This window comes from Prevotella pectinovora (assembly GCF_000834015.1).
GTDB lineage: Bacteria > Bacteroidota > Bacteroidia > Bacteroidales > Bacteroidaceae > Prevotella > Prevotella pectinovora.
On record NZ_JXQI01000068.1, the window covers coordinates 1 to 57,671 of the forward strand.

The following is a 57,671-nucleotide window of genomic DNA, read 5'->3' on the forward strand; positions in this document are numbered from 1 at the left end:
TCTCTTCTTTGTCCATAATACACCTTATTTATTATTATATCGCGCCAAAATTACAAAAAATTATTCAAATAACCTTGCAAAAAAGCGAGAAACCTATAAATAAATTGAAATTTTTATGCAAATTTTTCACTTTTTGTCATTTGGGATGCAAAAACGGTGACTATTCCTAAAATTAGTTGACAGAATTGGATGCGATTAACTAATTAGGTTTACTACTTTTATTCAGTTCTCTGTTTTACTTTACAAGTTCTGTTAGTTGAACTGATTTGTTTTACAAGATTTCTTCAGTAAACTGATTTGCTTTACTACCTTCTCGCATTCCAATTGCAAAGTTAATGATTATTCCTTTGATTAGTGCAAGAAATAAAAATATTTCGTAATTTTGCTGTCAGAAGCCGAAGAGGAAGCGAGCTCTGCTGAGGAGCAACTCGCCAGCAATAGGTTTCTGCATCACACTGAAATAGTGGTATGGGCGTTGTCTTTCGGGGCAGCGCCCATTATTTTAGGAGATGCTGTATGGCTAAGAAAAACCTATCGGCTGCCTGTGGCAGCAGGTCTGTTCCATGGATTGCACCAACACCTTTTTTGTTCTCCAACTTCTGTATGTACCGTTTCGGGAGTCTTGTATCCAATGCTCATATGCGGACGTTCTGTATTATAGAAACGTATGATACGAGTCAGTTCTTCCTTACAATTCTCTATTGACGGTATGCTCATCTTGTAGAGCCATTCTGTTTTGATGATGCCATTGGCGCGTTCTGCAATGGCATTTTCGAGAGGATCACCGCTTTGGGTCATGCTTATCATTATATTATGTGCCTTTAGCTCCTTAACGTATGCAGCACTACAGTACTGGCTTCCTCTATCAGAATGATGGATGAGACGGGATGCTGTTTCATCGTCAATTGTTGCCAGTGCCATACGCAGTGCCTCCAATGGGTATATGGTTTCCAAGGTCGGTCCTACTGCCCATCCCACAATCTTATGAGAATAGGCATCCGTGATAAGCGACAAGTAACACACACCCTCAGTTGTTTCTATGTACGTTATGTCACTGACCCATATTTCGTTAGGTCGCATGGGAACCACATCCTTTATCAAGTTGTCATACTTGTGGTAATGATGACTGGAGTCAGTTGTCTTGTAGTGACGACGTCTTTTCAACTGCACCATCAATCCATTGGCACGGAGCAATTCTATGAACGCATCTCGTCCAGGCATACGATCAGTGGATTCAAACAAGCGTTTGACGATGAGGTATAGTTTGGCACAACCAAGTCCAGGGTTATCCTTACGGTATTCTCTGGCCTTCTCCACTATCATGGTTTCTAAGGCATTATCGACAAAGTCATTGTCTGGATCTTCACGGTTGTAGAACGACTGTCTGCTATAACCAAACAGCCTGCAAAGGGTATTCATCGATGCTGGTGAAGACTCTTCGCGGAGCAGACTTACTGTTTGGTGCCAGATTTTTTTCTTATTGGAATATTGAATCGTTCTTCTGCAAGGTTAATCATTGTGTCGTAGGCATGGGCACGTAGTTTCTCTAGTTCTGCCTCTTTTCTTGCTTTCTTGAGCTCTGCTTTCAATTCTCTGATCTGCTCGTCTTTACTTTTGTTTGCCATAGTGTCATCGTTGTTCTCCTGCAAAGATACTAAACGATTTTCAGAAAGATAACGACCTACCCAAGAAAACAGCACCTGAATGTTGGAAATATGATGTTTCTCAACTAATTCCTCAGGCGTATTCTCGCCTTTAAGGAAATCAAGTGCAGCAAGTACTCGATCTTCTTCATCATGAATGTAGCGAGTGGATTCTACCCATACCCATTCATACTGACCTGTCGCTTCATTTAGGACACGATCTCTTTCACGTTTTACTTTTGTTCTCATACACTTTTGTTTTAGGCATCCAAAAGTGTCAAGTTTTTTTAGGGTAAATCAGTGGTTTATAATCCATTTGCAGGATGTGCAATTGCTGCAGCAATGATTCAAGCAGGCGACATGCTCTATGCCGACGGCGATACGAATGACAAGCTCTATGCTGCCGCCCGTCTGCTTAACTATGGTACAGGTGGCAACAATGCCCATGTGCAACAGCGTAATTCTCTCGAATGGCTGAACTGTTCTAAGATTGACTATGTAATGTCAACCTACCGCGGATATATAAATGGCAAGTCTGCATTTGACTTCTGTCTGTCAAAGTGTTTTGATACGTTGGCAGACGCTGGAAAGTTCGCAGGAATTGTATCTCCGAAGGACATCTTTGAAAATCAAAGTGATGATATGAAGGAGGCATTGAAACGAGACTGGATTGAGACAATTGTGCTTCTTCCTTTTGGAGAGGTTGCAGTTCTTGTCAATGCAAACAAGTCATCAGAGATGAAGAAACTAGTACGTTTCTACGATCTCAATCATCCAATGCTTCGTTGTCGTCCTATCAACTTAGTTCTGTCAGATGAAAGTTATGCGGACTTCTTCAAAGTCTCAGACATCAAGAAGAAAGATTTCCTCAAGAATTTCATCAATCCTGAGCTGCCTGAACGCGATGGAAGTGTAATTGTCAAATTAAGTGATTTCGTCAGCAAGATTCGCAGGCAGACATACTCTTTGACCAGAGTACCAGAGGAAGAGAAGGTCATGGCGTATATTGACCGAAAAAAGACGTACAATATGTACAAGAACCTCTGGATGAATGATATAGACAAGAAAAATATCTCATTCCTTTTCGCTCCTGCATATCATCTTATTAGTGACTGCCTCATTACAAATTCTCAGGGTAGACTTGAGCCAAGATTGTTTGACGCAGACCAAGGTACAGCATATTTCCAAGATGGTTATGCGTTCAGCATCAATACTGATGCCCCCTTCGATGCAAAATGGTTGATGACTCAACTCAACGAACCTTATGTAAGACGTCAATTGCATCCGTATGGGATGGACGAGATGGTTCCTGAGGCGATTACAGAAGACCAGATTCTCAATCTTTCGCTCTATCAGGAATGCGAAAACCAGCAGGAAGACGATGACTTTGATTTCGACAATCTTGAAGGTGATGTATTGCCTATGGGATATGAACTAAGCAGCGAGCATGTGGTTTACACTATCCATAAATTCTTGGGTCATGGTAGTTTTGGTTATGCGTATAGTGCATTATCTCATAATCTTCTAAATGGAGAAGAGAAGGAGGTTGTCTTGAAAGAGTTCTATCCGTGTAGCGATTTCCATAGAGAAGGCGATGAATTCCGAGCTGTTGCAAACGAATATACGAATTTCGATATTGACACAGAGAGACAGAAATTCTGTGAAGAAGCAGAAATCATGCGCCGTCTTGGCAATACTCCAGATAGCCATATCGTACCCGCTGAAGAACTTTTCAAATGTGAGAAGACAGACACCATGTACTATGTGATGCCATTCTATCATGCGGGATCTCTGGAAGACCTTCAGAATACTGGTGCAAATTTCTCTGAGGAACTTGTTCTTAAGCACATTGTAGAGCCTTTATGCAAAGCCCTTCATATTGCTCATGCAAATAAGGTGCTTCATCTCGATATCAAACCAGAAAACATCCTGGTAGATGAAAATGGCGATGCAGCTTTAACTGACTTTGGTGTAGCAAAACAATATGATGATGAAGGTTCAATCATTAACCGTGCTGGTGTACATGGAACAAGTGACTTCGCAGCACCAGAAATGCGTGTCCATGGTTCTGCAATGATTAAGTTCGGCTCTGAACCGGACATATTTGGTCTATCAGCAACTCTCTATAACATAATGACCAACAATCGTCCCCATCCAATTCAGTACAAGAGTGATGAAGATAGAGACTTAAGGCACTTCATGAAGGAAGCAAACGTTTCCGACAAGTTCGCCGATGCCATTGTTGCAGGTTTGCAAGCAGCAGCACCAGCACGTCCCGCAAATGCTCAGGCTTTCTTGAACAAGTTCCCTGGTTACGAAAACGTTAAACTCAAATCCTGCTAATGACAAGAAACGGATATTATGTTGTACTCGACTTTGACGGAACGGTAGTGAAACATCGCTACCCAGCCGTCGGAGAAGATATAGGTGCCGTACCTGTTCTGCGCAAGCTTGTGCAGAACGGGCATGACCTTCTCCTTAGTACCATGAGAAGCAGAGATTCAGAAGGTGTAGACACTCTTCAGCCAGCACTTGATTGGTTTGCTTCAAATGACATTCCTCTCTATGGAGTGAACGAGAATCCTGACCAGAAGGAATGGACTTCCTCCCCTAAGGTTTATGGTAACATCTATATTGATGATGGTGCACTCGGTGCTCCGTTGAAAGCAGATGAAACAGGAATTCCTTATATAGACTGGAGTTTGACTTCAATACACTTGTACTTAAGAGGATTACTAACTCAAGAAGACATTGTCAATCTTGTCCAAGAGGGAGTTGTAAGCCTAGAACATATTCAAATAAAAGAGAAATAGTTTAGACATATGAAGACAATCAAGATTTTCCTTGCCTCATCAGAAGAACTTAAGCCCGAAAGACTTGAGTTGGCTGACCTTGTGGAAAATATAAATAATGTTCTTGAAAAGCAAGACATAACAGTTCGTCTGGTAAAGTGGGAATATCTTGATTCCTCAATGGGACCACAACACAAGCAAGAAGATTACAACGATAAGCTTCGCGAATGTGATATTTGTCTTGTCCTTTATTGGACAAAGTTCGGTATGTATACAAAAACCGAACTTGATACAGCATATGGCGAACTTTGTGCTGGACGAAATCCGCATAAGATTTATATCTACTTTAAAGATGGCTCTGAGATAACAGAGGAGTTGAAAAAATTCCGCGACGAGTTTCCTGCAAAATATGGACACTTCTACTGCACTTTTGCAAACACTGATACATTAAAGGCTGACTTCCTGCTTCAATTTATGGAGTACCAAGGTAAGCAGTTAAAAAACAGTAATGCCATTGAGATAAAAGACTCTCAAATCGTTGTAGGTGGAAAAACCTACGTAGATCTGAAGAACGTGCCCTTTGCTGGTAATAACGAAGAGTATAACATATTATTGAAGTCCATCAAAAAGACGAAGAAACTTCTGGCTGTTACAGAACCGGATGATGAGGAATACGCCGAATATGCGCAGGAACTCATTGAATTGCAAGAGAGACAGAAGAATATGGAAAACTCTCTTTGGGACACGGCTCTAATGATAACCCGACTCAGCACGACCCAATGTTCTGAGCGTTTGGAGCGTGCAATGAAACTATTCACGGCAGGAGACAATAAAGGGGCACTGGCGGTTCTAAATGAGGAAGAGATTGAACATGACGTACAGCATAATCTTAACCTCATAAGGCTTGGTGAAGAGGGTAAGAAAGGACTCAAGATTAATATTGATGAATATTGTCTTAGGATAAAAACTCTTAAGAACGAAATGGAAGATGGATGGCTTTTGGAGTCCTGTAAATTGCACGAGCGAATTATTAAGCTTACTATATCTTTGTATGGTGAAAACTCTTTAGAGACGGCATCAGCCATGATGGATGCTGCAGAAGTCATTTATCTACTTGAAGATTTTGCAAAACTATTTGAATATACTCAAAAAGCATTAAATATCCGACTTGAGATTTTGGGGGAGCAACATTTGGACACTGCTCAATGCTATAATGATCTTGGAGTTGTATCGGGTAAGTTGGGCGATTTTTGTAAATACCACGAATATGTTTGTAAAGGTCTAGATATTCGACTAGCATTAAACGCTTCAGAAGCACTGTTGGCTGAATCGTATAATACTGCAGGCTTCTCATATTCACACATAGGTGACAGCAAAAAAAATCTTGAATATCAACAAAAGTCGCTTGAATTAAGAAGAAAAGCTTATGGTGAGATGCATCTTGAAACAGCTAATTCTTATAGCAATATCGGACAAGCTTATGCGGAACTTCAAGATGCCCCAAATTATCTTAAATACTCACTTCGATCTCTTGAAATTAAACAGGCGATAGTGGGTGACAAGCATCCCGATACGGGGTTGTCATACAACAATGTTGCAGATGCTTACATGCTTCTGGAGAAATACCAAGAAGCAATCACTCTTCTTGAAAAAGCTCTAAAGGTATCTCTTTCCACCATCGGAAAATTTAAGCCTGGCACATTGGTACATTATGACAATTTTCATTAGCCTATAAGTTAAATGGCAACATAGAAAAAGCATTAGACAATATAATGGAGGCTATAACTATTTCCAAAAAGATAAATGGTGAGACTCATTCAAAGACATTGGAACTTGTCGAACGTGCAGGTCGTCTGTTGTCTGATTATGGAGATGGAAAACTTGCATTGAACTATCTTTATCACGCTTTCGATGTGAGATTTAAAATTGCTGAAGCTCAACATTTGCCAAACGGTCCATTGCCGTCGTTTGAATTGGCAGACTTGTGTCATGAAATTGGCACCATTCATTTTGGGATGCGTGATTATGAAAATGCAGAACGTATGTTGAATAATGCCATAAATATATTATCTGACTTTGAAGAAAATGCTCCAGAATTGGTCGAATGGTTCCGCCATCTCGGTATAATCTACGACAAACAAAGCAAACAAGAAGAAGCGAAGAAATGCATTGAATATTCAGAAAAGATTAAGTTAAGCTTAACCTCAACACCGCAAAATAATGAATAGACGTATTTATAAACTTAAGAATTCGACATTAACTCTGGTCTTTGGAAATATCATTAATTCTGAAACCGAGGTGCTTGTAAGCAGCGACGATACGCTAATAACGATGAGTGGTGGTGTATCTGCATCCATTTTAAAGGAAGGTGGTCAAACCATTTACGAGGATGCACAGAAACATCGTGAAGGAGAAGTTGGTGGCGTTGTAGTTACTACAGCCGGAAAACTCAGTCAGAAATATATCTTTCATTGTTTGACAATAGACAAAGAATACTTGCAAGAAACATGGTCAGGCCTACATGTTGAGCCAGAAGAGAGAGTGGAATACATAGTAAGGACTGCTACCAGAAATTGTTTCCATTTACTTTCGTTACTAAATATCACTTCTATTGCTTTTCCACTTATTGGCTCTGGTTCAGCACATATGCCTTATCAGAATGTGCTCGAGTTTATGGTAGATGAGATTTCCGATAGTCTCTATAAAACTAATAAATCACTAAATATAGAACTTTATCTTTACGAAGGAAATGGAGCATATTATCCAGATGAGGATAAATTGTTTATATATGAACTGTTTGCCTCCAAGACTGGCGTAGCTAATTATAAACACGAAAAGGATAATGAACCCACCACACTCAATCTGAGCAAGATACAACTCACAGAAGAAGAACTTGCTGAATATAAGGATTCAGAACATGATGTGTTTATTAGTTATAAACGCGAGGATTCAGAGAAAGCATTCGAATTAGTTGACCTGCTAAAATCATGGGGAATTAAGCCTTGGATAGACAAGAATGGTATATATAGCAGTTCTGATTTTAAAGAAGTTATTGAACAAGCTATAGAGTCAACAAGAGCAGTACTTTTTCTATCGTCGGAGCTTTCAAACAAGTCTGAATATGTAAAAAAGGAGATACGTTATGCCATAAACTGCAAGAAACCCGTTTTACCAATAATGTTAGATAATACACCTTTTGCTGATGGTCTACGCTTTGATTTGTCTGATATAGACCAGATTGACTACACTCACACCGAGGAGGCTCAGAAAAAACTGAGAATAAGTTTAGATCATATCTTCAACAATAGGAATAAGAAGTAATATACGTTTAACCAGAAATTATAATGAATACAAATAAATATATCCCCCACCCAGCCGACGTTTCCAACGTAGAGTTGCCAGCAGAACTCAACGAACTTGCAGAATCCATTGCCAAGAACGTTCATGAGGTATGGTCTCAGAGTCGTATCTCTGAAGGATGGACATACGGACCTATACGCGATGACGAGAAGAAAGAGACACCATGTCTTGTGCCGTATGAAGAGCTTCCCGAGATTGAGAAAGCGTATGACCGTAACACCGCTTTCAATACGCTTAAATACATTGTATCGTTAGGATTTCAAATAAGTAAGTGGTATGAAGATATTTAAAGACAACAAAAAACAGCTCAATATAAATCCTTTAGTGGTCTATTTTATAATGACACCAGAAGAGAAGGAGCATCATGCACGAGATATTGAGCGTCTGAACAGGTCGAAGACGATGAACCATAATCTCTTCGAGTTCAACACTGTTGTGCGCGCGCGTTATAACAATAATGTGTTGACAAAAGGACTTATCAAAGACATGGAGGAAAACAACGTCATCGTCAAACTCTTTGGCAATGATGATGAAAGATTCTCCTATGCGTTTGAGACCGTCGAGTTCAAGGAAGGGTATTTCGAAAGTCAGGTAGAAAGTTTCCTTTATGATGTATGCACACTTAATGTCAAGGATCTGAAGTCAGAGAAGAAACGCCTTAACAACTATCCTTCAAAAGAGCGTAAGGGAGCCGTTGAAATACTCTTAAAGTCATTTACAGAAGCCGTTAATGAATTTGGTTTTAAGAAGGTGCATGCCATCGCTTCCAGAAGGTCTTCTGATGTGTCATCAACTTTCAATGATATTGACTTTGTATCAGATTTTGACTATCCACACAAACCCGTCTCACGTGGTCCTGTTTCAAATGGCAACGCCAGTAAGATTCCGCGTGGCATAGAGGATGACATATGTTATGCAATGGGAAGTAAAGAAGGACGAAAAAAGGAAGATGCCAAGAAACGTCTCATCGCCATGATTGAGGGGTGGTTTGATGCACCGTCTTCCGGATATTCAAAGAAAGTCCTTACTGGCGCAGTCGACAATACCAAGTCAGAAACATTGGAAGAAGACACCTATACTCGCCATCCATCATCACAAGTTCCCACCATTAGTATTGAAATCAAGAAGATAACTGTGCTCAATAGAAAAGATGGGTCAAAGAAAGAAAATTATGGCTTTGTGTATAACATCGATGGAAAAAATGTCGAAATGTATATCGGTGGCACCGAGCCAGCAATGATATACGCATGTACATTGCTCAAGCAGTACACAGGCGCCCGCTTTTACCTTGACGACTTAAAGATTCGGAAGGGTGAACTGTCGAGATTCAATCCTAATACATCTGAAAAGAAATATCAGAATGCTACTCTTGAATGGATAAAGCAGATATATAAAGTATTTGTGCCATCAGCTGAAAAGGACTTCCCAGAATGGTATGCTTCTCTTTTCAACTTCCAAGACAAGAGTCCTGGTCATCCCATTTATCAAGGCAAGTCTGCATGTAACAGTAAAATATCCAAAACGTTAAAGGACTATAGGAAAGCCATCTATTTCTGTACCCTTCAAGCTAGAGAAGATAGCAAAGGAAAATTCTATGAGATTGACCTTCCTTCGTCAGAGTCGATAAAACTTTCCAAGGAACTGCTCAAACTTGTACCGGAATCACCTATCACCCCAGCTCATGCAAGACCAGAAAATGAATATCGCAAATAGTATACAGAGCTAAAGACAACGGTATTTAGACCGTTATACGTATATGGCAATCGTCCACATCGGTAATTTACTTTACCTTTGTGGACGATTCAGTTATATAGGCTAACATTCATTAATACCGTTATACGACTATGTGAAAACTTCAAATTAACCGACACAGCTCAGACTTTTTTGATGACAATGATTTTGAGAAAGAAGAGAAAGCTTATGTTGAACCCAAAGAATGGACTATCATCACCGCTTTAGACCGAGTCCTTGATAGGGCACGTGGCAGCGAACTCTCTGATGAATTCTGGAGTTCTGCTAAAAATCCTCTGGCTTATCTGCGCGAGCGACTGGAGTTGACAGACATTCAGATTGTCTTGGTCGCTATCATGGCTGAAGCTGGCGAACCTCTGTCATGGCGTAAGTTTGGCAACTTCCTCCATAGTAGCCGTCTTTCCACCATGTGCTATTCCGAAGAAATTGAGGAACTGCTGGCAAAGCGCTGGGTCATTCGTCGAGGCACGCATGAGATGGGTGGTTGCTTTGAGGGCTTCGCTCTGGAGCATGGTGTCGTTACCGCTCTACGTCATAACAAGACTTTTGTTCCAGAGAAACTCGACGGCTTCAACGAGCAACAATTCATGGACAAGTTGGAAAGCCATCTTGACAAGAACCTCAACAATCGCAATGCAAGTTTTGAGGATGATGAGATTTGGATGCAACAGTTGGTGGAAGCAAACCCTCATCTTCCGTTATGTCATGAGGTCATGCATTTCGAGGATATACATGACAAGTCTTTGCTGCTGATGATAGCCTACGACTATGCCCAGTGGGCTGAATCGGATGACGAGGGACTTACCCTTCACAGTATAGATAATTTCTATCCTGAAGATTGGGAATGCAACGGACTCCGTCGCGACTTGCAGAACGGAACTCACATACTAATGTCTGCAGGTCTTATTGAGCAGAAGTGTGAAGACGGCATAGCCAATACGGAGCGCTATGTGCTGACGCAAAAGGCAAAGTCAGAATTACTGTCAGCCTATGAGCCAAGTAAGTCAAAGTGCAAGACACCACATCGTAGAGACAAGTTTTTGAAGAGCTTTACTGAAATTAAGGAGAAGTCACTTTTCTACAATTCTTGTGAAGAGAATCAGATAGCACGTCTGACAAGTCTCCTCTCTCAGGATAATCTCCCTGACATCCAGCGCCGACTGGAAGAGCAAGGCATGCGCAAGGGCTTTGCGTGTCTCTTCTATGGAGCCCCTGGAACAGGTAAGACAGAGACCGTGCTGCAGATTGCACGCCAGACTGGTCGCAATATCATGCAGATAGACATTGCAGGACTGCGTGACAAGTTCGTCGGTGAAACAGAGAAGAACGTGAAGGCAATCTTCACACGCTACAAGCATCTCTGCAAGAACAGCGATGTCATGCCGATTCTCTTCTTCAACGAAGCAGACGCCATCTTTAACAAGCGTACGACTGTTGGTGGCATCAATCCGACTGTCGAGAAGATGGAGAACTCTATGCAGAACATCATCCTGCAAGAGGTTGAGAATCTTGAGGGTATTCTCATTGCTACGACTAACCTCACCTGCAACCTTGATGACGCCTTTGAGCGCCGTTTCCTCTTTAAGGTAGAGTTCAAGAAGCCGGAGGCTGATGTCAAGGCAAAGATATGGACTGCTATGCTCAACAACATCAGCGAAGAAGATGCCCATATTTTGGCAGAGCGCTATGACTTTTCTGGAGGTCAAATAGAAAACATAGCCCGTAAACGTGCCATTGATTATGTCCTTAACGGTAAGTTCGCTACTCTTCAAGAACTCGAAACTTACTGTAAGGCTGAGATGCTCGATAAGAAGGGTAGTCGTGCACGTATTGGATTCAACGTATAAACAAACAATTAACAAGAATAATGCAAAGAGTAGCTATTGAAAGAGCGGACACCGAACGTGTATGGGTCCGCTCTCGCGAGTCGGAAAAGTTCCTGGAGAATGGACTCTGGGGACTCCGAGACATCAAGGGAAAGGTCATTCTTGAACCTAAGTATGACCAGATTGAACTGTGTAAGGAGTTCGTATATGTACACTCAGGCAACAGCCATTCCTTTTACTATCCCTACGGTAAGGTATCCACTTCTGATGACAACAAGTATGATTACCGTTTTTATGAGAATGGTAAGATCGGTCTGAAGGATGAAAATGGCAGCATCCGTTTCCCTGCCATTTACGATGGTGTAAAGGATTGGCCCAGATATGATGTCGTATATGTCCGTAATGAGGATGGCTTCCATTATTACAATAGTGATAATGAGGAAATACTGACGGATTATGCACCTATTGAAGGAAGTGATTGCAACGACGAGCCGTTCTTTGATGACGAGAAGCAGAACACCGGCGTGCTTATTACAAGGCGTTTCGTTGAAGGTCGTCAGAACAACAACTGTGTAAGAATGGGGAGTGACAGATGGGTGGAGTTCAGCAGAATAGCATATAAGGACCTACGCAGCATCGTAGGCAAATGTGAGGTAATTCCCATGCCAGATGATGCTCTCCTCGGCATCGAGAGCAAATCAACCTATATCTACAGTGCCTTCATTGCACAATCCAAAGGCGAAACACCTGTTGAAGACTGCATCAGTCAGCTTGCAATGCTTGGAGCATATCAGTCTACGTGGCGTTTTCTGACGAAGGTGTGGATTCATCCAGAATCATCCATAACTATGGAGACACTGAAGAAAATATGGCTAGTATTCAGTGTCAATTCTGACTTCTACAGTCATGAGGACATAAGAAGCCGTTTTGAAGTCGAGGACTGGCTTCGTATCGGCATTGGCTACGACGACACTCTTGAGAAGGATGAGCTGAAGATACTACAGGTGCAGTATTTCACTGACCGTTGGCCGGAGCAAATAGAAATGGAGTGGGTAAAAGCCCTCCGTAACGAGAAAGTCGAAAAACTGAAAGAGATTCACAAACGGCTTACAGAACGTATCGAAGAGGTGCGTAAAGAAGGAGGCGATGAGTATGCCGACACCATGCACTCAGAGATTCTTGAAGGGTGTCATATCGCGAGTAATGCAACCACGGATTTCAGTATTGAGGAAGAGATAGAAAAATATGACTACATGCATGGACTGGGCTTCCATTGTATTGATACCCTATGGTTCCTGTGTGGCAGAATGCTCTCGGAGTCTTTCAATGAAAACGAGCCAAAGCCCATGGAAGAGTCTGATTTGATGTTCTGCAAAAAGAAGATAGAGTGGCTGCTGAAGAACGATACTTCCAAAAACTTTGTAAGAATGAAGATGATGCCGCTCGACATGTTAACAATGCTGAAGAATGTTTATGCCGAGCATGAATGGCCACTAGAATGCCTGGTCATTCTTACCGACATAGAAGCCATGATGCGTCGTTGTGGATGCCGGTATGCTCATGAACATGACATTGACAAGGTCTTCTGGAGAGAGTTCAAACCAGGACTGTATGATGAGACTCCGTTTGAAACAAAGCCATATATTGGCAAGGTAATAATAGATGACGTGATAAGAGAAGAAGATCTCAATAACCTAACAATGTGAAATTATGGAAATAAAGCAAAAATGGATTAATGAGCATGGGGTGTTTTATCCCATTCCCGGCAACACAACACTTCACATCACACCAGGAACAGGGGTGTTTCAGATTCACGAGGACAGGAGCATGTCAGGCTCACGCCTCGGTTTAGTCAAGCTTGCAGACTCGTTCCAGTTCAATTTCAAGATTTATGATCTCGGCATAGAGGACATAATGCAGAAGATTGAGAAAACATGGAACTCAGACGTATTCGTGAACGGAGACAAGAACCTAGGAGTCATTTTCAATGGGTTGAAGGGAACAGGCAAGACTATCGGCGCAAAGATTCTCAGCAACCGTATGGGAATTCCTGTTATATTGGTCAATGCCCCATACAACGGGCTGCTTGACTTCATTCAGTCGCTTTGTTTCGAATGTGTGGTTCTCATTGATGAGGCTGAAAAGACCTTCCATGAGAACGGGGAGATACTCCTTAAGATTATTGATGGCGTGTATAACGAAAAGCGCAAGCTATATCTTCTCACCACGAACAATCTGTATCTTGACAGCAACTTGCTTGGCCGTCCAGGACGCATTCGCTATATCAAGCAGTTCGGCAATCTCAAACCGAAAGCTATCTAGGAGTATCTGAATGATAATTTGAACGATAAGAGCAAGGCTGAGGATGTCATTAAGGCTGTTGACACACTTGAGATATCTACCATTGACATTCTCAAGGCGATTGTGGACGAGGTCAACATTCATGGTGAGATAAGTGAACATAGCATGCTGAATGTTCCAAAGGCACGTTACAAGATTGATATCATCAAATTTGACGATCTCAAGCGTGAAGACTTTGACGACTTCAAGCAGTTCATGAAAGACCATGTCCCTGCTGATGAATCTCTCCGCAGTTGGCTTGACAAACCATGGCGTGTCAATGAAGAGAACAAGCAGGAAGACAATCAAGATATGATTGAGGATAAGTTTGACATGAACTGTTGGATTACTCAGATTGCTTCAAGCAGTCCAGTCATCATAAAGGGCCAGCACTCTTAGATTGGTGAGGTTATCGAAGAGGTGGATGGCAATGGTTACTTTGTCGTTCAAGACAACTACTCAGATGATGAGGTACTCTGCCGCATCCTAAACTATCACGATGCGCCTTCGCTCTATAGAGGCTCGTTGAAGTCACTGTTTTTCTAGAATACGTCTTATGGCACAGATAATTACCATTAACAAGGAGGACGAATTCTTTCCCGAAGCATTCAAGGCTATCGGGGAAGATTGTCCCGAGAGAATCTATGCGATGGGCAACCTCGATTTGCTCAAGAGAGAACACATGGTGGCCATCATCGGTAGCCGTAAGGCGACAAGAACAGGCAATAGTAAGGCTTACGACCTTGGCATCAGCTATGCCAAGAAAGGATATGTCGTTGTCAGCGGACTGGCTTTGGGTTGCGACGCATCGGCTCACCGTGGATGCATGGCTGCTGATGGCGGTACTATAGCTATCGTTGCTACTGGACTGAACCTTGTGCATCCCCGTGAGAACATCCCTCTCCAGGAGGAGATTCTACGCAAAGGGGGGCTCATCCTTTCTGAGCAACCTCTAGGTGTAAAGGCAAACCCTACCCGACTCGTATCAAGGAACAGACTGCAAGCAGCACTCTCCGAAGAGGTCATTGTTGCAGAATGTCCGAAGCACAGCGGCACCATGCATACTGTTCGTTTTGCTCAGAAATACGGAAAGAAGGTCAAGGCTGCACGTCTGCCTTATGACAAAGAGGAGAACTCGGGTAACAAATACATCATTGATACTGGCATAGGAGAAGGCATCTGACAAGACAATTTAAAGTAGGAATATGACAAACTGGAAAACGACAGATTTTCAATCGATAAATATCAACTATTCAAATAAAGCAGAAGGAAAATATCTCATTTCATTACGTGATGATTTCGTAAACGGATTGTCGCCTTTTGACCTTGAAGCTCGTTGTGGATTCAAGGGCGCGACTATCTGGGACTATCTGCTTTTGTGTCGGGACAGCGTCCTTGATTGGACGGAAAATGAAATATCCATGTTGGAAGGACTCTTCTGGGAGATTGGCAGTGAACTCAAGCGACACGGTATGGCAATCCCTTCGGTGGAAACCATAAATGTGGTCAAGACAACATCCATAGAAGAGGGTGGTGCAATGGGGTACACAAGAGGCAATACCATATATGTAGCTGAATCTGTCATGAAGAAATCAGAGGGAAAGATTGAAGAACTCCTGACACATGAGCTGTTTCATATCCTCACCCGCTCGTCCCTTGCCTTTAAAGAGGAAATGTACAAGACTATAGGCTTCACAACCACAGAAAAGGTTATTGATTTGATGGCGTTGAACCAACGATGCCGTTTCGTGTCAAATCCTGATGTCAGTAAGTTCTGCAGCTACATCACCTTGAAGGACTTCTCTGGAAAGGAACACCGACTTATGATGACAACACTTGCTCGAAGCAACTATAACGGTGGCTCGCTATCTAGGTATATCCTCCCGTATTTTCTGAAACTGGACGATGACTGCAATGTCGTAACTTATGATGAAAAATTGCCGATAAGAGATTGCTTATATGGTGAATTCTATCAAGACTTTATCACAAAGGTCGGAAAGAACACTGGTTACATGACCAATCCAGAAGAGATACTGGCAGAGAACTTCCGCTTTGCCGTGTTGGGATCCCTAGAAGAATTTCCAAACCCGGAGATTATTGATGATATTCGATATTTGATGAGAGGATAAACATACAGGAGAAAACAATGGACTACGACAAAATAATTTTAAATGTACCACACTCGTCCTTATTGGGACTTTACGATTCCGAATATTCAGGATGGAAGGAAAACCCTGCATTTGAATGTGACTGTGTCATAAAGTGGACAGATTGGGCAACGGATAACATATTCGCACCTAATCATAATCTGAAAGTCAATGTCGATATGCACATCTTTCAGCTGTCACGATTCATCATTGATGCCGAAAGACTTGAACATGACCCATTGGAAGCAAAAGGACAGGGAATCATCTACACGGATTTTGGTGGTTTTCATCGTGAGGTGTCATCAGAGAAGAAGGAATTCTTGATGAATATCTACCATGACTACATTCGTGGAATAAAGGAGTGTCTAACCAAAGAAAGCATCCTCATTGATTGTCATTCCTTCCCTCCGGAGCTTTCAGATGTGGATGTATGTATTGGATTCAATGATGACTGGTCAAAGCCAGAGCAAGAAACAATCAACATGATAGCGTCGAAGTTCATTGATGCAGGCTATGAGGTCGGTATCAATGAACCATACAGCAACTCGCTGTCTCCTGCATGCACATTTCCCTATCATTCAATCATGATTGAGGTAAACAAGCGCATCTATATGAATACGGAGACATTCCAATTACTTCCTGAAGCTGAGCGATTCACTCGAACAGTTAATGATATCTATGCCACCTTGCTTCGTGTATAGGCAACTCTTTCCATAACTAAGGATACTTTCTGTTTACTGAACTACATCGTATAAACAGTAATCCTATGAGAGTACCTCAGAATCTGGATGAGAGTACTCAACGGTTAATATGGTTTAATTCTTCTTGCAGCGTCTTTACACCTTCTGTTGCCGTGGAAAGAATGTACTTATACCCAAGAGATGCGATGTCGACTTCGTTAGGATTTATGATGAACTTAGGAACATCAGGATGAGCATAGCGGATTAGTTCCGCAGCAGGATGAACCGTCAAAGAGGTGCCAATCACAACAAAGATATCAGCATCCTTTACAATCTCTGCTGCATCCTGCATTCCGGATACATACTCTCCAAACAATGTGACATGAGATCTAAGCTGTGAGCCGTCACCGGCATCATCACCAAGTCTTATTGGAACATTCATCGGCATTTCCCTTATGTAACGAGCATCATGACGATTGTCAGATGAGCACACTCTTGCCAGTTCTCCATGCAGGTGAATGACATTGGTAGAGCCAGCGCGTTCATGTAAGTCGTCGATATTCTGTGTAATGACTGTTACTTGATGCTGTTTCTCCAAATCTGCGATGAAGGCGTGTGCAGCATTAGGGGCTGCATCAAAAACTCTTTGCCTCATGTCATTCATGAATGCAAGAAACTCTGAAGTATCGTTGTATAATGCCTCAGAGCTTGCCAAATAGACCTTTCTTTCATCATTCCAAAGCCCATCTTTTCCACGGAACGTAGGTATCCCGCTTTCTGAGCTGATACCGGCTCCTGTCAGAAATACTATATCTTGACGTATCATAATCGACTGGTTACTTGATTGTCCATTCCAGAATGTAATGCATCTTTCCATCTACCAATGCCTCGAAGAACTCTTCATCCTCATCATCGAGTTTATCCCATTCCTCTTCAGTCATATAGTAGATCTCATCATACATTGGCTTCTGGTGGCAATTATAGAATGAAGAATCTCCATCCCAATACCATCCCCATTTATAATTTTTCCTGAAGAAGAACGGTTCGTATTTGAAGTCTGGCGTATGAATGCTGTCCATGCTGCACGGAATAACAAGTTTGCCACGATGATTGACCACGCCTTGCTTGCCATTCTTGATGACAAGATGATACATGGAATCCTTTACGCGCACAATTCTGTCGTATTTAAATGGGCATACGATATTGCCTTCAAAATCGACGATTCCCCATTTGCCGTCTTTCTTTGCTACAATCTGAAAGTCTGTGGTAAAAAGACTCCAGTCATAGGTAAAGCAGAAGTCTTCATAGATTGCTGGTGAAAGCTTGCGTCCAACAAGATCCAGCAGGCCTATCTTCCCATCCTCTTCATAAGTCATGGACTCAAAAGAAGGATAGCCATATTCATTCCAAAGGTCATGTAACTTGCTATCAACTTCGAAAGACTCGTGGTAGACATCGACCCCATCAATCTTTCTCGTTCCAAGTTCCCATGCCTTGTGGGTAATCTCTTTCCATTTAGCCCATTCTCTGCACAGGTCGTATGACTCCTCCAGCGGTTCACCCACCAAGGTGTTTTCCATCGCCTTGTCATAAGCAGACTGCCATGTTTCTAACACAGAAGGCAGCCTGCTCTGGTGTGTCATCATGAATAATGTTGGTCGGTCAAGCATTGCTGTTCGTTCGGTTTGAGGTTGACATCATCCGTCGGACATGGGTAGCCCACGTCAAATCTACGCTTTATATCAAAGAATATCCTGTCAACGTCAAAAGGATTCTCATCGAAATAAAGACAATCTATACCATCGCTTACACTTTGCTTGACCATTTTCAAGCAACTGTATGGAAACTTGCGAGTGATGTACTCATATTCCTGATGAACGTCTATTACGCAAAGTGCAGTCTCGGGAGTCTTTCCGTCACCGGTGCTGTCAATGGTTTCCATCAACAAACGTTCCTGTGGCGTGTCCACCTCATAGTCATCGTCCATCATCATAGCCAAGTCATCCTCAACAGAACCTGTAGATTCAGCCAGAGGACCCATGTCCAAGTCAAGGTCAAAGTACAGGTCTTTCCAGTAGTCCATGAAGAGCGCATCTTCCAAATCGCCGTCAGCATACGCCTTGGTGAAAGTGAATCCATACATCAGGGCTCAAAGTGTTTCCACATCAATTTCTTTTTTCCCATCCTTCCATGCCTGAATGACATCTTTATTATAAGCATCCTTATACTGATTGTAATCTACCTTTGTAAATGAATTGTTCTGTTCCATAATCAGTTCATATTTTGTCTGTTAATAACCAGATATTGATCGTTGTACAGGCAGTCGCAATACGTGATGGTAGTTTCATCATCTATCTTTGCTGACTTTATGCTGTCAACACGGGAATGCCCGACAAACTGGTGATATCCTTTCAAAGGATTGTCTTTGGTTTCGTCAATGTCAGCCCAGAAGATACCTCCATATTCGTAAGGCCCACCTCGCCAAAAACCAACTTCTCCCATAGCAACGAATTGTTCCTGTGTGGGATTGTTGAGTTGATCCGCAATGGAACAGTTTTTACTGGAATCGCCATGAAAATCATTGCGGAACCATCCGTCACTGACTCCGGCATGTGTAAAAAGCATCTTGCCTTGTTGCCATGCGTATTGGAACAGGTCTCTATTACTTGTCAGAATACGCTTTATGCGAGGTGCGATTCTCTCATCATAGCGGGTGCAGGTAACGAAGTCTTCGGAAAGATAGTGCATATCATGGTTTCCAAGAAGCAGAATAACATCATTCGGATGCCTCTTCTTGAACTGTATGATAGAGCGTAAGTTCTTAATCAGTTCATCTGGTTCTATGTCTTCGTAAGGGTCGCAATAGTCACCGAGGAAGACAAACTGACTTCCTTGATGATTCTTTACGACATCCTTCCATGTGGTGAGTCCATGAACGTCACCTATCACCACTATTGGTCTCTGTCTGGCATTTTTAGGCATAAGCACGTAGTCTGTTGATGTTGTCGCGTGATTGCATTTTGATGATTGAGTTGGTGCGGATCTGACGTACACGCTCGCGAGATAACCCCATCTCGTCGCTGATTTCTTCAAGCGACTTCTGAGGACTATTAATGCCGTAGAACATACAGATTACACGCTGCTCACGACAAGTTAGTTGTGATATAACGTTAGTGAGTTCTTCATGAAGAGACTCTGCCATGAGTCCAGAATCTGCAGATGGTGCATCAGACTCGAAGGTGTCAAGGAAGCTGCGGTCATCGTCCTCACTCGTGGGAGCGTCTATACTGACGTGGAATGAAGTATAACCAAGCGCATCCTTTATCTTTGACACAGGCAACTCTATGATTTCTTCAAGATCCTGTGCTGTAGGAGCAAACTGATGCTCCTGCTCAAATCGTTGTGCTGCCTTCTTCACCTTGCTGATGTTTCCATGGACATTCTGAGGGATGCGTATCATGGTTGATTCTTCGTTCATTGCAGATATGATACTCTGACGAATCCACCATACGGCGTAGCTGATAAACTTAAAGCCGCGTGTTTCATCGAACTCACGAGCAGCCTTGATTAACCCTATGTTTCCCTCGTTGATGAGATCCATGAGGCTTATACCCTTGCATTGGTACTGTTTAGCTACAGAAACCACAAAACGTAAGTTTCCCTTCACCAGTTTTTCCAATGCCTCTTCATCACCCTGACGTATTTTTGCTGCGAGGGAGACTTCTTCGTCAGTGGTTAGCATAGGAATCTTGCTTATCTCTGCAAGATAGCGGTTAAGGGATTCATCACGTGTTGTAATGCTTTGTGTAATCTTCAATTCTCTCATGTAGTTGGATATTTAGTCTTTAAATGTTTTTCTCTGCTTCTGCGAGATATTTCTCGTATTGGTCAAGAAGGTTTTTCTTCCTTCTAGTTGTGATTGGCAATGATGGCTTCATCGTTGCTATCGTTGGTGAGCAATCAATCCCTCCATAATTATATGGCAGGACCATATACACGTCTAGTGAATGGTCGAATCTGTAGCCTAGGCTGTGGTCTGTGAGGTCATAGTCAGTATGCGTTGCCATATACTTGTCCTGCATCTTTTTTACCTCTTCCATCGTCGGCGGTGTCTTTACCACAATGGCGAGGTTCACCTCATCATCGCTCCAATAGTCGTTTCCATGATAGCCGAAGACCTCTACGATATCACCAGGCTTGAAGAGTATCTCCTTGGGCTTTCGTCCGTGAAACATGCGTCTCTTTCCAAGGTAGTGGCCAAGTTCAACCTCATTCATGGAGAATGGAGTTTCACGCTGCATGATGTTGGCATAGTCGCTGACACCCCATAGGTTTCCATCGGAGAGATATACACGTTGGGAGAAGCTGTCTGACATGAGCCTTTCCATCACTTGAAGTCCTATCGGAATCTCAGTTACTACATACGCGTACGTTCCATATTGATGATAAATGGCATTTTGCTTCACGTATTCCTCTGCTTCCTTCAATGTAAAGAGGAATGTTACTTCATGCGAGTCAAGCTTGAATTCCGGCCAATGACATTTGTATGGGTTACGATATTTGTAGCTGTAACGAGTTACCTTGAATATGCTCTTTATATGTAAATCTTTTGCTTCGTCCATTCATTTATACAATAAGTATGACTATTTTCCAAATCTCCAAGCTTCAAGGATGGCCAGATGCTCTGTGTCGTTGTCATCAAGATGGCATTTTGACAGTTCCCAGGGGAGGCCCGCCAACAATTCCTACTCTGACAGTGTCACATCCTCTTCTACATCAATATCCATGCCCATCAGCTCGTTGAGATATGTATATCTACCTAAGATACACCAACTTTTATCATATTTGTCACGAACCGTGCAGATCATGTCAATATCAGGAGACGTTCCCTCCCATCTGCTAGCTACAACTATATGCCTGTCACTCGCCTTTGGTTTGACAGACTGCAGCCGGATGTAGAGTTCGGAATACTCTCGGAGGATAATATCCTGATTACCTCTGATGAATGTCATACACGGTACGACATTCTCAAACGGTATTTTATGTAATAACTCAGAATAAGTCATTCTTACTTTACGAATATAAGTATCTCGCCTGTCTCATCGCCTTGTCCGAACATGTTGGCATCTCTCAGCTTATAGTCCTTTGCTTCATATTCCTTGACAGTCGGGTTATCTGTGTACTCACCAGGCGTTCCCTGGCTTACTACAGCGATGGCATCCTTTCCATAGGCCTCCCATGCCCCAATCTGGTTCATGCGCCTCATACCTTCTATAAGTTTCTCGTCCATCGTCAGTCCTTCTTTTCTGCAAGTTTGATAATAGCCTCTGGTATCTCAACCGAATATTCAACATCTTCAAGTTCAAGTCCTGCATTCATATGGTTATAGAAGAAGTCCTTCACCTCACTGTCTTCCAGACCAGCCACATAATCGTCGAGCCAGTCATTGAAGGCCTCGGTCTTGTCTTCTTCAAGCGCATCCTCGTCAAGTTCCCCGTCCTCAGTATAGTCCTCTTCGTCAAACTCAAAGTTGAATCCGCAGTTCTCTTCGCAGTATGCCATCAGTTCATCTGTATCATATTCGAAGTATCCGTTATTGTATCCTTCCCACAGCCAATGAAGTTCTTCTGCATTGTAAGCCATATCGTGATACGCCTCACGGAGTTTCTCATAGATGTCTGGATATTTCTCTTCCTGTTCCAGTTCTTCGATGTCTGTCGTTCCCTTCTGTCTAATGAGGTCAACAATCTTTGCAACTTCTTCATCTGAGAGTTCTACGTAACCTTCACTCTCTACGTTCACTGCACCACCTGAGTGCGTGATGCCCAGACATGTGTCATTTTCAATACTGTATAAAGCCATTTCATTGATGGAGTTTAAGGGTTAATTACTGATGTTACTTGCGATGCATGTGTCCGAAAGCACACTGGCTGCACTTAAATCCAGCACCATAACGTCCGGAATGCTTTCCTAAACATGATGGGCAGATGCGGTAACCGCATTTGTCACATACGTACCAGTTCCACGTCTCAGGGAGTTCCTGACCGCAACATTGACAAGGTATCCAAGCCATAATATAGATAATTTTAGTGAATATTTCAAATAGTTCTTTCAAAATCTGCTGCAAAGGTAGCCTTTATTTTTCAGCAAAGAAAAACGGGTATACGTATATCAATCAGATTGTTTGTTTTCTATCTTCTTTGTCTCCTTGCATATGCCGTTCTCGTATTCCCACATAGAGTCACATACATTTGCCGGACTGCCCAGGTATTCGCTCATTTCCTCCATGTGATCCCCCATATATTGCCCCATCGTGGAAGAGTCAACGATGTTCAGTCCATAGAAGGTCATGCCCTTTTGCTTCTCAGCATTTATCTTATCCATCACCTCTTCAGATATCGGCATCCAGCCAAAGTCTGAGATGCAAAGAATGTCGGCTGTGGAATAATCGCCTTCGAAGGGCATGATTTCATCAAAGAGCCATCGGAACATGCTGTCTTCATCATTTCCACCCATCTCCGCCTCGTCTAAGAAGTCGAGCAAGTCTTTTTTGTCGTGTTCTATGTTATGTAGTCGGAATAGGTCATGGCTATAGGAGTATTTCACAACAAGAACCTTGCGTTTCCTCCTTTGTGCAATTATGCAGATAGCGATAGACAACGCCTTCGCTACCAAGACAGGCTCTCCTTGCATACTGCTACTCGTGTCAAGGCTGAGAAAACGAATGCCAGAGTACATTATCCTTGCCCCAGACATCCCCGTATCTCCACGAGAGGCTCTGCCTTTCCTTCGAGAATACTGTGAGGAAAACAAAGCAGATCTCATCATAGGTACGAGCATGGGGGCATGTATGCCATGCAGATAACGGGATATGACCGTATATGTGTCAATCCTGCCTTGCACATGTCGCAACTATCAGAAATTATGAAGGTCGGAACATGGGATTACTTCCAGCCTACAGCCAATGGACGAACGCAGTTTACAATTACTGAAGACATCATAAATGAGTTCCGGGATATGGAAGCGCAGATGTTTGACAATATCACAGATGAGGACAAGAATCATTGTTGGGGATTTTTGGGTGACGAGGACACTACCGTCAACTGCCGCGAAGAATTCGAGTCTCACTTTTCACCTAACATTATAGAATTCCATGGAGGGCATCGTTTGACTAACGCTGTCATCAGGGATGTCATACTCCCATTCGTACAATCAATCGAAAAATGATTTACTGGTGCTTATACGTATACCACAATTTATTTACTGAAGATTAAAGCGTACCTTTGCAGTCGATTTCAAAACAATACAATTAGCAACTACCATATCATATGAAGAAAGACCTCCCTATAGACCTCGACTTGGAACTTGATGATGAATTCATTGACGAATTCGGCGATATCGAAGGCGACGAAGAAGAACCAACAGAAAGTCCCAAACGTAAGGATTTACCTATACACGATGACTGGAATATCGTAAAGGCATTCAACATCATCAATGAGGAATCACCCAAAAGCCAGCTTACAGGAGGGCTTTTCATTAAATGTGCAGAAGCTTTCAGCTATCTGTTTGATAAACTTGGTCTTAACGCTATTCAATGCGTTATTATCGCTATGCTTGTTGAAGCAGGGAAACCTATGTCATTCCGTCAAATGGGCAAGATACTTGGCCTTTCGCGTTTGTCAATGATGACCCATTATAACGATATCGAGGAACTGTTCCGTATGCGTTGGCTTCTACATCGTGGAGCAGAGGAGTCAGATGGTGTCTATGACGGATACTGTCTGGCAAGAGGTGTGGTGAGTGCCATACGCGAGAATCGTCCATTTAAGCCCGAGGTTCTTGAATGCGAGAGCACGCAGGAGTTCGTGGATAGGCTTGCTGAGCATGTGGCAAAAGACTATCGCGATGAAAACCTTGTCTTCAAAGACGAGAAATACTGGTTACACGAAATGGTCAGTGCTAATGCAGAGCTGCCCATTTGCAAGGTGGCACTCAGTTTTAATGACATTGACAGCCTGTCACTGCTCATGCTTGTCGTTTGTGACTACGCCAATTTCAATGGAGCAGAGGAAGAAGGTATCGGTCCACGTGATGTTCAACTTGTCTATCCTCAAGAGTGTACTCCAAACTTCCGCAGGGTTGTAGATGCCATGCAGAAGGGGACCCATCTTCTGTTCCGAGAAAACCTTATCGAGCACAAGTGTGTGAATGGTATGGCAGAAACTAATCAGTATGTTGCCACGTCACATCTCAAGAATGAGATACTTGCAGATTTCAGTCCTCTCGACCATTCCGATAAACATGTACCGCAGATGGATGGAGTCAAGTCTTATAAAGATATCACCGCCAAGGCTCTCTTTTATAATAAGGAAGAAGGAGAACAGGTTGAACGTCTTCGCGGCATACTTTCACAGGAACAGTTGCCAATCATACAAGAACGCCTTAAGAGCAAAGGCATGAGAACTGGTGTGTGTGTGCTCCTTCACGGTCAGCCTGGCACAGGCAAGACAGCCACCGTTTATGAATTAGCGCGTCAGACCAGACGTGACATCATACAGGTTCAGGTGACTGACTTCAAGGACAAGTATGTTGGTGAGAGTGAGGCTAAGCTGAAGAAGATATTCTCAGATTACCGTCAATGCTGCAAAAACAGCGAAGTAACACCAATCCTTCTGCTTAACGAGGGCGATGCCATACTTGGAAAGCGCATAGAGAATGTGGAACATGGCACAGAACAAATGATGAATGCTCTTCAGAACATTCTGCTTGAAGAGATGGAGACAATACAAGGCATCATGATTGTGACTACGAACCTCATCACTAACCTCGACAAAGCTTTTGAGCGTCGTTTCATCTTCAAGGTGAAGTTTGAGAAACCTGGCACGGAAGTTAAGGCTCATATCTGGCAATCTATGTTGGAAAACCTTGATGTGAAGGAAGCGATGTCGCTGGCACATGAGTTTGATGTAACAGGTGGCGAGATTGAAAACATAGCCCGTAAGGCTACAATGGAATACATCCTTACAGGTAAGGAAAGCGACATTGACACCATACGCAAGTTCACCAAGCAGGAAAAACTTGAGTCAAACCGTAGGCCCATAGTGGGATTCTCAACGAATAATAGCTAATAAACATGGATGAAAGTAAAAGACAGTATATATTATCCAACCCACCACTTAATGAAAACAAGACAATTCACGATATAGTTTATGAGGTACTCAAACAAACAGATTAACAACAACATTCGCAGAGTTCTGGAAGATGGCAAGAACAATGATGACGCTCTTGATCTTTTCCTCATGATGAATATGATGAACGATCTAGGGACAGAGCGCTCCTTTGTTAAGAAAGGGCCGTCACCATCAGACATTCACATGAACCTCATCGGCAACAATGTCATAGACAAGGATGACTTCAAACTCAAGATGGCAAGTGGAAAAAAGTTCTTGACACAGAGACTTGTCGTCAAACTGTCGCCTAATTGTACACTCTATGCAGAGACCAACCACTCTTCGCTGCAAGTCTGCATTAACGAGAAGAACATAACCACCATGTATCTCGATTCTTACCGCGCAGAAGACGTTGCCATGTGGATAATACGCCAAAAACAAAACATAGACAAGTATATGGAAGGTTGGAATGACGTCCTGAACAAAGCATGCAAGAAAGCCAAAGGTAACCACATGGCACTCCTCGCCATTAGAGCCATATTCACGGATGCAATGAAGGACTATACCGACATCAAGTATGAAATCATTGAGCAGAAACGCAGGGCACGAATAAGGGTGACTCTACCTAAAGGTCGTCTCGGAGTATTTCTTGATGCATGGTGGTGCACCTACAAGGAAAAACTACCCCCTCAAATAGAAAGTCTGAAGATTCTTATCGAGGCACACAGAAAAAACATCCTTACAAATTTCTGTTCGCCCAAGTCCTAACAACTAACAAGATTATAAACGAATACATACAACATATTATGGCAGTAACAATTAGCACAAACGAACTCAAGGAAACATTGGAACTCACCCCTTCGACGCAGAACATCATGCTCGTTGGCAAGCACGGCATTGGCAAGTCAGAAATCCTCACCAGCTATTTCCAGAGTCAGGGAATGAAGGTGGTGGCACTCTTCCTGGGTCAGATGAGTGACCCGGGCGACATCATCGGCCTTCCCTCCAAGGTAGAAGCGAAAGACGCAAATGGAAATGTGACAGCGCAGACCGACTTCACTCCTCCGTATTGGTTTCCTATTGACGGCAAGCCAATCGTTCTCTTTCTTGATGAGCTGAACCGTGCCCGTCCTGAAATTCTTCAGACGGTGATGGACTTGACGCTGAACCGTAAACTGGCAGGCAAAGTTCTTCCAGAGGGAAGCCGTGTCATTGCCGCAGTCAACGATGGCGATGAGTACCAGCTTACCGACCTTGACCCTGCGCTCGTGAGCCGTTTCAATATCTATGAGTTTCGTCCAACTGTAGAGGAATGGCTCAACTGGGCTGTGGGTGCAGGTCTTGACGATCGTGTCATCAACTTCATTCAGGACAATCCAACGTGGCTCGATGGTGACAGCGGTGACAAGAAACGAGACTATCAGGGACTTGACAAGAGTGCTGACCGTCGGGCGTGGAAGAAGGTATCTGACCTCATGAAGAAGGTAGATACAATCAAAGATATTCACAAGCGCGTTATAGCAGGCATTGTAGGCGCGGGAGCCGCCGCAGCCTTCATCCGTAGTGCTCAGCAACGTAATGTCATTACTGGTAAGGACTTGCTGCTGAAGTACGACAAAACCATGAAGACTGTGGAGAAATATCAGTTACATGAGTTTGCCATCCTCAACGAGTCTGTATTCCGTTTCCTTCAGAATGCTAAACTTGACGAGCGTGAGAAGACGCTTGCAGCCAAGAACCTAGGTCAGTATATCGACTTCCTCCGTGTGAACAAGAAGAAGGAGGCACTTGCCAACTTCACGAGCATCTTTGAGAAAGGCACCTATGAGCAGGCAATAGTCTTTATGGTTGTCAATGCCACCGAGGTTTATGATATGCTCAATGAGTTTGTCGAAAAACTCTGATTCCCTCCTTTTCATTAAACCCATTTCAAACAATCCATCGAATGGTAGAACGAATATCCAAGATAACTGAACGCTGGTTTCTCAGCGAAGAGGCACTTTTCTCTGTTTTCTGCACCCATCGTGTTGCAGAAAACAGTGGAATGGAATGCCATGTGCGTGTGGGTAAAGGTGTCATTGAGGTGAATCCCGACTTGTGTGCAGACATTACAGACAAGGAACTTGAGGAACGTCTGCGCATTGAAGTCATCCGTATTTTGCTTAAACACCCTTATGACCGTCAGCCTGATGGCTGTTGCATCACAGCGAGAGCATTAGGAAGCAATTGTGTCATTGGTGATTCCTACCGCCTTCAGAAGATAGAAATAGATAAACCGTCAGACTTCAAATTGCCCTCAAACGGACACTATGAGTTCTATGCCCGCTGCATACAGAAGATTCTTCAGAAATTAGGCGGGCAAGGACAAAAAGAGGATGACTCCGAAGAAAACTCTCAACCCCAAGGCGAATGCAATGATGGAGGGTTTGGTAAAGAATATACTGACATGGCCAAGAACTGGCAACAAGATGAGTTGATGGCAGCACAAGTCAACGAAGTCATCCGCGATGTCAAGTCCTGGGGCTCTTTGCCTGGTGGACTTGTCGAAGAGATTGTTGCAAGCACCAAGGCTCGTGTTGACTATCGCAAGATTCTGGCAGGTTTCCGTGCAAGCATACTTTCGCAAAAGCGCAAGCTTACCCGTATGCGTCCCAACCGCCGTTCTGGTTTCTATGCTATGGGAAGCCGCTATGACTTCACCACAAGCATGATTATCGGTGTTGACTGCAGCGGGAGTATCTCGAAGGCAGACCTTCAGAATTTTTACTCCACCATCAACCGATTCTTCCAATATGGCATACAGCAGATTGATGTGGTGCAGTTTGATACAGAACTTGGCGAGGTGCAGACTCTTGTCAAAGCTTCTGAGAATATCAAGGTGACAGGCCGTGGTGGTACTTGGTTCCAACCGTTTATCGATTTTGTTGCGCAGCATTCAGAGTACGACGGAGCACTTATCTACACCGATGGTTATGCACCGCAGCCCACAATCCCTGCAACCATGCACACCCCTCTATGCTGGGTGCTTCGCTCCGAGCAGGAACTTAAGGAGCATGAGCAATGGATGAAACAAAGTGGAAGAGTTTGTGTAATCGAAAATATAAGCTGACGAAACACACATGAACTCAGTTATCCATAGGGAATACTCCTGTTCTTGATACCGAGTACTGAGTCAATTGTTTCCATCGCTAATCACAAATAAGATTTACTGCTCGTAAAGAAAACATAAAAGCCGTTGAAAACCTACAAATAATCACTATATGATTAAGGAATTTTCTGATAATGTCCAGCGTCTGTTCAATGACATTGTTACCGACAAAACGAAAGGACACTCACATACTGCCAAGGAACTGCTCGCTGTCCTTCGTTGCAAGGTTACGCAACCGATAAAGATCATGGAAGAGGCTTCGTGTGTGTGCCTAATATATTATAACGTGTCGGTAATACTGCCTGATAATCTTTCGGAGATGAACATAGCCTACAACAGTGAATATCAGATGACATTCAACAAAATATCCTCTTGCGACCTTCATCAGTTATCTGAGTTTATTCTTGCTCTGGAGCGTGACATCCCGAAGTGGAAACACATATGGGTGGCTGATGACAAACTCAAGAAGGAACAGGCAAAGATTGGCGAACGTGTGAAGTCCGCTATGCTTCAGTTCCGCTCAGACTGGATGTCGGTAGGGGCGAAAGACGATGAGAAGATGATTGAGAAGTTCCGCATCAAGTATTACAACCTCAAGGCTTGCAAGATGGTTCTGGAAAACGACAATCCTTTCTGGGAGAACAAGACGACTGAGGTAGAGATACTTGACGAATGCCGGACGCTGCATATCGACCCTCCAATGGAACTGTGGTACACCGAGTTCAGTGACTTTGTTGACGAATGCAAACAGATACGCGATGAGCGTGACCGCCAAAGAGAGGAAGCAAAGCGCAAAGAGGAAAAGATGCGTCATCTTATCCGTATCAAGCAACTGAAGTTTGAAGCCATCATCAAGTCGGTTGAATTTCATCAGGATTTCGAGGTAGAAGTAGAATCGCATCTTCATCAAAGACATATCAGTTTCTTCATCAACAGACAGGCTGTGCCATCCATGAATGGATACTTTCTGATGCGGTTCAAAATCAGCGGTGCAAGTACCGTTTGTAGAGTGTATTTCAATGATGTAGACAGATGCGCACCCGCAATCATCAACACCATTAACCGTATCAACGATATGATACCGGAACTGCGTAACACACTTGTCGATGATGGACAGCAGTACTTTCTGACGGGTGACAATTATTCCATGGGACAACTCCTCAATGACGATAATTCCGGCGAGCCATTCTCCGTAGTGCAGTATTCATACAAGAAAAAACGTGTAATATGTTGCCCGCTACTTCCATCCAATCGTGTCGTCATGAGAATCAACGCTGCCATCCGTGAACTCTATTGCACCACATTCAATTCCGAAAAGAGAGCAGATGATGTAGATTACCCTGTAAATAAGCTCATAATCTGACAAGAGTCATTGTTATACGTATGTCACAATCGCCTTTCTCCCTATAATTATATTAATTTGCACTTTGAAAATCAATCTTATTCATTTGTTATCAATGGAAGAACAGAAAGACTACATTGCTGAAGCAAAGCGTATTGCGGAAGACATTAAGGCAACAGAAGAACACATTCTGGAGTTAGACCGTGAGGAGAAATTCCAGAAGAAACATGTGGAAGATTTGAAGGTGCAGTACAAAGAGGTCTTCATTAAGGCGAACATTGACCGTCTCACCGCTTTTAAGGAAGAATGCAAGAAACGTGGTGACAAAGCGAGCGAACAACTGCAACTGCTGCAAAACGAGAAACATGTGTTGCGCCTCCAGCTTAAGAATGAAATAGACGGTCGTACCTTCAATGACAAGGTGCAGGAGATTTCAAAAAAGTGTAAGAAAATCCGTGAGTTGTACGATACATACTACAACAATTCCATAGCAGATATGGTAGGTATTACCAGTTATGATAGCAACATTATCCGCGAGTTCATCTTTGGTTCTTGGCAAGACAATGCTGAATCAAAGAAAGAGATGACTATCGAAAACGTGTTTAATCATAGACTTGAGATACTTGCCAACCCAACTGAGTTCGCTCAGAAGATAACACATTTCAGTGCTGGTGGTCTTGGTGCTTGTGTTTATAACAAGGATGTGACCGTAGCAGAACTCGTACGCTGTTGGGAATTCGATGAGTTCAAGTTTGTTTGTCCTGAATCTGGAGAAACAGCCTTCATCTACCAGTTTGCCGGTCATGTTAGTGCTGGTGGGTATTGGGAACTGACCGCCTACTGTCCTGCGAGTGGCAAGCATCAGCATTATGGAAGTAGGGATGCAAATCCAGTCCATGTCCACTGGTCGACACTAAAAAGTATAGCAGACCCTGTAAGTAGGCAAATAAAGAACATCAAGACAACAATTGAGTCAGGCAAATAACGAAGAACAGAATGGAAAAAGAAATCATCATATCAGCAGAAAGCTACAAGGGTAAAATAAAGTTAGACTATGTGCCTTGTATTGACCGATAAAAAACCGAAAAAATCGTCTTTCGAAGTTACAAAAAATAGAAAAATGAGCCAAATTTTGATAAAGAATCTCTTTAAGAGATTTAAATGATGGATTGTGAAAAGAAAACAGTAAATTTGCAGAATAATAATCCCATTTTTCCATCAAACTGATTTATGGCAATATACTATCACGGTTCTTCCGTCCTATTCAAATCCTTCGATCTCAGTCACGCTCTTGAGGGTGATGGTAAGGTGAAGTTCGGCTATGGAGTTTACCTCACTTCCCGCTACGAAAGGGCTGCTCATTATGCCTTTAACAAGAAAAGACCAGAAAATAAAGATTACTACGTCTACACAGTAGAAGGACCCGATAAAACCGAGTACAATTGTCTTTGGCAAAGTCCATCATGTCCAGTGTCCGAGTCTATCGTAAGTCGGGTTAAGGAAAAACTGGGAGAAGACATCCCAGTGGAGGCTATAGCTGAAGGAAAATACTTCAGAAAGTATGTAGCCAATAGACTGGTTGGTGTACAGGAATCGATTAAGAAGATGTTCGGCAGTGCTCCTTATATTGGTGAAATTGCTTTGGCGAACCTCCTTGACAGTATCGGGGTTGATATGATGGCACAGCCTTTTATTTGGAAGCCACCTTTTGAAAATATAGACTTGGCAATAGTCAATGAGAAAAAGGTCAAGATTCTAAAGATTGAGAAAATCGAGCTTGATGCAAAGAAGCATCTTGTTCCTGGGTCGGAAACGCTCGTTAAACTTGAATAAGTGTCGATATACGTATATGCAAATTGCTTTTATCTTGGCAATTACGTACCTTTGCACCCACTAAAAACAGTTCGACACATGAGTAAATCTAGTATCTGCCAATTCATTGAGAAGTACTATCCGCAGTACTATTCCATTGAGACGTATCCTGCATCAGAGTGCGTACGAATCCACAAGATTACTGAACCTTGGGGTATCTTTTCCAACTTTTTCCACACGCCAATCACTGTAGAAGGTGTTACCTTCGAAACCTCTGAGCGTCTCTATCAGACCATGAAGTTCATTGATTCCGAGGCAGTGCGTCAAGTATACGGCAAGAAGGGCAACCCTAAGATGACCGCCAAGCGACTCTTTAACGAGGGCTTCCAGCGTGAAGACTGGGGACAGATGCTCGTTGATGCCATGAAGTTCTGCCTTACTCTCAAATACCAGCAGAATGAGGAGTTCCGTAAGGCGCTTGAAGACAGTAAGGGCAAGTACATCGTTGAAGACCAGAGCACCTTTACCAAGAAGAATCCCGACACCTGGGGCGTCAAACTCCAGAATGACATCTACGTCGGCCCTAATCTTCTTGGTCGTCTCCTCATGGAACTCCGCGACAACGGCAAGTTGGAGTACACTCTCCCAGATAACGCATTAAGCTTTACTCAATTTCTAAGTCAAGCCACTTTGGATACTGATGGAATCAACCGTGAAGCTCAGTATAACAACTCAATTACCGTTGAAGACATCACCAAGGAATCCGCTATAGATTCAACGGCTCTGAAGGTACTTACATATTCACATCCCCATGACACCTGCGACGGCATAGAACTCCATCTTGGCAACCAAGCCATGGGATATCCTTTCACCTGTCTTGGCCACAGCTGGAAAGCTGTCGAGTACCTGTATCTCTGTGGAGAGTGGAGTTGGGAAGGTGAAGATGCAAAGGCTATACAAGAAGATGTACTTACTGCAAAGAGCGGATACGCAGCTGCATCATACAAGCGCTCGAAATACAAGAAACGTCGCCGTGCCGATTACGAGACCTTCCGTGACCAGTGGATGCTCTGGTGCGTCTGGCAGAAGTGCCTCGGAAACGAGGCATACCGCAAACATCTGCTCTCCATGCCAGATGACCGCATCATTATTGAAGTAATCAAGAGAGACAAAGTCTGGGCTGCTTGGCCTGATGACAACGGCATCTACCACGGAGCCAACGGTATGGGCAAGATTCTCACTATCTGCCGCCGATGTCTCAAGGAAGGCACGTCCCCTGCCATCGATGCTGACTTGCTTAATAGCAAATGCATCTATATACTTGGAGAAAAGGTTCAATTCTAAAATACAATCCACGATGACAATACATTTCAGCACACACTACGACGGAGAGATTTTCGTCAATAGCCATACGGATCTTATGGGTATAACCTATGTAGGTCCTACGGGACTGTTAAAGCAGTTGGAATTAAGAGCTGGCTTGCATACAGAAGTCAAGTCTGACGTTGAGCGTGAAGCAGAATATCTTAACGCCATGACACCATGCATCAGCGGCACCATGTTTGAAAACGCTTTCAATGTTGATAAGATTGGTGTCGCAGGCAAGCTACTTGGTTGGCGTGATAATCTGATAATGGCAGGTTGGGACGGCGCATGTGACGACCAGAAAGCAAAGAAGTTGACTATTTTGGCAACCATCGAGGAAAGCTTCCATTCAAGTGGCATAGCGGACGCTTGGGTAAAAGTTCGGGATGCTTACAAATCTGCAGATATGCTCAGCGACCGTGTGGATGAAATTGTGGTAGATTGCCCTTGGAGTGAGATACCATTCATTGTCCAAGACACACTTGACTCTATTAGTAAGAATGGAGTCAAGGTAACAAAGAAGGTTCTTGAAAACGAGGAACAAGCAAAACTCGACACTTCAAAGGTGAAGGTCGTGGATTTTCCGGACATCAACGATGCATACGAATGGTTCGCTCAGATAGAGTCTATGCCTGAGGATAGTGTGGTCATCAACCGCGACAATGTGCTCCTCAATCATATCCTCTACACATGGGACAAACCGCTTGTACACTCATCGCTCACACAGACGAATCCGCAGTTGCTGCAATTCTTCAAATTGGGGATGAGCATCTTCTCTCGTCCTCTGAACATACAGAACCTCATCTCCTATCTCCAGTTACCCATGAGCCCTATACCTGGTGCTCTGAGATACAAGCTCTCAAAGATGCTCCTTCAGCATGGAGGCTTCGGTAATAAAACAAAGAGAGAGGATGGAGAAGTACGTGATGAATGGGAGCAGACCATTCATGAGTTCGAATTTGTCAACAAGGAAGGAAAAGCCACTCCGCAAGCCAGAGCGAAAAAGATGGCATTCCTTTCCCCAATCCGTAATGACTATGCTGATGGCATCAGCAAGGATGAACTGATGGGCTATCTTGACTCTCTTAACAAGTGGGCAATCGGACATTATGCCGATGTTGATCTTGCCGAGGAGAAAAAGGCACAGTTGCATGAATTGCAGACCTTCATTTCGTCCTTCAAGACTTCTTTGCAAAGTCTCTCTGGAGAAATAGTTCAGTATAGTGACATTGAGAAACTCGTACTTCAGATTTATCGACCTATGAACTACGCATTAAACCAGACAGAAAACGGAGCGTTTTGCGTAGTGAATGATATAAGACAGGTAGCTACACCTGCAAAGACAATCCTTTGGCTTGACTGTCAGGATGAAGATGGCGAGAATGACTCATACGATTTCCTGACAAAGTACGAGAAGGAGTATCTCTGCGGTCATGGCGTCAAGTTGCCGGGTTTCGCCAATCATCTCTCAACCGCACGCAAGGAGCATCTCCGCATTCTCTCACAAGCAGATACTGTAATCCTTGTGCACTCTGCTTACAATGGAACTACACGACTCGGAGAACACAGCATGATTGCGGAAGTCCGCCATACAGCCGGAAAACTGCCGACTTGTGACAGGAATTCTTTGTTCCCAATGGTAAAAACAACGGAAAAGACTGCAGATGTGGATAGGTTCGCACCGGTTGCAGCACTGGAGTTGGGTGCGATAGACTATAAAGGGCGAAAAGAAAGCAATTCCTCTCTTGATACCCTCATACAATTGCCGTTCAACTATGTTGTGCAGTACGTAGCAAAGCTCAATGAGCCAAATGAGGAACAGTTGAAAAACACTCACATCACGCTCGGTCTTGTCGCTCACAACTTCTTCGAACATATCATTGATGATGGTAAGTCTGACCTTCAGTTGATGCGCCAACTAACTGAAGACGAGTTTGACCAGCGACTGGAGAACTCCATCGATGCTACAGGCCTCATCATGCGTCTGCTAGAGAATACATCTTCACTCGGTGAGTTCCGCATCCACCTCAAGGATAGCATGCTCAGTCTTATAGACATTATGGAGCACTTGAATCTTACCCCTGTAGGATGTGAGGTGTCTATACCAGACGAATACAGCCAGAAAAAACTGGAATTAAAAACCATCGGGGACTTCGGTGCACGTATTGACTTCCTCCTCAACGACGCTAGTGGTCGTTATGTAATCTTCGACTTCAAGTGGTCGTACAGCCAGTACTATGGCAAAAAACTTGAAGAGAATACCGCAATTCAGCTTGAACTGTATCGTGAAGCGGTAAAACAGATGTATACTGGTAAGGATGTTGCAGCTGTAGGTTACTACATGATGCCACGCAAGCAACTCATTACAAGCGATTATGATGAGATTAGTGGTAGCAAACTCATTAAGCATGTAGATCCTGCCAATATAATAGTACCTCTTATCCAACAGATAAAAAACTCTTATGCATTCCGTATGGATGAGATACGACGTGGTCATATCGAAGAGGCTGAAACAGTGGACATAAAGGACATTGACAATTGCTATCATGCAAAAGAGGAAGAACTGGGACTCTGCCCATTGTCTGTGACGGAGAAGACAACGGGGCGGGGAAAATCCAAACAGCTCATATCTGTTACTAAAGAATCTGAGCATGTATTCAACCCCTCTAAAAAGTTATCTTTCGAAGATGAGAAGAAAGAGCCATGCGAGATAGCAACTTCACACGCAATACTTAAAGGACGACTGAAATGAGAAACGTAACATACATCAATGCTGGCGCAGGCTCCGGCAAGACATACACTCTGACAAAGATATTGGCAGAGAAACTTTCAAAAAAAGAGGTAAAGCCTTCAGAGGTTATTCTTACGACCTTTACGGAATTGGCAGCAGCAGAGTTCAAGGAGAAGGCACGTCAGCAGATTCTGTCTACTGACAATATGGAAGTTGCTTCACAGATGGACTGTGCTGCTATAGGGACAGTTCACTCTGTAGCTCTTGGATTCATCAAGAAGTTCTGGTTCTTATTGGAATATGGTGCTGACATTCAAACAATTTCAGAGCGTGACGAGGATTTTTATATGAGCCAGTCACTAGCTCGTATTGCCAGTATGCCTGAACATAAGTCTGATTTGGACAACTTTCGCAAGTTCCGTGATTTCTTCGACATTCTTGACTCTTCCAATCATCCCGACCATCTCTTTTGGCAGCAGCATCTCAACTCCGTGGTTGAAAAGATGGAGTACTATGGTGTTGACGTTGTTGATATAAGTACACAGAAGAGTATTGAAACACTGAGAGCTGTTTATACGGGAACCCCTGTCGACTATAATTTCATCGCTTCTGCCTTAAAAGAATATGGTAATTTCTGTGCGACAAAGTTTGATGACGGACGCTCAGGAACCAAAGCGCATGAACATTATGACGCAGTTGCCAAACTTCTTCATGAAAAAAGAGACCAAGACTGGCTCACTCGTGTAAAAACATTGATGAAAACTCCTTGCTGCGAAAAAGCTGCAGAACAAGCTTGTACTAACTTTACAAATCTAAAAGACCAGCTATCCGTTGCCGATACATCTGTCGATGCACTCGCCATTCTCGAACCATTCGTAAAATCTGTGTTCCGTCTAGCTAAAGTTTGGCACGACGATTTCATAGCCTACAAACGAAATAACCATATCATTTCTTACAATGACATGGAGCAAATCTTCTTACGTCTCTTGACTGATTATGAAGAAGTACAGGACTATGTGCGTTCTCACTATCGTCTGGTAATGGTTGATGAGTTTCAGGATTCCAACCCAATTCAACTCAAGATTTTCAACAAACTGTCTGAGATTATTGCTGAGACCGACGGACATTCGTACTGGGTAGGCGACCCTAAGCAAGCAATCTATGGATTCCGTGGAGCCGATACCGACCTTGTAAATTCTGTAGCAGACCACTTCACATTCTATGATGATGCAGAAATCCATGAAGAGGAAGGTCCGCGCAATCTTGCAACAGGACGTCTTGTGGAGAGTTGGCGTTCTAGAAAGAGACTTGTCGACCTAGTAAATGCTGTATTCTATGAGCCTTTCAAGAATGATGGTATTAATAAACTGTGCATAAAGCTCGATGCCCACTTCAAGAAAGATGACCTCAGCTCCAATGCTATCGTTCATTGGGAATGTGGTGATAGCATCAAGAACCAGCAAGATGCGGCTGACGCACTAGCCTTCAAAGTAAAGGAATTACTTGATAGCAAAATGCAAGTTCACAGCGGAAAGCGTGACGAACCCGCAACAGCAATCTCACCGCATGACGTTGCCATATTGTGTCGTAAGAATTCAGCATGTAAGGAAGTGGTCAAGGCTCTCCGCAAATATGGCATTCCCGTCTCTGAAGCTGAGGATGCTATCATGCAACGCATTGAGGTTCAGCTTGTCGTTACCCTTCTTCAGTTTATGCAAGACCCGAAGAACAAACATGTCTTTGCAAATCTTATGCGTCTGCTATGGGGCAACACTACAGAAGAAATCCTTCGTAATCGTATAGATTATGTCTTGGAACATATTGATTCTGAAGGAGAATTCGATACTGCCAATGACAACTGGCAAGAGGACTTGGATTCCGTTAAGGACTTGCTAAAGCAAGGAGAGCGTATTCAGCATCTCTCCATACCTGAGATGGTAAAAGCCATAATCTATGAGAGTAACATTCCGTCTCTTACTGCACGATGGGGAGACGAGCAGGTACGCCGTCAGAACCTCTCTACATTGCAACACCTTGCTGATGACTATGACGAGATGTGTCTTCAGATGGGACTAGGAACGTCCATCAGCGGCTTTATCTATTATCTTAACAGCATTGAGCCTGACAAAGAGAAAGACAACAAGTCAGACACCGTTAAGGTATTCACCTATCATGGTTCAAAGGGATTAGAGTGGCCGGTCGTTGTCATGCATGGTCTTGGCGAGAACGTTCTGACAGATGCAGACTTCACAAAGAAATCATTCATGAAAGTACGTGAGGTAGTTATGAATGACAATGCAACAGAGGAAGACCCATTTGCCAAGGAGTATTATCTGCACTTTTTCCCCTTCACTCTTAGTTCATTCAATAATAATCCTACGGCAACCTTACAGGACAACATTAACGAGCTGGAATTCTACAAGAAACTCAAGGAACGAACTAAATCGGAAGAACGCCGACTGCTATATGTTGGAATGACGCGTGCCAAGGATTACCTGTACACCTTCGGATACAAGGGAAATTTCGATTGGCTTACTAATGCCGGTGTCGAATCACCCTCTTCTGACAATGTTTGGGGAAATTCTGACTATGCAGTTACTCCGATAAGCATAAGCAAGCCAGAAGATTCTAAAGAAGATAGCATGGTGCAAACATACACTATCATCGAGAAACCTATTGCTCATAACGAAAGAGAAAGAAAATTCCTTTCTCCAAGCAAGATAAAGGAATTCAGCGGATATTTCAGTCACGAGTCATGGAAAGAAAAAGGTACCGTTATCGAAACAAAAGGCTGGAATAAGGACAACTACGCCACCATCGGAACGTGTATCCATGACATCTTTGCCATCTATCGACAAGGACATGACGAAGACAATCGTAAAAAAGCATTGAGCATCATCGGCGGTTATGGGCTGTCAGATATACTTGCTGGGCATGTGGATGCTATTCTTCGTTCTGCCTACTGGCTATACAACCAGTTGCAGCAGCACTTTCCTCAAACCGAGGGAGACAGTATCTGCAACGAATATCCGTTTGAGATGACTCTTCCTACTGGCCAGCATCTTCGGGGAGAAATGGACCTGCTGTGGTTCTATACAGACGATAAAGGCCATCATTGCGTTCTGATTGACTACAAGACTTTTGGCGGTGTAGCACTCAATGAGCACACGACTACTCATTATGCACAGTTATCAGCATACGCAGAAGCATTACGTCATAAAGGCATTGATGTGGCTCATGCTCTTATATACTATCCTGTTTACAGTACGATACATGAATTGAAATAACGTTCAATGAAAAACTTAAAGTACATACTTTCACTCATATTGCTGACAATGTCCATTCATGGATATTGCCAGCAGATGTATGACCGCTCGGGCTCTCTCATAGGACGCTACGATAGCGGTAAGATATATGACCGCTCTGGTTCCTATGAAGGCAAGGTCGATTCGGGGCGTTTTTATAATCGCTCTGGAAGCTATATCGGCTACGAACGTGACGGAAAGTTCTATGACCGATCGGGCTCTTACATCGGTTATACAAAGGATGAAAAGTTCTATGACCGATTGGGCAGTTACATTGGTTACATCAGTGGCAACAACGTCTATAACCGTTCCGGTTCACTGATAGGCAGAGTCAACAGAGTGCCAGACTTAATAGTTGCCCTCGTCTATTTTTATGGTTATTTTCCCCTACGTTGAATCCAAAATCCAATAAGACATGAAAATCATTTGCACCAGTGACTGGCACTTAGGAAACTTGTTTCATGGCAATGATCGCCTACCCGAGCACAGGCATTTTCTGTCATGGCTTCTTGCAAGGATAAAAGAACAGCACCCAGATGCATTGCTTATAGCTGGCGACATCTTCGACAACGGCAACCCCTCGGCTGCTGCTCAGTCTGCATACTATGAGTTTCTCGCTGACGCGACAGAGACATGTCCCGACATGAATGTGGTTATCATAGCAGGTAATCACGACTCCGCCAGTCGTCTTGAGGCACCTCGTGCCCTGCTGACACGACACAAGGTTGAAATCCGTGGTAACATACATCGTTCGTGGGTCGCAAACGAAGATGGTGGAAACTGGGTGATTAATTACGATGACCTCATGATTCCCATCAATGGTGGTGACGGCTCACAGGCAATAGTTCTCACTGTACCTTATCTTCGAAGTGATGTCGTGCAAAACGCCAACTATTCGGAAGGTGTTAATACTATACTTCGTGAACTGACTGCCAAGGCGAGGGAAAAGTATAGAGACTCACCTCTCATCATGATAGCTCACATGTACGCAAAGGGTGCCGACATTGCCAAAAGTGATGCCAGCGAGAAGATTGTCATCGGAGGACAGGAGGAGGTGAACATGCAAGGATGGGACGAACATCCCGACTATTTCGCTTGTGGACATATCCATAAGCGTCAGCACATCTGGAATACCGATTGGGCCCACTACTCGGGTAGCGTGCTCCCCATGTCATTTGCTGAAAAGGATTACCATCATGGGGTGGACATGGTTACAATAGAGAACGGGACGAAACCGCAGATTGAGTTTCTGGAGTATGAGCCACAACATAAGCTCATGTTTCTACCAGAAGCCGAAGAGGAACTTACATCTAAGAAACTGGAGAAACGTATCAATGCAGAACTCCAGAACAAAACCGAAGACAAGTTGGATGACAACTTTGTCTATCTGGTGTTAAAGGTGACACTCGAAAAGGTAAACAATGATGCAATCAAGGAGCTGGAGGCACTTATTGGCACAAAGAATGCCGTGCTTTGTAAGATACAGAAAATAACACCAGAATTAGACATAACCACTATTTCTGGTTCACAACACCTTCAAAGCATTGACGACATACTGAATCGCGACCCTCTCGACACTCTGAAAGAGACATTTGTCGTAAAAAATGGCAAGGAAATGACAGATCATCAAGAAAAGATGTTGACTGACCTACTGAATTCTTTAACCGCCGAAAACGACAACGCACAATGAAGTTCATAAAGCTTGAAATACTCAACCTCGCCTCTCTCGACCGTGCAGGAGGTGAAGTGATAAACTTTGAAGAAGGTGTACTGGGCGAAAGTACCATCTTCAGCATCGTTGGTCCTACAGGTTCGGGCAAATCCACACTGCTGGACGCTATCTGTCTGGCTCTCTATAACAGAGCACCCCGATATCCTCGAAAGAAGAAAGACAAAGACAAGATGGAGATTCTTGGCACCCCAGATGAAGGCGAGAAGAACAGACTGTCTCCAAAAGATTGCCGCAATATCCTTACTCGGGGAAAGAAAGAAGGTTATAGCAAGTTGACATTTCTGGCAAACAACGGCAATGTATATAGAGCTGAATGGTATGTAAAGTTCAAAACAAAGAACTATGACGACGCCATTCTTTCACTATACAAGCTAACCTCTAAAAAAGGACAAACCGTAGAAGAGGAAGCAGACTGGAACGAGCTTCCCACCATCATTGGTCTCGGCTACGACCAATTCCTTCGCACCGTACTGATAGCTCAGGGCTCGTTTGCAAATTTCCTGACTGCTAGTGAGGATGACCGATATCAACTTCTTGAAAAACTTATTGGCAATGAAGAAATCTACACCAAAATAGCCACTCGTATCAGTAAGGAAAAAGATGAGGCTACACGTGCTTTTGATGAGATCAACGCAAACTTCGCTGCCGTTGATAAGGATATCATCAAGGATCAAAATGAACTTGATGCATTGACCACACGCATAGCCATACTTGACGAAGAGGACAGGAACGTGAAAACAGAACTTGGAAAAATTGCGGAGTCTTTGGGATGGTATGTCATAGAAAAGAACTTTGAAAAGAACATTCCTCTATATGAGGGGAAACTATCTGATGCACGCAACAAGCTCAATGAAATAAAGGCGGATACCGAAAGACTTACTCTGCATGACTTAACCATCGAAGCTGTGAAACTGTACGATAACGCAGAGAAAAAACAGAAGGAGATTGAAGGTAATGAGGCTGAGCTGGTATCTCTTAACAAGAAGGTTACACAGAAAAAAGAAGAGATAGAGAAGGAAAATAGCAACCTCGTAAAGCTCAAGGAGGAGGCCAATAAGGCAAACCAGATTCTTGAACAGCAAAAACCTCACATCAACAAGGCTCGTACCATAAAGGGTGAGTTAGAATCTGCAAACAAGACCGTCGAAGAAAAACAAACAGCCAAAATTAACGCCGAGGGTGCTTTCAGCAAAGCAAAACAAGCTGTTAATGATAATGCCACGGCCATTAGGAAAGGTGAAGCCATGCTGCAAGACGCTAAAGGTGCTTTGGAGAAATTAAAGTTAGATTTACAGAAGAAGGCCGACGAACTCAACGAAGCGGCAGAGAAGTGGAAAAAAGCATTTGAAATCGAACAAAAGAAGATTGAAGGGAAAGATTCCGACACTCTCCAGAAGGAAAAAGACGTTGCTGAGAAGAAGAAGACGGACCTGAACGAGGCAATTCGTATCCGTAAAGTAATTGAAACCGATACTGAGATCATCTGCAATCTTGAAAAGAAGAACAAAGAACTTGAAGAGCGCAATAAGGGAATCGAAGATGACCTTAAAAAGTTCAATACTGAGCCCTTGTCGAAAGAACTTGAAACTCTGCGGAATACATACACGTTGATGACCTGTGAGAACTGGCGTGAACATCGGGCTACTCTGCATGATGGTGAAGCGTGTCCTCTATGCGGATCCAAACAGCATCCGTATGAGTCGGGCGAGGTATTTGAGCCTGTTGCTAATGAATTGAAAGAACTTATCTCATCGAAGGAAAATATACTAAAAAAGCAGAATGATGGGAAACTGTGTTTGTCGAACGAGAAAAGTCAGAACGCCGGCGTACTGAAGGCCAACAAGACGACTATTGCAAACACTAAGGAGGCACTACGCAATTTAGAAGATGAGTGGACAGCCATTTATGCTCAACATACGGATTGGCCGTTAGAGTCTGATAATCTCGAAAAACTGAAACCCTCTATAGAGCAGAACGCCACCAATGCTGGCAACGCCTTGAAGGAATACAATAAGGTTGACATGGAAGTGAACCGTCTGCGCAAAGAGAAAGAAAAGGCTGAAAATGATGTAAGAAAATTCAAGGCTGAAAGCGAGCAGCAGATTAAAGATGCAGAAAAGAAACAGACCAACTGCTCCACCGCTCTACACATAGAGAAGGGAAAGACTACGAACCTCAAGGAACAACAGTCTGAGAAAGAGAAGAATCTGTCAGATGCAACAAACGCGCTGAGCAAAGCTAACGTGGAACTTGAAGCCAAGAAACAAGCTATCAAGAAAGAGATTGGCGACAACGACCCTGATGCCCTTGAACAATCACTTACAACTGCAAAGAATAAAGCTGACCAAGTGGTTACAGACAAGACAAAAGCCATTAGCAATATAAATGCCGATATGAAAGAACTCAACGGCAAGATTGAAAGCATAAACAATACAAAGGCTGATAACATAAGTAAACGTGACACGTCTGTTAATGCACTAACTGAATGGCTGACATCTTACAATGCCGACGAAAGCCATCAGCAGAAACTTTCCGTTGAAGACATCGCTTTACTCGCCAAGGCCAAAGATAATTGGGAATACATTCGCACTTGTCAGAAGAAGTGGGCCGATGCACTGACCACAGCCGAAACAACGCTCCAAAATGAGAAGAAAGCTCACACCGATCATCAGCAGAATAAGCCATTATCAACAAAGGAAGAACTGGTTACTCGCAAGACGGAATTGGAGAGTCGCTCAAATACTGAACTTGTCGAGGCGAAAGCCTGTATGCAACGTCATGAAGAAGCTAAACAACAGATGGGCACCATGTTTGAGAAGAAGCAGGAAGTAGAAACGTTCATGAAAGAATGGAAAGAGATATCCGACTCGATTGGTTCCGATGGCAAGACTCTCCGTAAGGTTGCCCAGTGCTACACACTTCATTTCCTTATAGCTCATGCCAATGTGGAGATACGGAAATTCAATAGTCGCTACGAACTCCTGCAAGTGAAGAACTCTCTGGGTATACGTGTCATCGACCATGACCGTGCCGATGATATCCGCGACACAACGTCCCTCTCTGGAGGTGAGACTTTCATCGTATCTCTCGGGTTAGCTTTGGGACTCTCTGCACTATCTTCTCGCAACATTTCTTTCGAAAACCTTTTCATCGACGAGGGTTTCGGCACACTCGACCCCGACACACTTGCCACTGTCATAGACTCACTTGCAATGCTACAGACATCGCAGGGTAAGAAGGTCGGTGTTATCAGCCACACTGATACAATGTCGGAACGCATCACGACTCAGATTCGTATCATCAAGAATGGCAACTCAGGTAGTAGCCATATCGAGATATATCCATAAAACATTGGATTATGTACAGTTTAGAAGATGTCAACAAATGTCGGGATGTTATAATACGCATCCTCAGAGGTACGCAAAGAGAAGGAATAGAAAACGTTCTTGCCTACATGGACGAGAACGGATTCTATTCCGCTGCTGCTTCATGTAAGTTTCATAACAACTTCTATGGCGGGCTTGCAAAACACTCTCTGGAGGTCTTTTGGGAAGCGGACGAGTTATGGCTCAAGTTAGAAAATAATGACGAGAAAATCATCCAAGAAAGCATAAAGATTACAGTCTTTCTTCATGACATCTGTAAGATAGATGCATATCCGTGTGAATTGGGCCATAATCCGTATTTTACCATAAAGTCAATATCAAATACCATGGGAAGAAGTCGATTGACATTCTGACATCTCTCGGATTGAAACTTAACGAGTGCGAAAGAGAAGCAATCCGATGGCACATGGGAAGATTCACAGATGCATGCAATCTGAATGAGAATGAAGCCACGTTCCACTATGTCAAAATTGCCATTGACAACCCATTGGCAGGTATAATCATGGCAGCAGACTCAAATGCATCTGCCCAGGCACTGGGAAAAAAGAGAAGGTATGACACTTACGACGACTTTGTTCGCAATATACAAAATGAATAAAACAGATTAAGGATATGAACAACTTTTAAATAGCATTTTTTACTCTAATGTTATTGCTCGTAACTATAGCAGCAAATGCTGAGACGCGATACCGTGCATACTGCGAAATGATATATAGTGCAATTACGCAACAAACCATTATCATTATCGAAGGCGAATCACGCAACATCAAAGATAAGAATGGACTACCATTGAAATTTAAGACAATGGAGATGGCTCTAAACTACCTTAGTAAGAAAGGCTGGCACGTAGAACCTGTGGAATTGCCGTCTGCTGCAGCAAACAAAGCACAAAGCGGCAGCAAGTCAACAACAACAATCTTACTCCTGAGCCGCGATAATTCCAGCGAAGAAGAAATCAAGAACATGTTCAAGTAAAGCCATGACTTCTATGAAGACAGATCTCATAGACAACCGTCAGATACGCATATTCATATCGTCCACGTTCCGCGATATGCAAGACGAACGCAACCAATTGATGAGGTTCACGTTTCCTAAGCTGCGCGACCTTGCCGCAAAGCGTGACGTTACCCTGACAGAGGTCGACCTACGTTGGGGCATCACCGATGAAGATTCAAAATCCGGAAAAGTTGTAGATATCTGTTTGCGTGAGATTGAAAACTCAATCCCATTCTTTATTGGTATCATAGGTAATCGCTATAGATGGGTGCCTAAGAAGAAAGACCTTGACGATAATGTGACCGATCATTTCCCTTCAGTCAACGGTTATCTTGCCAATAACCTCGTTACTGAAATGGAAATGCAATTCGGAGTTCTAGAGCGTGAAGAGGACATGCACGCATGCTTCTACATTAAAGACTTCGAAGACAATCAGACTCAAGGATTAGAGAAAGAGCCTCAAGATTCTCTACAGAAGCTCGAACAACTCAAGCAAGCCGTAAAGGAGAGCAGATACCCGTCGGCTACATATAGTTCAATTGAGGACTTATCACGGCAAGTAGAAGAGGCTTTCATCAGATTGCTAGACCAATTATTTCCTAAAGGTAATCTTAGCGAGTTTGAAAAAGAGCAAATTGGTCAGCGTTCCTTCCTAAATCAGTTATGCCAGAACTACATCTGCGATGAAATGAACTTCCAGATACTAGACGAATGGTCTGACGATTGGAATGCCTCGCAAATGGTTGTTTCCGGCGCAAGCGGATTAGGCAAATCCGCACTCATAGCAAACTGGCTTAAGAAGACTTTGGCAAACGAAAAACATGAATACAACATCGTTTACCACTTTGTTGGCAATGGAGGCAGCAAAAGTTCCTGCGAAAACATTGCAAAATATTTATGCGAAGGTATTAGGATCTGTTATAACTGGCATGCAAGTGAAAACAAAAATGATATTCAAGAATTAAAGGCGCTATTCGAAAGGATTGGTGATGATTCAAGTAAACCTCTTCTGATTGTATTAGATGGTATCAACCAAATCATAGATGCCGATAATGCAAAACTTCTAAACTGGCTCCCAACCCCATCAAATAATATCAAGTTACTCTTCTCAACATTAGAAGAAGACTTGACATACACTGTCTTTAAGAACCGTAACTACCAGATTCACACATTACAAGCACTTAGCATTGGCCAAAGGGAGAAACTTGTCGTATCTTACCTTCACGATGTATATGCTAAGTCCCTTACCCCAGAAAGGGTTTCTCGTATTGTAAATGACACGCAATGTGCTAACACGTTAGTCTTACGTACCCTCTTGGACGAACTGGTAACATTCGGCATTCACGAAAAGTTGGACGAGAAAATAGATTTCTACCTGTCTCATGATTCTGTAGAGGATTTCTACCAATCATTCTTAATGTCATATGAAGAAGACTTTGGTAAGGAGTTTGTTACAGATTTACTTAGTATCATAGCCCTTAGCAAAAACGGACTTACTGAGACAGAAATACTTGGTATATTAAACTATGGCGTTAGCAACGAAGAAGTAAAGGTAACGCCATTGCTTTGGTCACGTTTCTATTGTTCGTTCCTTCGGAATTTTGTTTCACGCAATGGAGTCATTTCATATTCACACCAGTATATCAACAACGCTGTTACGTTCAGATATTAAAAAAAAGACAATGAAAGTCGTCTTAGACGGCAAATCGTCGATTATTGTTATAATGCAAAATCTAGCAGAATATATTCTGAAGCAGCCCATCAATTATACAAACTTGAGAAATGGCAGGAATTATACAAGGCAATATGCTATCTGAACGTCTTCTACGAACTGTATAACAGTGACAAGACAGCTCTGACTAACTACTGGGTAGGGTTGCTTATAGCAGACAAGGAAAAGTTCACGCCTATCATATACATAAGCGAGTCCACCAAAGTTGTTCCTAAACGTTTTTTAGCAACACTATTAAACGAACTTCTCATTTTCATTTCAAGGGATCTAAACTCCCCATTGATTGCACTGGAATGTACAACCACAGTTCTAGAAAAAATATCAACTGTCTATGGAACAAAAACAAAGGAGATGGCTGATGTCTACAATTCTCTAGGCGGCATTCTTTACGATTTGAAGCGTTATAAAGAAGCATTAGGGTACCTTGAAAAGTCCTTTGACATTAAAAAAGAATTGGGGCTCACGCAAACAGAATCAGCTGCTCTGTCATATAATAATATGGGCTATGCATATCGTAAGATTGGCGACAAGAAAAAGGCATTTGAGTTATATCGAAAAGCTGCAGAACTTCGTAAAAGTCTCTTTGGCGAGAACTCACTTCCATATGCAGATTCTTGTTTTGCTATAGGATCATTATTCATGGACAGCAGTAAGAATGATTCGGCAGAAAAACTGCTGAGAAAGTCGTTAAAGTTATACATTACACATCGAGGTGAAGTATCAAACAGAACCGCTGATTGCTATGGTAACCTTGGCATATTGTATAGTTCCATACAAGATTACAAGTCAGCCATTGAATTTCACACGAAAGCTCTAACAATCAGGAAGAAAATGTATGGCGAATTGCATCTAGATGTTGCAGGCGGCTATAGGAATATCGGTAACACATACAGTCGCAGTGGAGATTACTCAAAAGCGCTTGAAATGCTTTTTAAAGCAGTAGAAATACAAATCGCCATTCAAGGTGAGAATGCTATAAGCCTAATCAGTACATATAATAATCTAGGAGCCACATATGATTCAATGCAGGATTATCTCAATGCTATAGACTACTACCAGAAAGCGCTTGTCATTTGCGAGGCCAACTTTGGCGAAAATAGCTATACAACAGCAGAATGTTTGAATAATCTTGCTGTTACATACCTATCGATGAATGACAATCAAAAAGCTCTCGACTGTTTGCAAAAGGTTTTATCATGTTGGCAAAAACAATATCATCCCACTCATAAGAGAATAGGGTTATGTTGTATTAATATAGGTTGTGCATTGTATAAGTTGGGGCGAAAAGCCGAATCTCATGATTCATTTCAGAAAGCATACGATATTCTAAAGAGTCTTGGTGAAGATGATGAAAACGTCTTACTATGTAGGAAGTATTTAGGTTATTTTTGATTTAGTATGCTGGGATTTCCTTAAATGACTTTACAAACTCCAGAAGAATGACAGGGTTAATCGCCTTGCCATCCTTTTTCGTTGTCAGATGTAGATGGTAAGACGAATGGGACTTTATACAATAGAAGATATGATTGCAGTTGCCGGTTGAATTCGCGTCCTGTTATAAAATGTTAAAAACGTTAAATCTTCATCTTTTCTAATCTCTTCAGAAGCTTCGCCGTCTCTTTTCTACCGTTTAACACGTAAGTGACTGATATAAATGCATTTGCAAATACAATTCTTGAACTTATACATACCAAATCATACGAGACCATTGCTCATGTCATACCACAAAAGGGTGCGTATGTAGAGGTGGGCAATCGTGTACTTATTGGATTGGTGAAAGAAGACAACAGGCTGTTTCAAGCATTTATGGACGGAACTGCAACCTTGTATTATTCAGGAAAACAGTTTCCAACAACCATCGCCTTGCAAGATCTTCACTTCTTCATGCCATACATCAAAGGAAAAGGAATACGTGATGTGTATGAGATTGTCAAGGTGCGGACTATCACGGGCAAAGAGGCAAAACAAACGGATGAAGATGATGTCGACAGCAAGGCTCTCCGCCTGGCTTTTGAACTTCGGTATGTTCGCAAGCAATATGCAGAATTCCAACCAATAGACACAACAAAGATGATAGTCCACACGTTTGTTGATACGACTTTCGATAAGTTGGAAGAATGTGTGATAATAGATAAATTGTAAAAAACTATATAAGAGAATGAAAAGCATCGGATAAAGCTTGAGTTTCAGGAGCAACCCGAACTTATGCAGGTAAAATTGACTCTCCATATTCAAAACGAGCCTACAAATGAGCCTGTAAATGAGCCTGTAAATGAACGGCAACAAACTATACTATCTATCATGAAGCAAAGTCCATCAATAATAAGAGAAGATTTGGCAAACAAACTGGGTATTTCGCTTGCAACGTTAAAAAGAGAACTTACTTCGTTAAGAAAGGAAGGTTACATTACACGTAACGGAAGTGATAAAAATGGGCAATGGATTGTTGTTTCAAAATAGTTGTATGTACGTGAAAAAATCTGCCATATCTTCCAGTTTCGACATAACTCGTTGTATATAAGCAAAATAAAGGCTGGCAGATAACTCGATAATCGGGTTATCTACCAGCCTATCCCCCAGCCTTAACAAGCCATCTGCCAGCCTTAACAAGCCATCTGCCAGCCTGTCAATGCGATTAACGCAGAGTGGAAACAAGATTACCGCGTAGCGAAAATATCATTACCGCGTAGCGAGAATAACATTACCGCATTGCGGAAACAGAAGTACCACGCTGCGGTAATGTGCTTGGGGCTGAAGAAATCTCCCCTTTCTCTTAAAGAAGTTCTTCCTTTTTCTGAAGAAATATCCCCTTTTTCTTTTTACTAAATACGCATCACTCGGGCAGTGCTGTTACAATCACTACGCGATTAAGATCGTTATCTTCGTATGGCTGCGCATTGCTGCCGATGCCTTGCGCCTCGATGCGCGACGGAGCGATGCCGTAACGCTCTATGAGGATATTACGCACGCTGTCGGTGCGGCGTATGGAAAGCATCAAGTTGGTGCGCGCCTTGCCTGTGGCTTTGTCGGCATAGCCGTCGAGACGGATGCGGGCAGAAGGGTTCTGCTTGAGATATTCGACGATGTTCTCAAACACTATGTCCTGCTTCTTCTCTGGCTTGGCGGAAGCGCAAGCGAAGCTGACCGAGGCGAGACGGAACGCTTTCTGTTTCTTCGCAACCGGCTTCTCCACTATGCGGTCCTTAAAGACGGGACGCTCCACTATCCGCTCCTTCACGTACACCGTGTCGACCACGGCTTCACGACGGAGCTTATGGCAGCGCTGCTTCTTGGCGCAAGGCTTTGAGGCGTTGAAGCGATAGGTCAGTCCGAGCGTTGCACCGAGCGTCGGCTCGTACTTGCGACCAGTGATGCGACCGTCGAAATGGTCGGGCATGAGAGCCGAAGCTATCTCAAGGTTTACATCCATGCACTTCAGCACGCTGTACTTGGCGGCTATAGAGAAGTTGGCTGTGAGCGAGTTGGCGTCCGCCGTGCCGCGATAGGCGAAGGTGCGGGCGTAGCCCAATCCTACAGCCGGAAGCACATCGAAGCGGCCCTCGCTGCGGAAGAGCAGACGCGAGAGGCTCACCATGAAGTCGGCATGAGCGTTGACGTAACGCAGATAATGGCGATAGGTGCCGTCGGGGCGGACCGTCACATTGTCGATAACGGGGTCGTGAGGGCCGTATATAGAGCCGTCGGTCTGCGGGTCGCGCAGATAGAGTCCTTCGGATGTGGACATGCCGTTGAGCGCATAGCCGCCAATCTGCAGGCGCAGGGCGTAAGCCGGAGTGATCCACTTGCCGACGCCGACGTGGTATGAAGGAGTGAGACGCTTGCCGAAGTGCAGCTTGCCGGCATCGCTCGAGAAGATAGTCTGCACGCCCCCGCCCGCCTCAACGAACCATCCGTTCTGCGCAGATGCCGGGAGCAGCGACATGCACCCCAGCACCATGCTTATTATAGTTTTCTTATTCATATATACAGATAGGTTTTAAGCTTATTCAACAATGAGGAAAGCAGGTCTGCTGGGCTCGCCAGCTGTGCCGTAGCTTGCGCCGCCGGCAAACGTGAAAGCCGAGACAGCCTGATAGAGATACTTGTTGCGTGCGGCATAATACTTCAGCGTAACGGGTTCCTCCGCTCCCATGCTGCCGTTTATCTCCATGCGGAAGACATACTCGCCGTTCTCCGCCTGTTCTGCCTTTGCCATGCCGCGACATTCTGCGCCCACGAATGCAGCCATCAGGTCGTCTGCCGTTGCCTGGCGCACGATGTTCTGAGGCAATGCCACACAAGCTGTCATCTTGAGCGGATGCTTGCCGGCGAGAACGAGAGGCAGGGTGAGCGGCTGCTCGGGCGAAGCCTCCACCTTGCCGTCGGCGAAGGCGAGGCATGCAGGAGCCGTGAACACGTAGCTGTTGCGATGGCTGTAATAGCGTATGTCTACAGACGCCGCCTGTGAGCTGACGCCGTTGACCACCATCTTGTATACCGGTCTGCCGTCCTGCTCGCCCACAAGTTCGCCCACGCCGGCGCACACATTGCCAATGAACGCCGCCAGCTTGTCGCCGCTCTTGTCGGCATAGCTGCCTGTAACGGCGTCAAGGGTGAGATAAGCGGTCATGCTGCCTTGCGGCACGAAGCTGAGAGTCTGCGGCTGTTCCTCAGAACCAACCACCGAACCGCGCTTGCCGATAACGAAGGACTGCTCGGAAACGAACACCTGCTTCTTCTCCGCGCTGTAATAGCGGAATATCACCTGCTCGCCCTCGGCACGTCCGAGGATGTCGTACCAGTAGAGCATATCAGCCTCGCTCTCCACGTGCTTTATGCCGCGACACTCGTCGCCCACAAACGCCTGCAGCTCGTCGCCTGCAGCTACGTTGAAGGGCAGCTTCGCCTTGTCCACCTTCACCCATACCTTGGTAGGTACGGGGAAGGGTCCCGACTGCTCGAAGTCGGGATAGGCGGGCGCGTCGGCTGTGCCGTAAATCTTGTCGACCTCATATCTGACGTCTGACGCTACGGAGACATACGTGCGCTTGGCGGCAGCACTGTAATAGCGGAACTCCACATTGCCGTTCTCGCTCGACGGCGCCTTCACGTGGATGAAGAAGAGGCGCACGCCGTCGTTCATCACCGTCTTAGCCACACCGCGACACTCGCCGCCAATGAAGGCAGCCATCTTGTCGCCGTCGGTGGCAAGCGTTTCGAGCACCGGCGAGAGACGCACTACGGCAGTCATGCTCATCGGATAGACACTCTTGTCGGGGTCGCTCCACAACGGCGCCTGATCGTTGCCGCTGAAGTCGGCTCGCCACATCGGGGCGGAAGCAGGAGTGGCAGACGCCACCTGCCATGTTGGAGTCTCGCTTACGAAGTCCTCCTCAACCACGCTCCACTGGGGAGCGGGTTGTTGCGGATAAGTCTTGTCGCCCTCTTCGGTGCATTGTGCGAAGAGTAAGCCCAATGCGGCGAGAAACGAATACTTTATATATTTCATATAGTCTTTCTTTTTAAAATATTACTTCTTGATAGCCTTCATCGAATAAACGTTGCCGTCTACGGCGATGCTGACGATATACACACCAGCCGGAACCGTGTTGCCGGCGTTCCATGTGATGTCTACATTGCCGCCTGTGTTGCAGTCGTTCCATGCCACGATACGCTTGCCGCTCATGTCGCTGACGTATACATCTGTATTGGCGTCGCGGTCGACAGTGGCACGTATCTTCAGCTGCGAGTAGAACGGCGACGGATAGATGTAGAGTCCGCCCTCGGTGCCGAGGAAGCTGATGCGCATCGGCTCGCTGAGGGTGCCCACATTGCTGTTGGCAGCATAGCTTACAGCGCTCGGTGCCTTGGCTACGACGTCGCCGTCGCGCTCTACAGTGAAGTCAACAGCCTCGGGCTTGTCGCCACCGATGGTGAGCATGAAGACGGTTCTGCCGTCGGGCAGAGCTATAGCCTCGGCATAGCCGCGCGGCTCGCCTGCTACGTAGCTCACAAGGCGGTCGCCCTGCTGCAGCTCTACGCCTTCCACCTCTACCACTGCCGTCATGTTGGCTGAGTAGGGGAAGTAAGCGTTTGTGCCGTCAGCGTTCTTGGCAGCTGCCATCGCAGCCTTAGTCTTGCGTCCTACAGAAGTCTTCGACGGATACTGCAGCTGAGCGTCGTCCTGCGACTGGCGCAGGAGCATGTATCCCTTGCCGTTCTCCATGTACGTCAGACTGCCTATCCATCCCAGATTGCCGCTGTACATAGCCATCTGCGTCTGCGACTTCACGATGTCGCCCTCCTTGGCGTCGTAGCCGGCGAGAGCCTCCTTGAGCGTGAAGTTGTCTGAAGGCAGATAAGAGATGTAGTTCCAGCGCGCTGTGCCGTCTGCCTTTGCTCCGCGTATGGTGAGCTTGTGCGAAGTGGGGTCAACCGCCGGTCCTGAGATATGCAGGCTCTGCGGCTGCGAACTGTGTACGAGATACATCTGGTCGTTGTCGATGGCGGTGAGCTGTCCCATCCATCCGTTGCGCTTTGTCCACGATGCGAAGCCGTACTGCTCGTTCTTCACCTGGTCGTCTGATGTCCACTTGCCGTCGGCAAGCAGCTTGTTAAGATCGGAGAGTTTGTCGGATGCGATGTTCGTCGATATCCACGTCCATCCCTCGTTCAGCGTGATGTTCTGCACACGATAGTCCTTCGCCGTGAAGAGCACTGGCTGCGACGGACTGCCCACTACGGCGTTATTCTCGAAGCTTATCGGCTTCTCGCTCTCGGCTATGTAGGTCTGTCCGGTGCTTGCGTCCCAGATGCGGAACTCGAGGTTGTCGCTGCTTACGTCGTTAGAGTAGACCGTGAGCATGGCGTAGTACATGTCGTTCTGCTTGTAGTAGCGGTTGTTGCATACGCCTACGCACTTTCCGCCGCTGAACGCAGCAAGCATGTCCTCGTCGTCAGAAGAGTATACCTTATTGATATACAGTTTGCCGAAGACAGACATATTATACTTGAAGTCGGCGGCGTTCACCGTCCAGTCGGGCTTCTCGCCCTCTACCTTCACCGTGAGCTGCAGAGCCTCCACCACGTTGTTGTCGCCACGCAGATAGAGCGTCTCGTCGTATGTGCCGATGTTCAGACTCGGGTCGATAGTCAGCACGATGTCCTCCGACGCTGTCGGGTCGATGGTGCCGCTTGCCGGTTCTGCCTCGAGCCATGAAGGAAGGTTCTCTACGGTGAAGTGTTCTATCGAACCGCCGTTGTTGAGCGCCTTCACCCTGATGGTCTTCTCCTCGTTGAGCTTCTTCACTACGGTGAGAGCCCGGTCGCTCCACTTCAGCTGGTTGCGGTCGATGAATGCGCTCCATGTTATCGGCGAGAGAATCTCGTTGCCGTTCTTGTCGCGCACGCCGTCCACCGTGAACTTCACGATAGTCTTCTCTATGCGCTCGTAAGGCTCCTTCAGATTGATGATGAGCGCGTCGTTGTTCACTACGAAGTCGTAGAGCAGCTTGCTCTCCGGTCCCTTTGCCTTGACGGGTGCAGAGGTCTTGGTCTCGACATCGCCGCCTACCGCAACTGCGTCAGGCACCTGCTGCGTCGGGTCAGCCTGCTGCTTCTGGTCTTTCAGAGAGAACTGCAGTTCCTTCACGCCCTGCCATTCGATGTATGTCTCAAACGGATAGTAAGCCAAGAGTCCCTTCTCAGTGCCGTCAAGACGGTTGCTGTTGCCGTTCTCCACGAGCGTTTCGCTCTTGTAGAGATTCCATACACGCACCTCGTCAATCTCGCCCTTGAAGAAGTTGTCTGCCTTCTCCTGCTGCAGGTTGTCGGCAGGAGTCCACACACGAGCGCCGAGATGTATGTAAGCCGCAGCTATGCCACCAAGGTCGGCTGCCTCGAAGTAAGTGTTCAGCTTGCCGTCCACGTATATCTGTCCGCGTCCGCTTGTACGGTTGACAGCTACAGCTACGTGGTGCCAGTCGTTGTCGGCGTAGCTACCGTCGCACGCCACACGCACACCGTTGTTGTGGAACACCAGACGGCCTTCCTCCAGATTGAGAGCGAAGAGATTGAGCGAACCGCCCATGTCCTCGCCGTCGCCGCGTCCGTTAGAGATGATGGTAGCCGTCTGCTGAGCCTCGTCGGCCTTGAACCATGTCTCGATGGTGTAGTCCATGCTGTTGTCTACGACACATGAACTGCCCGAAGAGAGCTTCAGATACTGGTCCTTACCGTTGAACGCTGCTGCGCGTCCCTCGGGGTTAGCCCATTCGCCGCCTCGCATCTCAAGGTTAGCACCGTGTGCCTTGTCGGCAAGAACGCTGCCCTTAGCTTCTGACATAGGATAGTAAGCAATGAGATTGCTTTCGGCTCCTGAGAGCATTGTCAGCGAGTTGGTCTGCAGACGTGCTGGTGTGACTACCTTGTCCCAAATACGGGCGCCGTGCATCTTGCCTGCGAAGTGTCCGCTTCCGTCTACGCTGGCTCCGAACACGTAAGCGCCCTCGCCATTGTACTCGCCCACCTCAGCTGCGCTGATAAGCTGTTCGTAGTTATAGTAAGCCGACACGTTTCCTTCATTATTATATACGAGAGCCACGTGTGCCCATGTGCCCTGCTCGTAGTCGAACGCCTTGTCGCTGACGATGGTCTTATCAGCCACCTTCACCTTCAAGCGGTTGTCGCTCGTCGTTGCAAGCTCTATCGCACTGTTGGCGTTGCCCTGGCTGAAGAGCACAGCGTCCTGAGGCTTGTCTGCAAGAGTCCACATCTCGATGGTGAGGTTCTTGCCACTCCAGTTGCGCTGGAACTCAGACACGAGTTCGTCGTTCTTTCCGTCAAGACGTACGCTTACGCTATGGTCGGTCTGTGCGCCGTTGCGTATACCTGTCACCGAGAAGTTGTTGTCGGTGAGGAGTCCGTCGGCTATAGGCTCGTTGAATGTGAGCTTCACCTCGTCGTTGACCGTCAGTACACCATTAGCTGGCTGAGCGCTACCGAATAGGCGCGGGTTATACATATCCTTGATGCCGCTGTGTACGGCAGAATAGTTGTATACCTCTTCATTGTTGATCATGCTCGTACCTACAGTGCGCAGGTCGTAACGCTGATCCTGCTGGTCGTCCATAAACCAGCGATACTTGATAGTACCGGCATCAGCAGCCTTGATCATCTCTGCATTCATACCATTCTTCACTGCCTGGTCGAAGAGAGTCTGGTCGTTGTAGTAGCTCATGAGCGTTGTCCAGTCGTTGTCGCTGCCCGACGACGGCTTGAACTGAAGCATGATGCGATGGAAGTTGTCATAGTTCACATCGAATCCGTCAATCACTACGTCCATGTAATGCTTCTGCACGCCGTTCACCTCCGCTGTTGCCAACTTGGTGTTGTATGTCCAGTTGTCGGTAGGCTTCTTCAGGTTCACGTCAGTAGCCGAGGGAGTGAAGTGTACGCTGAACGTCACGTCGTCATATATTTCATCCTGGAAGTCGGTGGGGTCACACTGACACTGCGACTGAAGCATCAGTCGGAGATTGTCGTAGTTCATCACCGAACCCTTGCGCACCTCGAGTGTCTTGGTGAGTGTTCCGCCTGCCGGTACGAGCAATGCTCTGCCGTTGCCGATCGGTGCGCCATCGATGAGCAGCTGTGCTCCGTTAGGATTGCTGGCATCGTCAATAACGAGGTTATACCAGTTGTCGTCCTGCGACTCAGAGTTGTTGCGCAGATAGAGCGTGAAGTAAGCCGACTTGCCAGAAGGAACATTATCGATGAAGTCCTTTTCAACGGTTATCTCCGGAACTTCCATCTGAACGGTAGCCTCATTGATGACGTGCTGTCCCGGTTCGTAATACTTGGTCTTGTATTCGCCCTCGAACGGACAAGACGTAGCACCGCCACGGGTCTTGAAGATGAATGTAGAGAAGGTCTGTCCCTTTTCATCCTTCATGTCCTTGTACTTGATGTACTGGTCGCCGTTCTTGTATCCTGCCTCGCGGCATACGTCTACAGAGATGTAGTCAGAGCCTTCCTCTGCGAGCACGTAGCCCTTGCAGTGGCGTGCAGTTTCCTCAGTTGAGAACTCGCCGCCGTGTTCGGTGGTAAGGCTCTCGTCTACAGTGAGCACCATACCAGTGCCATTGAGTGTCCATCCGAAGTTGTTGGTGAACTGAGCGCCAATCAAGATAGAGAAGCGTTGAGTCTCCGAGCGTCCAACCTCATACTCCTCAGAGTATTCGTAAGAAGCACCGCCCTGGAACGAATGGTTCTGCATGAGTTCTGCCTTCACCTTCTGTTCCTCGTTATTGCGAAGCTGCATCTTCCAGTTGTCAATCGACTGATTGAGGAACATGATAGTATCCTCCTTCAACGGCTGTCCTGCCGGAGTGTAGATCTTGTAACTTGGTCCG

50 protein-coding genes (1 of these 50 running past the window's edge) are annotated in these 57,671 nt (G+C 44.7%); 35 read left to right on the forward strand and 15 right to left on the reverse strand.

The genetic code is table 11. From position 1 onward, the window contains the following. Window positions 1-531 precede the first annotated feature (531 nt). Together ST42_RS09875 and ST42_RS13250 are read right to left on the reverse strand one after the other, a co-directional pair. Entirely contained in the window at window positions 532-1,419 is an 888-nt protein-coding gene (locus ST42_RS09875) for an IS3 family transposase (protein WP_044073408.1), read from the reverse strand. A gap of 32 nt (window positions 1,420-1,451) precedes the next feature. Further along, the gene (locus tag ST42_RS13250) at window positions 1,452-1,892 is read right to left on the reverse strand and encodes a hypothetical protein (protein WP_052484576.1); all 441 of its coding nucleotides are present in this window, start codon (window positions 1,890-1,892) and stop codon (window positions 1,452-1,454) included. Window positions 1,893-1,943: 51 nt separating this feature from the next. Here ST42_RS13250 and ST42_RS09885 point away from each other — a divergent pair, with 51 nt between their 5' ends. The 14 genes from ST42_RS09885 (at window position 1,944) to ST42_RS09950 (ending at window position 16,561) form a co-directional block, all read left to right on the forward strand. After that, on the forward strand, window positions 1,944-3,986 hold the full coding sequence (locus ST42_RS09885) for a protein kinase domain-containing protein (RefSeq protein WP_156139347.1): 2,043 nt from the start codon (window positions 1,944-1,946) through the stop codon (window positions 3,984-3,986). Further along, the gene (locus ST42_RS09890) at window positions 3,986-4,456 is read left to right on the forward strand and encodes a hypothetical protein (RefSeq protein WP_044073411.1); all 471 of its coding nucleotides are present in this window, start codon (window positions 3,986-3,988) and stop codon (window positions 4,454-4,456) included. Before ST42_RS09885 ends, ST42_RS09890 begins: the two co-directional genes overlap by 1 nt. A gap of 9 nt (window positions 4,457-4,465) precedes the next feature. After that, a complete protein-coding gene (locus tag ST42_RS13255; protein ID WP_052488314.1) occupies window positions 4,466-6,163 on the forward strand; it encodes a tetratricopeptide repeat protein in 1,698 nt (565 codons plus the stop codon). Between the two features lie 44 nt (window positions 6,164-6,207). After that, entirely contained in the window at window positions 6,208-6,663 is a 456-nt protein-coding gene (locus ST42_RS09900; protein WP_044073412.1) for a tetratricopeptide repeat protein, read from the forward strand. Further along, window positions 6,656-7,756, forward strand: coding sequence for a TIR domain-containing protein (locus ST42_RS09905; RefSeq protein WP_044073414.1), 1,101 nt, complete (start codon window positions 6,656-6,658; stop codon window positions 7,754-7,756). Before ST42_RS09900 ends, ST42_RS09905 begins: the two co-directional genes overlap by 8 nt. Window positions 7,757-7,779: 23 nt before the next feature. Continuing rightward, window positions 7,780-8,085 carry a RyR domain-containing protein gene (locus tag ST42_RS09910; protein WP_044073416.1) on the forward strand — a complete coding sequence of 102 codons (306 nt, stop codon included), beginning with the start codon at window positions 7,780-7,782 and terminating at the stop codon, window positions 8,083-8,085. Beyond that, window positions 8,072-9,508: a hypothetical protein gene (locus tag ST42_RS09915; protein WP_044073417.1), complete on the forward strand. Its 1,437-nt coding sequence runs from the start codon at window positions 8,072-8,074 to the stop codon at window positions 9,506-9,508. Before ST42_RS09910 ends, ST42_RS09915 begins: the two co-directional genes overlap by 14 nt. Window positions 9,509-9,849: 341 nt before the next feature. Continuing rightward, window positions 9,850-11,394, forward strand: a complete 1,545-nt coding sequence (locus tag ST42_RS13260; protein WP_197068938.1) for an ATP-binding protein — start codon at window positions 9,850-9,852, stop codon at window positions 11,392-11,394. 20 nt (window positions 11,395-11,414) lie between these two features. Further along, a complete protein-coding gene (locus ST42_RS09925) occupies window positions 11,415-13,079 on the forward strand; it encodes a WG repeat-containing protein (protein WP_044073419.1) in 1,665 nt (554 codons plus the stop codon). 4 nt (window positions 13,080-13,083) lie between these two features. Next, window positions 13,084-13,695 carry an AAA family ATPase gene (locus tag ST42_RS09930; protein ID WP_082028635.1) on the forward strand — a complete coding sequence of 204 codons (612 nt, stop codon included), beginning with the start codon at window positions 13,084-13,086 and terminating at the stop codon, window positions 13,693-13,695. A gap of 18 nt (window positions 13,696-13,713) precedes the next feature. Next, window positions 13,714-14,112, forward strand: coding sequence for a hypothetical protein (locus ST42_RS09935; RefSeq protein ID WP_042518515.1), 399 nt, complete (start codon window positions 13,714-13,716; stop codon window positions 14,110-14,112). A 157-nt stretch (window positions 14,113-14,269) separates the two neighbouring features. Next, on the forward strand, window positions 14,270-14,896 hold the full coding sequence (locus ST42_RS09940; RefSeq protein ID WP_052485460.1) for a DNA-processing protein DprA: 627 nt from the start codon (window positions 14,270-14,272) through the stop codon (window positions 14,894-14,896). A 22-nt stretch (window positions 14,897-14,918) separates the two neighbouring features. Then, a complete protein-coding gene (locus ST42_RS09945) occupies window positions 14,919-15,842 on the forward strand; it encodes an eCIS core domain-containing protein (protein ID WP_042518513.1) in 924 nt (307 codons plus the stop codon). 17 nt (window positions 15,843-15,859) lie between these two features. Further along, window positions 15,860-16,561 carry an N-formylglutamate amidohydrolase gene (locus ST42_RS09950; protein WP_042518511.1) on the forward strand — a complete coding sequence of 234 codons (702 nt, stop codon included), beginning with the start codon at window positions 15,860-15,862 and terminating at the stop codon, window positions 16,559-16,561. A 97-nt stretch (window positions 16,562-16,658) separates the two neighbouring features. On the opposite strand, the gene ST42_RS09955 is transcribed toward ST42_RS09950, so the two are convergent. The 10 genes from ST42_RS09955 to ST42_RS13880 form a co-directional block, all read right to left on the reverse strand. Then, window positions 16,659-17,417, reverse strand: coding sequence for a Sir2 family NAD-dependent protein deacetylase (locus ST42_RS09955; protein ID WP_231557008.1), 759 nt, complete (start codon window positions 17,415-17,417; stop codon window positions 16,659-16,661). Further along, a complete protein-coding gene (locus ST42_RS09960) occupies window positions 17,377-18,120 on the reverse strand; it encodes a WG repeat-containing protein (protein ID WP_231557010.1) in 744 nt (247 codons plus the stop codon). Before ST42_RS09960 ends, ST42_RS09955 begins: the two co-directional genes overlap by 41 nt. 62 nt (window positions 18,121-18,182) lie before the next feature. After that, window positions 18,183-18,683 (reverse strand): DUF4919 domain-containing protein, encoded by a 501-nt coding sequence (locus tag ST42_RS09965; RefSeq protein WP_042518508.1) that lies wholly within the window; start codon window positions 18,681-18,683, stop codon window positions 18,183-18,185. A 128-nt stretch (window positions 18,684-18,811) separates the two neighbouring features. After that, a complete protein-coding gene (locus ST42_RS09970) occupies window positions 18,812-19,522 on the reverse strand; it encodes a metallophosphoesterase (RefSeq protein ID WP_042518506.1) in 711 nt (236 codons plus the stop codon). Beyond that, entirely contained in the window at window positions 19,515-20,366 is an 852-nt protein-coding gene (locus ST42_RS09975) for a sigma-70 family RNA polymerase sigma factor (RefSeq protein ID WP_042518504.1), read from the reverse strand. Before ST42_RS09975 ends, ST42_RS09970 begins: the two co-directional genes overlap by 8 nt. 19 nt (window positions 20,367-20,385) lie before the next feature. Continuing rightward, window positions 20,386-21,162: a hypothetical protein gene (locus tag ST42_RS09980; RefSeq protein WP_042518502.1), complete on the reverse strand. Its 777-nt coding sequence runs from the start codon at window positions 21,160-21,162 to the stop codon at window positions 20,386-20,388. A 123-nt stretch (window positions 21,163-21,285) separates the two neighbouring features. After that, window positions 21,286-21,552, reverse strand: a complete 267-nt coding sequence (locus tag ST42_RS09985) for a hypothetical protein (RefSeq protein WP_044073424.1) — start codon at window positions 21,550-21,552, stop codon at window positions 21,286-21,288. Between the two features lie 56 nt (window positions 21,553-21,608). Further along, window positions 21,609-21,830, reverse strand: a complete 222-nt coding sequence (locus tag ST42_RS09990) for a hypothetical protein (protein ID WP_042518499.1) — start codon at window positions 21,828-21,830, stop codon at window positions 21,609-21,611. 2 nt (window positions 21,831-21,832) lie between these two features. Continuing rightward, window positions 21,833-22,402: a hypothetical protein gene (locus ST42_RS09995; RefSeq protein ID WP_042518497.1), complete on the reverse strand. Its 570-nt coding sequence runs from the start codon at window positions 22,400-22,402 to the stop codon at window positions 21,833-21,835. 309 nt (window positions 22,403-22,711) lie between these two features. Further along, window positions 22,712-23,146 (reverse strand): hypothetical protein, encoded by a 435-nt coding sequence (locus ST42_RS13880; protein WP_044073426.1) that lies wholly within the window; start codon window positions 23,144-23,146, stop codon window positions 22,712-22,714. A gap of 34 nt (window positions 23,147-23,180) precedes the next feature. Between ST42_RS13880 and ST42_RS13885 the strand changes: the two genes are divergently transcribed. The 21 genes from ST42_RS13885 to ST42_RS10105 all read left to right on the forward strand — a co-directional run bounded on the left by ST42_RS13885 (window position 23,181) and on the right by ST42_RS10105 (window position 49,719). Then, window positions 23,181-23,405 (forward strand): hypothetical protein, encoded by a 225-nt coding sequence (locus ST42_RS13885; protein WP_156132485.1) that lies wholly within the window; start codon window positions 23,181-23,183, stop codon window positions 23,403-23,405. Window positions 23,406-23,868: 463 nt separating this feature from the next. After that, window positions 23,869-25,668 carry an ATP-binding protein gene (locus ST42_RS13265; protein ID WP_052488317.1) on the forward strand — a complete coding sequence of 600 codons (1,800 nt, stop codon included), beginning with the start codon at window positions 23,869-23,871 and terminating at the stop codon, window positions 25,666-25,668. Between the two features lie 81 nt (window positions 25,669-25,749). Beyond that, the gene (locus ST42_RS10015; protein WP_044073428.1) at window positions 25,750-26,478 is read left to right on the forward strand and encodes a hypothetical protein; all 729 of its coding nucleotides are present in this window, start codon (window positions 25,750-25,752) and stop codon (window positions 26,476-26,478) included. Between the two features lie 38 nt (window positions 26,479-26,516). Next, entirely contained in the window at window positions 26,517-27,614 is a 1,098-nt protein-coding gene (locus ST42_RS10020) for an AAA family ATPase (RefSeq protein WP_042518492.1), read from the forward strand. Window positions 27,615-27,655: 41 nt separating this feature from the next. Further along, complete coding sequence (locus tag ST42_RS13270) at window positions 27,656-28,819, forward strand: VWA-like domain-containing protein (protein ID WP_052485455.1); 1,164 nt, start codon at window positions 27,656-27,658, stop codon at window positions 28,817-28,819. A 151-nt stretch (window positions 28,820-28,970) separates the two neighbouring features. Continuing rightward, window positions 28,971-30,221 (forward strand): hypothetical protein, encoded by a 1,251-nt coding sequence (locus tag ST42_RS10030; RefSeq protein WP_042518490.1) that lies wholly within the window; start codon window positions 28,971-28,973, stop codon window positions 30,219-30,221. Window positions 30,222-30,315: 94 nt separating this feature from the next. Then, window positions 30,316-31,185: a hypothetical protein gene (locus ST42_RS10035; RefSeq protein WP_042518488.1), complete on the forward strand. Its 870-nt coding sequence runs from the start codon at window positions 30,316-30,318 to the stop codon at window positions 31,183-31,185. 245 nt (window positions 31,186-31,430) lie between these two features. Beyond that, window positions 31,431-32,033 carry a hypothetical protein gene (locus ST42_RS10040; RefSeq protein WP_042518486.1) on the forward strand — a complete coding sequence of 201 codons (603 nt, stop codon included), beginning with the start codon at window positions 31,431-31,433 and terminating at the stop codon, window positions 32,031-32,033. A gap of 78 nt (window positions 32,034-32,111) precedes the next feature. Next, the gene (locus ST42_RS13275; RefSeq protein ID WP_052485454.1) at window positions 32,112-33,356 is read left to right on the forward strand and encodes an NADAR family protein; all 1,245 of its coding nucleotides are present in this window, start codon (window positions 32,112-32,114) and stop codon (window positions 33,354-33,356) included. 13 nt (window positions 33,357-33,369) lie between these two features. Then, complete coding sequence (locus tag ST42_RS10050; RefSeq protein ID WP_197068939.1) at window positions 33,370-36,129, forward strand: PD-(D/E)XK nuclease family protein; 2,760 nt, start codon at window positions 33,370-33,372, stop codon at window positions 36,127-36,129. Further along, complete coding sequence (locus ST42_RS10055; protein WP_042518483.1) at window positions 36,126-39,395, forward strand: UvrD-helicase domain-containing protein; 3,270 nt, start codon at window positions 36,126-36,128, stop codon at window positions 39,393-39,395. The genes ST42_RS10050 and ST42_RS10055 overlap by 4 nt, the downstream gene beginning before the upstream one ends. A gap of 6 nt (window positions 39,396-39,401) precedes the next feature. Then, window positions 39,402-39,809: a 5-fold beta-flower protein gene (locus ST42_RS14080; protein ID WP_052488318.1), complete on the forward strand. Its 408-nt coding sequence runs from the start codon at window positions 39,402-39,404 to the stop codon at window positions 39,807-39,809. 19 nt (window positions 39,810-39,828) lie between these two features. Continuing rightward, window positions 39,829-41,103, forward strand: coding sequence for a metallophosphoesterase family protein (locus tag ST42_RS10065; RefSeq protein WP_082027925.1), 1,275 nt, complete (start codon window positions 39,829-39,831; stop codon window positions 41,101-41,103). Further along, complete coding sequence (locus ST42_RS10070; protein WP_042518481.1) at window positions 41,100-44,492, forward strand: AAA family ATPase; 3,393 nt, start codon at window positions 41,100-41,102, stop codon at window positions 44,490-44,492. The genes ST42_RS10065 and ST42_RS10070 overlap by 4 nt, the downstream gene beginning before the upstream one ends. Window positions 44,493-44,503: 11 nt before the next feature. Further along, window positions 44,504-44,884 (forward strand): hypothetical protein, encoded by a 381-nt coding sequence (locus tag ST42_RS10075; protein WP_042518480.1) that lies wholly within the window; start codon window positions 44,504-44,506, stop codon window positions 44,882-44,884. 53 nt (window positions 44,885-44,937) lie between these two features. Continuing rightward, window positions 44,938-45,129: a hypothetical protein gene (locus tag ST42_RS10080; RefSeq protein ID WP_042518478.1), complete on the forward strand. Its 192-nt coding sequence runs from the start codon at window positions 44,938-44,940 to the stop codon at window positions 45,127-45,129. A 206-nt stretch (window positions 45,130-45,335) separates the two neighbouring features. After that, a complete protein-coding gene (locus ST42_RS13890) occupies window positions 45,336-45,506 on the forward strand; it encodes a hypothetical protein (RefSeq protein ID WP_156132484.1) in 171 nt (56 codons plus the stop codon). A 13-nt stretch (window positions 45,507-45,519) separates the two neighbouring features. After that, on the forward strand, window positions 45,520-47,199 hold the full coding sequence (locus ST42_RS10090; protein ID WP_042518474.1) for a DUF4062 domain-containing protein: 1,680 nt from the start codon (window positions 45,520-45,522) through the stop codon (window positions 47,197-47,199). A 411-nt stretch (window positions 47,200-47,610) separates the two neighbouring features. Continuing rightward, window positions 47,611-48,651 (forward strand): tetratricopeptide repeat protein, encoded by a 1,041-nt coding sequence (locus ST42_RS10095; RefSeq protein ID WP_156132483.1) that lies wholly within the window; start codon window positions 47,611-47,613, stop codon window positions 48,649-48,651. Between the two features lie 249 nt (window positions 48,652-48,900). Further along, window positions 48,901-49,401: a hypothetical protein gene (locus ST42_RS10100; RefSeq protein WP_042518469.1), complete on the forward strand. Its 501-nt coding sequence runs from the start codon at window positions 48,901-48,903 to the stop codon at window positions 49,399-49,401. Between the two features lie 63 nt (window positions 49,402-49,464). After that, window positions 49,465-49,719, forward strand: a complete 255-nt coding sequence (locus tag ST42_RS10105) for a MarR family transcriptional regulator (protein ID WP_042518467.1) — start codon at window positions 49,465-49,467, stop codon at window positions 49,717-49,719. Window positions 49,720-50,092: 373 nt separating this feature from the next. On the opposite strand, the gene ST42_RS10115 is transcribed toward ST42_RS10105, so the two are convergent. The 3 genes in view from ST42_RS10115 to ST42_RS10125 are tightly spaced (at most 21 nt apart) and all read right to left on the reverse strand, a layout consistent with a single transcriptional unit that may run on beyond the window. Beyond that, the gene (locus tag ST42_RS10115) at window positions 50,093-51,241 is read right to left on the reverse strand and encodes an OmpA family protein (RefSeq protein WP_044073431.1); all 1,149 of its coding nucleotides are present in this window, start codon (window positions 51,239-51,241) and stop codon (window positions 50,093-50,095) included. A gap of 21 nt (window positions 51,242-51,262) precedes the next feature. Beyond that, window positions 51,263-52,768, reverse strand: a complete 1,506-nt coding sequence (locus ST42_RS10120) for a hypothetical protein (protein WP_022316769.1) — start codon at window positions 52,766-52,768, stop codon at window positions 51,263-51,265. Window positions 52,769-52,789: 21 nt separating this feature from the next. Beyond that, a protein-coding gene (locus ST42_RS10125; RefSeq protein ID WP_052488319.1) for a LamG-like jellyroll fold domain-containing protein crosses the window boundary here: on the reverse strand, window positions 52,790-57,671 show its 3' portion. It continues 4,757 nt past the right edge of the window; 4,882 of the gene's 9,639 nt are visible here — the last part of the coding sequence; the start codon falls outside the window, past its right edge; the stop codon is at window positions 52,790-52,792.

What these genes read in the sequence shown, in the direction of transcription:
- ST42_RS09910 (WP_044073416.1), top strand. Translation starts at nt 7,780, where the DNA reads ATGAATACAAATAAATATATCCCCCACCCAGCCGACGTTTCCAACGTA.
- ST42_RS13275 (WP_052485454.1), top strand. Translation starts at nt 32,112, where the DNA reads ATGAGTAAATCTAGTATCTGCCAATTCATTGAGAAGTACTATCCGCAG.
- ST42_RS09890 (WP_044073411.1), top strand. Translation starts at nt 3,986, where the DNA reads ATGACAAGAAACGGATATTATGTTGTACTCGACTTTGACGGAACGGTA.
- ST42_RS09960 (WP_231557010.1), bottom strand. Translation starts at nt 18,120, where the DNA reads ATGGAAAACACCTTGGTGGGTGAACCGCTGGAGGAGTCATACGACCTG.
- ST42_RS09930 (WP_082028635.1), top strand. Translation starts at nt 13,084, where the DNA reads ATGGAAATAAAGCAAAAATGGATTAATGAGCATGGGGTGTTTTATCCC.
- ST42_RS09955 (WP_231557008.1), bottom strand. Translation starts at nt 17,417, where the DNA reads ATGGAAAGATGCATTACATTCTGGAATGGACAATCAAGTAACCAGTCG.
- ST42_RS09990 (WP_042518499.1), bottom strand. Translation starts at nt 21,830, where the DNA reads ATGGACGAGAAACTTATAGAAGGTATGAGGCGCATGAACCAGATTGGG.
- ST42_RS10055 (WP_042518483.1), top strand. Translation starts at nt 36,126, where the DNA reads ATGAGAAACGTAACATACATCAATGCTGGCGCAGGCTCCGGCAAGACA.
- ST42_RS13250 (WP_052484576.1), bottom strand. Translation starts at nt 1,892, where the DNA reads ATGAGAACAAAAGTAAAACGTGAAAGAGATCGTGTCCTAAATGAAGCG.
- ST42_RS13255 (WP_052488314.1), top strand. Translation starts at nt 4,466, where the DNA reads ATGAAGACAATCAAGATTTTCCTTGCCTCATCAGAAGAACTTAAGCCC.
- ST42_RS09965 (WP_042518508.1), bottom strand. Translation starts at nt 18,683, where the DNA reads ATGTATGGATTCACTTTCACCAAGGCGTATGCTGACGGCGATTTGGAA.
- ST42_RS10020 (WP_042518492.1), top strand. Translation starts at nt 26,517, where the DNA reads ATGGCAGTAACAATTAGCACAAACGAACTCAAGGAAACATTGGAACTC.
- ST42_RS10115 (WP_044073431.1), bottom strand. Translation starts at nt 51,241, where the DNA reads ATGAATAAGAAAACTATAATAAGCATGGTGCTGGGGTGCATGTCGCTG.
- ST42_RS14080 (WP_052488318.1), top strand. Translation starts at nt 39,402, where the DNA reads ATGAAAAACTTAAAGTACATACTTTCACTCATATTGCTGACAATGTCC.
- ST42_RS10080 (WP_042518478.1), top strand. Translation starts at nt 44,938, where the DNA reads ATGGGAAGATTCACAGATGCATGCAATCTGAATGAGAATGAAGCCACG.
- ST42_RS09975 (WP_042518504.1), bottom strand. Translation starts at nt 20,366, where the DNA reads ATGAGAGAATTGAAGATTACACAAAGCATTACAACACGTGATGAATCC.
- ST42_RS13265 (WP_052488317.1), top strand. Translation starts at nt 23,869, where the DNA reads ATGAAGAAAGACCTCCCTATAGACCTCGACTTGGAACTTGATGATGAA.
- ST42_RS10105 (WP_042518467.1), top strand. Translation starts at nt 49,465, where the DNA reads ATGCAGGTAAAATTGACTCTCCATATTCAAAACGAGCCTACAAATGAG.
- ST42_RS09915 (WP_044073417.1), top strand. Translation starts at nt 8,072, where the DNA reads ATGAAGATATTTAAAGACAACAAAAAACAGCTCAATATAAATCCTTTA.
- ST42_RS10070 (WP_042518481.1), top strand. Translation starts at nt 41,100, where the DNA reads ATGAAGTTCATAAAGCTTGAAATACTCAACCTCGCCTCTCTCGACCGT.
- ST42_RS10050 (WP_197068939.1), top strand. Translation starts at nt 33,370, where the DNA reads ATGACAATACATTTCAGCACACACTACGACGGAGAGATTTTCGTCAAT.
- ST42_RS09900 (WP_044073412.1), top strand. Translation starts at nt 6,208, where the DNA reads ATGGAGGCTATAACTATTTCCAAAAAGATAAATGGTGAGACTCATTCA.
- ST42_RS09925 (WP_044073419.1), top strand. Translation starts at nt 11,415, where the DNA reads ATGCAAAGAGTAGCTATTGAAAGAGCGGACACCGAACGTGTATGGGTC.
- ST42_RS13885 (WP_156132485.1), top strand. Translation starts at nt 23,181, where the DNA reads ATGCAGATAGCGATAGACAACGCCTTCGCTACCAAGACAGGCTCTCCT.
- ST42_RS13270 (WP_052485455.1), top strand. Translation starts at nt 27,656, where the DNA reads ATGGTAGAACGAATATCCAAGATAACTGAACGCTGGTTTCTCAGCGAA.
- ST42_RS13890 (WP_156132484.1), top strand. Translation starts at nt 45,336, where the DNA reads ATGGAGATGGCTCTAAACTACCTTAGTAAGAAAGGCTGGCACGTAGAA.
- ST42_RS09945 (WP_042518513.1), top strand. Translation starts at nt 14,919, where the DNA reads ATGACAAACTGGAAAACGACAGATTTTCAATCGATAAATATCAACTAT.
- ST42_RS10065 (WP_082027925.1), top strand. Translation starts at nt 39,829, where the DNA reads ATGAAAATCATTTGCACCAGTGACTGGCACTTAGGAAACTTGTTTCAT.
- ST42_RS09905 (WP_044073414.1), top strand. Translation starts at nt 6,656, where the DNA reads ATGAATAGACGTATTTATAAACTTAAGAATTCGACATTAACTCTGGTC.
- ST42_RS10095 (WP_156132483.1), top strand. Translation starts at nt 47,611, where the DNA reads ATGGCTGATGTCTACAATTCTCTAGGCGGCATTCTTTACGATTTGAAG.
- ST42_RS09980 (WP_042518502.1), bottom strand. Translation starts at nt 21,162, where the DNA reads ATGGACGAAGCAAAAGATTTACATATAAAGAGCATATTCAAGGTAACT.
- ST42_RS09940 (WP_052485460.1), top strand. Translation starts at nt 14,270, where the DNA reads ATGGCACAGATAATTACCATTAACAAGGAGGACGAATTCTTTCCCGAA.
- ST42_RS10040 (WP_042518486.1), top strand. Translation starts at nt 31,431, where the DNA reads ATGGCAATATACTATCACGGTTCTTCCGTCCTATTCAAATCCTTCGAT.
- ST42_RS10035 (WP_042518488.1), top strand. Translation starts at nt 30,316, where the DNA reads ATGGAAGAACAGAAAGACTACATTGCTGAAGCAAAGCGTATTGCGGAA.
- ST42_RS10015 (WP_044073428.1), top strand. Translation starts at nt 25,750, where the DNA reads ATGAGGTACTCAAACAAACAGATTAACAACAACATTCGCAGAGTTCTG.
- ST42_RS09950 (WP_042518511.1), top strand. Translation starts at nt 15,860, where the DNA reads ATGGACTACGACAAAATAATTTTAAATGTACCACACTCGTCCTTATTG.
- ST42_RS09985 (WP_044073424.1), bottom strand. Translation starts at nt 21,552, where the DNA reads ATGACATTCATCAGAGGTAATCAGGATATTATCCTCCGAGAGTATTCC.
- ST42_RS09995 (WP_042518497.1), bottom strand. Translation starts at nt 22,402, where the DNA reads ATGGCTTTATACAGTATTGAAAATGACACATGTCTGGGCATCACGCAC.
- ST42_RS09970 (WP_042518506.1), bottom strand. Translation starts at nt 19,522, where the DNA reads ATGCCTAAAAATGCCAGACAGAGACCAATAGTGGTGATAGGTGACGTT.
- ST42_RS10090 (WP_042518474.1), top strand. Translation starts at nt 45,520, where the DNA reads ATGAAGACAGATCTCATAGACAACCGTCAGATACGCATATTCATATCG.
- ST42_RS09875 (WP_044073408.1), bottom strand. Translation starts at nt 1,419, where the DNA reads ATGAATACCCTTTGCAGGCTGTTTGGTTATAGCAGACAGTCGTTCTAC.
- ST42_RS10120 (WP_022316769.1), bottom strand. Translation starts at nt 52,768, where the DNA reads ATGAAATATATAAAGTATTCGTTTCTCGCCGCATTGGGCTTACTCTTC.
- ST42_RS10075 (WP_042518480.1), top strand. Translation starts at nt 44,504, where the DNA reads ATGTACAGTTTAGAAGATGTCAACAAATGTCGGGATGTTATAATACGC.
- ST42_RS10030 (WP_042518490.1), top strand. Translation starts at nt 28,971, where the DNA reads ATGATTAAGGAATTTTCTGATAATGTCCAGCGTCTGTTCAATGACATT.